Origin of the sequence: Vreelandella neptunia, assembly GCF_022489065.1 — a bacterium.
Taxonomy (GTDB): Bacteria; Pseudomonadota; Gammaproteobacteria; order Pseudomonadales; family Halomonadaceae; genus Vreelandella; species Vreelandella neptunia_A.
Genome location: NZ_JAKVTW010000011.1, coordinates 1 through 57,379 on the forward strand (window position 1 = coordinate 1; position 57,379 = coordinate 57,379).

53 protein-coding genes (1 of these 53 cut by a window edge) are annotated in these 57,379 nt (G+C 54.2%); 28 read left to right on the forward strand and 25 right to left on the reverse strand.

Features of this window, described 5'->3' with window-relative positions:
• Positions 1-195, reverse strand: a 195-nt coding sequence (locus MLE19_RS14240) for a hypothetical protein (protein WP_240718822.1), incomplete at its 3' end; no start/stop codon positions are given.
• A 398-nt stretch (positions 196-593) separates the two neighbouring features.
• Here MLE19_RS14240 and MLE19_RS14245 point away from each other — a divergent pair.
• The 4 genes from MLE19_RS14245 to MLE19_RS14260 all read left to right on the forward strand — a co-directional run bounded on the left by MLE19_RS14245 (position 594) and on the right by MLE19_RS14260 (position 4,736).
• On the forward strand, positions 594-1,418 hold the full coding sequence (locus MLE19_RS14245; protein WP_240718823.1) for a manganese catalase family protein: 825 nt from the start codon (positions 594-596) through the stop codon (positions 1,416-1,418).
• Between the two features lie 510 nt (positions 1,419-1,928).
• Positions 1,929-2,738, forward strand: a complete 810-nt coding sequence (locus tag MLE19_RS14250; RefSeq protein ID WP_240718824.1) for a Crp/Fnr family transcriptional regulator — start codon at positions 1,929-1,931, stop codon at positions 2,736-2,738.
• Between the two features lie 230 nt (positions 2,739-2,968).
• Positions 2,969-3,952, forward strand: coding sequence for an ectoine hydroxylase (gene thpD / locus MLE19_RS14255; protein WP_240718825.1), 984 nt, complete (start codon positions 2,969-2,971; stop codon positions 3,950-3,952).
• Between the two features lie 118 nt (positions 3,953-4,070).
• A complete protein-coding gene (locus MLE19_RS14260) occupies positions 4,071-4,736 on the forward strand; it encodes a fumarylacetoacetate hydrolase family protein (RefSeq protein WP_240718826.1) in 666 nt (221 codons plus the stop codon).
• Positions 4,737-4,833: 97 nt separating this feature from the next.
• Here MLE19_RS14260 and speA read toward each other — a convergent pair whose 3' ends face one another.
• Both speA and MLE19_RS14270 read right to left on the reverse strand, forming a co-directional pair.
• Positions 4,834-6,750 carry a biosynthetic arginine decarboxylase gene (gene speA, locus MLE19_RS14265; RefSeq protein WP_240718827.1) on the reverse strand — a complete coding sequence of 639 codons (1,917 nt, stop codon included), beginning with the start codon at positions 6,748-6,750 and terminating at the stop codon, positions 4,834-4,836.
• Entirely contained in the window at positions 6,747-7,706 is a 960-nt protein-coding gene (locus MLE19_RS14270; protein WP_240718828.1) for a homoserine kinase, read from the reverse strand. The genes speA and MLE19_RS14270 overlap by 4 nt, the downstream gene beginning before the upstream one ends.
• Positions 7,707-7,876: 170 nt before the next feature.
• On the opposite strand from MLE19_RS14270, the gene polA reads away from it, so the two are divergent.
• Complete coding sequence (polA, locus tag MLE19_RS14275) at positions 7,877-10,666, forward strand: DNA polymerase I (protein ID WP_240718829.1); 2,790 nt, start codon at positions 7,877-7,879, stop codon at positions 10,664-10,666.
• 53 nt (positions 10,667-10,719) lie between these two features.
• Here polA and MLE19_RS14280 read toward each other — a convergent pair whose 3' ends face one another.
• Positions 10,720-11,745, reverse strand: coding sequence for a Fe(3+) ABC transporter substrate-binding protein (locus tag MLE19_RS14280; protein WP_240718830.1), 1,026 nt, complete (start codon positions 11,743-11,745; stop codon positions 10,720-10,722).
• A gap of 227 nt (positions 11,746-11,972) precedes the next feature.
• Here MLE19_RS14280 and MLE19_RS14285 point away from each other — a divergent pair, with 227 nt between their 5' ends.
• Positions 11,973-13,073, forward strand: coding sequence for an ABC transporter ATP-binding protein (locus MLE19_RS14285; protein ID WP_240718831.1), 1,101 nt, complete (start codon positions 11,973-11,975; stop codon positions 13,071-13,073).
• A gap of 24 nt (positions 13,074-13,097) precedes the next feature.
• Here MLE19_RS14285 and MLE19_RS14290 read toward each other — a convergent pair whose 3' ends face one another.
• The 4 genes from MLE19_RS14290 to dctP form a co-directional block, all read right to left on the reverse strand.
• Positions 13,098-14,783: an ABC transporter permease gene (locus tag MLE19_RS14290; RefSeq protein ID WP_240718832.1), complete on the reverse strand. Its 1,686-nt coding sequence runs from the start codon at positions 14,781-14,783 to the stop codon at positions 13,098-13,100.
• A gap of 176 nt (positions 14,784-14,959) precedes the next feature.
• Positions 14,960-16,294, reverse strand: a complete 1,335-nt coding sequence (locus MLE19_RS14295; protein ID WP_240718833.1) for a TRAP transporter large permease — start codon at positions 16,292-16,294, stop codon at positions 14,960-14,962.
• Entirely contained in the window at positions 16,291-16,794 is a 504-nt protein-coding gene (locus tag MLE19_RS14300; RefSeq protein ID WP_240718834.1) for a TRAP transporter small permease subunit, read from the reverse strand. The genes MLE19_RS14295 and MLE19_RS14300 overlap by 4 nt, the downstream gene beginning before the upstream one ends.
• 65 nt (positions 16,795-16,859) lie before the next feature.
• A complete protein-coding gene (gene dctP, locus MLE19_RS14305; protein WP_240718835.1) occupies positions 16,860-17,963 on the reverse strand; it encodes a TRAP transporter substrate-binding protein DctP in 1,104 nt (367 codons plus the stop codon).
• 390 nt (positions 17,964-18,353) lie between these two features.
• Here dctP and MLE19_RS14310 point away from each other — a divergent pair, with 390 nt between their 5' ends.
• Complete coding sequence (locus MLE19_RS14310; protein ID WP_240718836.1) at positions 18,354-20,537, forward strand: tRNA(Met) cytidine acetyltransferase TmcA; 2,184 nt, start codon at positions 18,354-18,356, stop codon at positions 20,535-20,537.
• A gap of 27 nt (positions 20,538-20,564) precedes the next feature.
• Positions 20,565-22,031: an aminoacyl-histidine dipeptidase gene (locus MLE19_RS14315; RefSeq protein WP_240718837.1), complete on the forward strand. Its 1,467-nt coding sequence runs from the start codon at positions 20,565-20,567 to the stop codon at positions 22,029-22,031.
• Between the two features lie 96 nt (positions 22,032-22,127).
• On the opposite strand, the gene MLE19_RS14320 is transcribed toward MLE19_RS14315, so the two are convergent.
• Entirely contained in the window at positions 22,128-22,604 is a 477-nt protein-coding gene (locus tag MLE19_RS14320; protein WP_027958621.1) for a Dps family protein, read from the reverse strand.
• Between the two features lie 225 nt (positions 22,605-22,829).
• Positions 22,830-23,969, reverse strand: coding sequence for a glycerate kinase (locus MLE19_RS14325; RefSeq protein WP_240718838.1), 1,140 nt, complete (start codon positions 23,967-23,969; stop codon positions 22,830-22,832).
• 132 nt (positions 23,970-24,101) lie between these two features.
• Between MLE19_RS14325 and MLE19_RS14330 the strand changes: the two genes are divergently transcribed.
• From MLE19_RS14330 to MLE19_RS14345, 4 genes are all read left to right on the forward strand, one after another.
• Positions 24,102-24,662, forward strand: a complete 561-nt coding sequence (locus MLE19_RS14330; protein WP_240718839.1) for a hypothetical protein — start codon at positions 24,102-24,104, stop codon at positions 24,660-24,662.
• The gene (locus tag MLE19_RS14335; protein WP_240718840.1) at positions 24,659-25,018 is read left to right on the forward strand and encodes a hypothetical protein; all 360 of its coding nucleotides are present in this window, start codon (positions 24,659-24,661) and stop codon (positions 25,016-25,018) included. Before MLE19_RS14330 ends, MLE19_RS14335 begins: the two co-directional genes overlap by 4 nt.
• Entirely contained in the window at positions 25,015-25,668 is a 654-nt protein-coding gene (locus MLE19_RS14340; protein ID WP_240718841.1) for a DUF1007 family protein, read from the forward strand. Before MLE19_RS14335 ends, MLE19_RS14340 begins: the two co-directional genes overlap by 4 nt.
• A gap of 92 nt (positions 25,669-25,760) precedes the next feature.
• Positions 25,761-26,816, forward strand: coding sequence for a nickel/cobalt transporter (locus tag MLE19_RS14345; protein ID WP_240718842.1), 1,056 nt, complete (start codon positions 25,761-25,763; stop codon positions 26,814-26,816).
• Between the two features lie 8 nt (positions 26,817-26,824).
• Here the strand turns inward: MLE19_RS14345 and MLE19_RS14350 are convergent, their stop codons facing one another.
• The gene (locus MLE19_RS14350; RefSeq protein WP_240718843.1) at positions 26,825-27,244 is read right to left on the reverse strand and encodes an HIT domain-containing protein; all 420 of its coding nucleotides are present in this window, start codon (positions 27,242-27,244) and stop codon (positions 26,825-26,827) included.
• 173 nt (positions 27,245-27,417) lie between these two features.
• On the opposite strand from MLE19_RS14350, the gene MLE19_RS14355 reads away from it, so the two are divergent.
• Together MLE19_RS14355 and MLE19_RS14360 are read left to right on the forward strand one after the other, a co-directional pair.
• Complete coding sequence (locus MLE19_RS14355) at positions 27,418-27,549, forward strand: entericidin A/B family lipoprotein (RefSeq protein ID WP_027958626.1); 132 nt, start codon at positions 27,418-27,420, stop codon at positions 27,547-27,549.
• 106 nt (positions 27,550-27,655) lie between these two features.
• Positions 27,656-28,039: an I78 family peptidase inhibitor gene (locus MLE19_RS14360; RefSeq protein ID WP_240718844.1), complete on the forward strand. Its 384-nt coding sequence runs from the start codon at positions 27,656-27,658 to the stop codon at positions 28,037-28,039.
• Between the two features lie 22 nt (positions 28,040-28,061).
• Here the strand turns inward: MLE19_RS14360 and MLE19_RS14365 are convergent, their stop codons facing one another.
• From MLE19_RS14365 to MLE19_RS14400, 8 genes are all read right to left on the reverse strand, one after another.
• Positions 28,062-28,667, reverse strand: a complete 606-nt coding sequence (locus MLE19_RS14365; protein ID WP_240718845.1) for a LysE family translocator — start codon at positions 28,665-28,667, stop codon at positions 28,062-28,064.
• On the reverse strand, positions 28,660-29,664 hold the full coding sequence (locus MLE19_RS14370) for an ion transporter (RefSeq protein WP_240718846.1): 1,005 nt from the start codon (positions 29,662-29,664) through the stop codon (positions 28,660-28,662). Before MLE19_RS14370 ends, MLE19_RS14365 begins: the two co-directional genes overlap by 8 nt.
• 24 nt (positions 29,665-29,688) lie before the next feature.
• Positions 29,689-30,228 (reverse strand): acyl-CoA thioesterase, encoded by a 540-nt coding sequence (locus MLE19_RS14375; protein WP_240718847.1) that lies wholly within the window; start codon positions 30,226-30,228, stop codon positions 29,689-29,691.
• A gap of 78 nt (positions 30,229-30,306) precedes the next feature.
• Positions 30,307-31,617 carry a short-chain fatty acid transporter gene (locus tag MLE19_RS14380; protein WP_240718848.1) on the reverse strand — a complete coding sequence of 437 codons (1,311 nt, stop codon included), beginning with the start codon at positions 31,615-31,617 and terminating at the stop codon, positions 30,307-30,309.
• A 144-nt stretch (positions 31,618-31,761) separates the two neighbouring features.
• Positions 31,762-33,051 (reverse strand): MATE family efflux transporter, encoded by a 1,290-nt coding sequence (locus tag MLE19_RS14385; protein WP_240718849.1) that lies wholly within the window; start codon positions 33,049-33,051, stop codon positions 31,762-31,764.
• A 5-nt stretch (positions 33,052-33,056) separates the two neighbouring features.
• Positions 33,057-33,305, reverse strand: coding sequence for a YfhL family 4Fe-4S dicluster ferredoxin (locus tag MLE19_RS14390; RefSeq protein WP_035585565.1), 249 nt, complete (start codon positions 33,303-33,305; stop codon positions 33,057-33,059).
• A 73-nt stretch (positions 33,306-33,378) separates the two neighbouring features.
• Positions 33,379-33,873, reverse strand: coding sequence for a pantetheine-phosphate adenylyltransferase (coaD, locus tag MLE19_RS14395; protein WP_240718850.1), 495 nt, complete (start codon positions 33,871-33,873; stop codon positions 33,379-33,381).
• The gene (locus MLE19_RS14400) at positions 33,870-35,753 is read right to left on the reverse strand and encodes a beta-ketoacyl synthase (protein ID WP_240718923.1); all 1,884 of its coding nucleotides are present in this window, start codon (positions 35,751-35,753) and stop codon (positions 33,870-33,872) included. Before MLE19_RS14400 ends, coaD begins: the two co-directional genes overlap by 4 nt.
• A gap of 208 nt (positions 35,754-35,961) precedes the next feature.
• Here MLE19_RS14400 and trmB point away from each other — a divergent pair, with 208 nt between their 5' ends.
• The 6 genes from trmB (at position 35,962) to MLE19_RS14430 (ending at position 42,836) form a co-directional block, all read left to right on the forward strand.
• Positions 35,962-36,627, forward strand: a complete 666-nt coding sequence (gene trmB, locus MLE19_RS14405; RefSeq protein ID WP_240718851.1) for a tRNA (guanine(46)-N(7))-methyltransferase TrmB — start codon at positions 35,962-35,964, stop codon at positions 36,625-36,627.
• Positions 36,624-36,953: a DMT family transporter gene (locus tag MLE19_RS14410; RefSeq protein ID WP_240718852.1), complete on the forward strand. Its 330-nt coding sequence runs from the start codon at positions 36,624-36,626 to the stop codon at positions 36,951-36,953. The genes trmB and MLE19_RS14410 overlap by 4 nt, the downstream gene beginning before the upstream one ends.
• 9 nt (positions 36,954-36,962) lie before the next feature.
• Positions 36,963-38,438: a D-alanyl-D-alanine carboxypeptidase/D-alanyl-D-alanine endopeptidase gene (dacB, locus tag MLE19_RS14415; RefSeq protein ID WP_240718853.1), complete on the forward strand. Its 1,476-nt coding sequence runs from the start codon at positions 36,963-36,965 to the stop codon at positions 38,436-38,438.
• Positions 38,439-38,472: 34 nt separating this feature from the next.
• Positions 38,473-38,844, forward strand: coding sequence for a diacylglycerol kinase (locus MLE19_RS14420; RefSeq protein WP_240718854.1), 372 nt, complete (start codon positions 38,473-38,475; stop codon positions 38,842-38,844).
• Positions 38,845-38,891: 47 nt separating this feature from the next.
• Positions 38,892-41,879, forward strand: a complete 2,988-nt coding sequence (gene glnE, locus MLE19_RS14425) for a bifunctional [glutamate--ammonia ligase]-adenylyl-L-tyrosine phosphorylase/[glutamate--ammonia-ligase] adenylyltransferase (RefSeq protein WP_240718855.1) — start codon at positions 38,892-38,894, stop codon at positions 41,877-41,879.
• 63 nt (positions 41,880-41,942) lie between these two features.
• On the forward strand, positions 41,943-42,836 hold the full coding sequence (locus MLE19_RS14430) for an AEC family transporter (protein WP_240718856.1): 894 nt from the start codon (positions 41,943-41,945) through the stop codon (positions 42,834-42,836).
• A 26-nt stretch (positions 42,837-42,862) separates the two neighbouring features.
• Here MLE19_RS14430 and MLE19_RS14435 read toward each other — a convergent pair whose 3' ends face one another.
• Complete coding sequence (locus MLE19_RS14435; RefSeq protein ID WP_240718857.1) at positions 42,863-43,234, reverse strand: hypothetical protein; 372 nt, start codon at positions 43,232-43,234, stop codon at positions 42,863-42,865.
• Between the two features lie 411 nt (positions 43,235-43,645).
• Here MLE19_RS14435 and MLE19_RS14440 point away from each other — a divergent pair, with 411 nt between their 5' ends.
• Together MLE19_RS14440 and MLE19_RS14445 are read left to right on the forward strand one after the other, a co-directional pair.
• Complete coding sequence (locus MLE19_RS14440; RefSeq protein ID WP_240718858.1) at positions 43,646-45,271, forward strand: BCCT family transporter; 1,626 nt, start codon at positions 43,646-43,648, stop codon at positions 45,269-45,271.
• A gap of 77 nt (positions 45,272-45,348) precedes the next feature.
• A complete protein-coding gene (locus MLE19_RS14445) occupies positions 45,349-45,495 on the forward strand; it encodes a hypothetical protein (protein WP_240718859.1) in 147 nt (48 codons plus the stop codon).
• Positions 45,496-45,537: 42 nt separating this feature from the next.
• Here the strand turns inward: MLE19_RS14445 and MLE19_RS14450 are convergent, their stop codons facing one another.
• The 3 genes from MLE19_RS14450 to MLE19_RS14460 are packed head-to-tail and all read right to left on the reverse strand — an operon-like array spanning position 45,538 to position 48,284.
• Entirely contained in the window at positions 45,538-46,830 is a 1,293-nt protein-coding gene (locus MLE19_RS14450; RefSeq protein ID WP_240718860.1) for a GGDEF domain-containing protein, read from the reverse strand.
• Entirely contained in the window at positions 46,827-47,552 is a 726-nt protein-coding gene (locus tag MLE19_RS14455) for a substrate-binding periplasmic protein (protein ID WP_240718861.1), read from the reverse strand. Before MLE19_RS14455 ends, MLE19_RS14450 begins: the two co-directional genes overlap by 4 nt.
• Before the next feature lie 6 nt (positions 47,553-47,558).
• Complete coding sequence (locus MLE19_RS14460; protein ID WP_240718862.1) at positions 47,559-48,284, reverse strand: substrate-binding periplasmic protein; 726 nt, start codon at positions 48,282-48,284, stop codon at positions 47,559-47,561.
• Between the two features lie 199 nt (positions 48,285-48,483).
• Between MLE19_RS14460 and MLE19_RS14465 the strand changes: the two genes are divergently transcribed.
• The 5 genes from MLE19_RS14465 (at position 48,484) to MLE19_RS14485 (ending at position 53,520) form a co-directional block, all read left to right on the forward strand.
• On the forward strand, positions 48,484-49,848 hold the full coding sequence (locus MLE19_RS14465; protein WP_240718863.1) for an MFS transporter: 1,365 nt from the start codon (positions 48,484-48,486) through the stop codon (positions 49,846-49,848).
• A 37-nt stretch (positions 49,849-49,885) separates the two neighbouring features.
• A complete protein-coding gene (locus MLE19_RS14470; protein WP_240718864.1) occupies positions 49,886-50,416 on the forward strand; it encodes a retropepsin-like aspartic protease family protein in 531 nt (176 codons plus the stop codon).
• A 72-nt stretch (positions 50,417-50,488) separates the two neighbouring features.
• A complete protein-coding gene (locus MLE19_RS14475; RefSeq protein WP_240718865.1) occupies positions 50,489-50,668 on the forward strand; it encodes a PLDc N-terminal domain-containing protein in 180 nt (59 codons plus the stop codon).
• A gap of 477 nt (positions 50,669-51,145) precedes the next feature.
• On the forward strand, positions 51,146-51,904 hold the full coding sequence (locus MLE19_RS14480; protein ID WP_008957562.1) for a response regulator: 759 nt from the start codon (positions 51,146-51,148) through the stop codon (positions 51,902-51,904).
• 20 nt (positions 51,905-51,924) lie between these two features.
• Complete coding sequence (locus MLE19_RS14485) at positions 51,925-53,520, forward strand: ATP-binding protein (RefSeq protein ID WP_240718866.1); 1,596 nt, start codon at positions 51,925-51,927, stop codon at positions 53,518-53,520.
• On the opposite strand, the gene MLE19_RS14490 is transcribed toward MLE19_RS14485, so the two are convergent.
• Positions 53,483-54,421, reverse strand: a complete 939-nt coding sequence (locus MLE19_RS14490; protein ID WP_240718867.1) for a LysR family transcriptional regulator — start codon at positions 54,419-54,421, stop codon at positions 53,483-53,485. The two genes, MLE19_RS14485 and MLE19_RS14490, sit on opposite strands and share 38 nt — an antisense overlap.
• A 130-nt stretch (positions 54,422-54,551) precedes the next feature.
• On the opposite strand from MLE19_RS14490, the gene metE reads away from it, so the two are divergent.
• Entirely contained in the window at positions 54,552-56,849 is a 2,298-nt protein-coding gene (gene metE / locus MLE19_RS14495; protein WP_240718868.1) for a 5-methyltetrahydropteroyltriglutamate--homocysteine S-methyltransferase, read from the forward strand.
• A gap of 73 nt (positions 56,850-56,922) precedes the next feature.
• Here the strand turns inward: metE and ppk1 are convergent, their stop codons facing one another.
• A protein-coding gene (gene ppk1, locus MLE19_RS14500; protein ID WP_240718869.1) for a polyphosphate kinase 1 crosses the window boundary here: on the reverse strand, positions 56,923-57,379 show its end. It continues 1,733 nt past the right edge of the window; 457 of the gene's 2,190 nt are visible here — the last part of the coding sequence; its start codon lies off the right edge, out of view — the gene reads right to left on this strand; its stop codon occupies positions 56,923-56,925.

Consider the following 57,379-nt stretch of genomic DNA (forward strand, 5'->3'; position numbering starts at 1 on the left):
AACCATATGGGCTTCGCGGAAGTTCTCTTGGGTACTGACCGGCTTGCCATCGAGCGTGACCAGTTTCCAATACGTATTAACCACCAACTCATCTGGTGGCGCGAAAGACTCCTGAGCATCCCTAGCGGCTGTGCTGCATCCCGTGATCAGTAATAGAGTACTGAGGATAATAGGGAGAGTTTGGAGCTGCCTCAATGTGTCACTCCTTTGGTGAATAAAGTAGAAATTGAAAAATCAGACAAAGATTACACTTAATTTCGAGAGTAACCAATGCTTTATAATTTTGTAGTATTTAAGTGCTAGATCATTTTATTTTTTTACGTATTGTCATTTCTTTGGTTATTGATAATTAATAAATTTAATATAATTTTTGTTGTTGTTAAGTTTTTGATAAAAGTTAAATTTTTTGTTTTGCTGCCTTGACTGGTTGTTAGGAGGGGTAGTTGAGCTATGATGATTTGTGTCAAATCTAAATAGCCATTTATCTGAAAGTTATAAATTAACTGGTTTTAAACCATTAATAAGCTTAAGGGTAAGGCTATAAATATCTGCCAGTGGAAGGAGTCTCTGGTAGCTCATCAAGGAGAATTTCCATGTTTCATCATTCCTCAAAATTGCAGTATCCGGTAAAAGTCGATAAGCCCAATCCGCAGTTTGCTATGTTGCTTCAGCAAGCGATTGGGGGTATTGAAGGTGAAATTCGTGTCGCCATGCAGTATTTCTTCCAGGCGATGGGCGCCCGTGGAGATGACCGTATTCGGGATATGCTGATGTCGACTGCAACGGAAGAGCTATCGCATATCGAAATGCTAGGTCATGCGGTTGCGCTTAACCTTGAAGGAGCGCCTGTTTCATATCAGGAAGAGACCGCCAAAGATCCTGTTATGAATGCCATCCTAGGTGGTGCCAATCCACGTCACCTGCTGTCTTCAGGCCTTTCGGCAATGCCGGTAAATGCGAATGGTGTCCCATTCGATATGAGCCATATTTATGCGACGGGTAATGTCGGTGCCGACATGCTGGCAAACGTAGCTGCCGAAGCGGGTGGCAGGGTACTTGCGTCACGCCTTTATAACTGGACTGACGACCATGGCATGAAGGATTTCTTATCGTTTCTGATCGCCCGAGATACCTACCACCAGCAGCAGTGGTTGGCCGTTATAGAAGAGTTGGGTGGTATGCAGGCGCAGTTACCGATTCCTAATTCGACTCCTGAAGACCATGAGGCGATGCAGCACTCTTACTATTACTTGAACACCCTGCTCGATAAAGAGGCGCCGAAAGGTCGCTGGGGTGAGGGGCCATCACTTGACGGCAAAAGTGAGTATTCAATAGTTAATCAACCTGCTCCCGAAGGACAAGAGCCAACGTTAGGCAAAGCCAAGCCGAACTCAGGGGCACAGAACGAGCAAATGTAGAATAAAATAACATTTGATTGTTAAGTGGCTTGAAAAAGTCATATTAGCCAATAGGATATAGTATATCTTTTTACTGTGAGGCGCCGAGTGATGATAGTGGAATTAAAGTGCCTTCGCTCCAAAGTTTAAAACGTTACGATGATTTTGTAGCAAAGCCCTTGCCCCGGTATCTGCCGGGGTTTTTTAATGGAAAGAAGTTTTCATTCTATGGCGCAGGTTGACGTAGATGAGGTGGTGTTATTATTTTTTTAATATTGAGATGTTAGTTTTATGGTGATAATGGCTTATTTTTTAGCTATGGTGGGCGTTGGTTAGTGGAAGGTATGCAGCTTTTTAGTTAGTGTGTGTTTATGTTAGAGTTTCTTGGTGTTTATAACTTATGTTATAACTTTTATTTTTCCTTTGAGTGTTAAATAGAGGGCTTGTCAGGAGTCATGCGATAACTTGTTGTTAAATTATAAAGATTTCATTCGCGAATATAGTTTTGTCTAACTGCAATGGAGTGTGGAAATGACAGATGAAGCGGTCGATATCCGAATTGATAGTGTTGTAGGGAGAAACGCGAATGCTCAGCCCGCAAGGGGATTAGCTAAGGTCGATAAGCTTATTACTCTCAATGAGATTTTAAAAGGCTACGGTGAGCTTGGTTTGGAGTCTCAGCAGCATCTGACAGAGATTAGCCAGCGACGTGTAGAGTTAAAAAGAAATCAGAGATTATATTCATTAGCGCAGGGCAGGGAGGAGGTTTTTGTCGTCAAAAAGGGGTGGGTTGCGTTAAGCCATTCGCTGAGTAAACGCAGTCAAGATATTTGCAATGTTTATATGCCTGGCGATCTTGTTGGTGTGAGAGAAAGCTTTTTTAATAACTACGATGTATCAATATGGGCATTAGAGAATTGTGAGTTGGATAGAGTCTCTGTCGTTGATGTTCATTCTCTGTTTGAAAGATTTTCAGATATTAAAAGAGTAATTGTTTCCTACATTATGGTTAATGACAATATCGCAATTGAGAGATTGAGAAGCTGTACTCATCATAAGGCTGAAGAGAGGGTTGCGCATTTTTTATTGGAAATATTTGCACGTTACAGATTTAAGAAAATGATTGATTCCAATTGCTTTTCTTACCCAATTACTCAGGAAGTGGTTGGTGAACTGTTAGGTATTACGAGTGTGCATGTAAGTCGGTGTATGACGGCTTTAGAGCAGAAAAAAATGATTCGCAAAACTAGGAGTACAATTAAACTATTACAGCCAGAATTGATGGCTGAAAATACTGGCTTTGATGAAGAATTGATTTACGGTCATCTGAAAGTCTTTTGATGAAAGAATTGGTTGGTTTTTAATGGTGTTAAATGTGTCAATGTTTTATGGAAAAAATATTTTTATAGGCTGATAAGTTAACTCAGGTTATAAAAAAATGTCCGTTCAATTTTTTTCACGTAACATACGTTATGAAAAGGATTGTTAAACTTGCATGCTGATTTAGTTTGTCTACTCTGCTCCCTGCAATACGCAATATCTGAAACCTAATCATACAAGGAGTGGATTAGATGACAGTCAAAAGCACACCGCTAAATACTGTAAATGCCCATAAGCAATATAGCGAAATGGCCGATACACCTAATGTTCACAGCAAACAGCTTCAGGATGCCTATCCGTCGCGTTTGGCTTATACCCCTGAGAAAACCTGGCTGCCGCGCCAAGATGCGGTGGTTAAAGGACGTCAACTCTCTGGCCCTTTAAGCCAGGCGCAGCTTGATGAGTTTGAGCGCAAAGGGTTTTTATTTATCCCCAACCTCATTGAAGGCGCGGAGCTTGAGCAGTTGCATCAAGAAATGAGTGCGCTGTTGAGCAACGATGATTATCTAAATAAAGAGTTCAGCGTCACTGAGCCACAGAGTCAGGAAATACGCTCGCTATTTGCGGTGCATTTTCTTTCCGAGCGCCTGGGCCAATTGGCTAGCGACGAGCGGGTAGCGGGCGCTGCGCGCCAAATTATTGGCGACGACCCCTATGTGCATCAGTCGCGGATTAACTATAAGCCAGGATTTGCTGGTAAGGGCTTTAACTGGCATTCCGATTTTGAGACCTGGCACTCGGAAGATGGTATGCCTGGGATGCATGCGGTAAGCGCTTCGCTGATCCTGACCGACAACCACGAGTTCAACGGCCCCTTAATGCTGATCCCTGGTTCACACAACAAGTTTGTGCCGTGCCTGGGGGAGACGCCAGAGGACAACCACAAGAGCTCTTTGAAGGCGCAGGAGGTGGGTGTTCCCAGCCCGGAGGCACTGGCAGAACTAGTGGCTGAGCATGGCATTGAAGCGCCGAAAGGCAAGGCTGGCGGGTTACTGCTGTTTGATTGCAATACGCTACATGCGTCAAATGCAAACCTGTCGCCAGACCCACGTAGCAACGTGTTCTTCGTGTTTAACCGCCAGGATAATCGTTGTGATACGCCTTATGCAGCGGCTAAGCAGCGCCCTGACTTCTTGGCTCATAGCCCTGACCAACAGGCAGAGCAGTATCGCTAACGGGTCGTGGGGAAACAAATTCATGGCGGAAGGTTGTGGAACCTTAGTCTAGGTGGGGTAAACTGTTGCGCCTGTCGTTGCGAATGCGGCACGCATAATGAGAAGGAGAATACCCGCCATGCGTTTTGTTCTACAGTTTACCGATGGCCAGGAGTTTCCCCACACGTTGGGCAAAGTTGTCTGCATCGGCCGCAATTATGCCGACCATGCGAAAGAGCTGGATAACCCGGTTCCCACTGAACCGCTGCTATTTATAAAACCAGCAACCAGCGTCGTGGATCTAAGTAAGCCCTTGGATCCGCCCTTTTCACGGGGCGATGTACATTATGAAGTTGAGCTTGCGCTATTAGTGGGTGAAACCTTAACTCACGCCACTCAAGATGAGGCGGAGCGCGCAATTGTCGGTATTGGATTAGCGATGGACCTGACGTTGCGTGATGTGCAAACCAAGTTAAAAGAGAAGGGTCACCCTTGGGAGATCGCCAAAGCCTTTGATGGCGCTTGCCCGCTCTCGTCGTTTCTGCCGCTAAGCCGTGTTCCCAATTGGAACGCGCTGGCTTTCACGCTTGAGATTGATGGTGAAGAGCGCCAGCACGGTGAAGGTTCTGATATGATTTTTGCCGTACCGACCTTGGTGGCTGAAATGAGCCGCCACTTCACCCTGGAACCGGGCGATGTGATCCTAACCGGCACGCCTTCAGGCGTCGGCGAACTCGTTCGCGGCTCAACACTGCGTTTAACCCTGACCGGTGGGTTGGAAGTTGAAACCAGTGTTGTCGAGTAGTATAGAAAGCCAAAAGCTGCTGGATCGTGCCGGATAGCTAAGAAGCGCCACCCCACAATCAGGGTGGCGCTTCTTGTTTTAGGGCTACAAAGCCGAGCTATTCAAGATAGGTGTAACCTTCCAGCCCTTCGCTTAGGCTCGCTGCGAAGCGTGCCTGCTCGTCGGCAGAGAAGCCGCTTACGGCCAATTGATCGGTGAGCTTTTGCTTGAGTACATTGGCATTGAAGTTAACGTAGGCCAGGACATCGGCCACCGAGTCGCCTGCCAATGGGTTTGAAAGCGTCCACTCGCCGTCTGCATTGAGTGCAGCATCAACGGAGTCGGTGTCGCCGAACAGGTTGTGCAGGTCGCCAAGTATTTCCTGATAGGCGCCTACCAGAAAGAACCCTAACCAGCGCTCGTCATCGGACGCCCACTCGGGCAGCGGCAGGGTGCTCTCCACGCCCTGGCCATCGACATAGCTGTCGATACGGCCATCGGAGTCGCAGGTAATATCCTGAATGACTGCTCGACGCGTCGGGGCTTGATCCAACCCGCTAAGTGGCAGCACCGGGAATATCTGCTCAATGCCCCAAACGTCAGGCACCGATTGGAACAGCGAGAAGTTGACGAAAAGTTTATCGGCTAGCTTCTCCGCTAATTCGTCCATAATTTCGCGATGGGCGCGGTTACGGGTGTCGAGCTGGGTGCGCAGCCGCGCGCAGGCGGCCATATACACCCGCTCGCCTTCCGCGCGTGCAGTAATGTCACTCAACCCCATCACAAAACGTTCCTGCAGCTCGCTCACCGCTTGAAGTAGATCGTGCCACGCTTCTACCAGCATGCGTGGCTCTTGGGCGGTAGCGAGTTGCTCAAACACACGCCACAGTAACTCAACTTGAGTATCCTCTTGGGCGAGTCGTTCCGGCGGAGTGTGATCGATACGCTCTTCGCCAATCACGTTGGTGATCAGCACCGCGTGGTGGGCGGTGAGCGCGCGGCCAGACTCGCTGATCAGATGGGGCTGAGGCAGGTTTGCCTCTAGGCATAGTTGAGCAAAGGCACTCACTACGTTACGCGCGTATTCGCGCATCGAGTAGTTGGCCGAGCAGAAGCTGCGCGAGCGGGTGCCTTCATAATCAATGCCCAAGCCACCGCCTACATCCACGGTGTCGATAGGAGCGCCAAGCTGCATAAGGTTTTGATAGAACCGGGCGCACTCACGCAGGCCGCGCTGAATGTCGCGGATATTGGCGATCTGCGAGCCCAGGTGGAAATGCACGAGCTGCAGGCTTTCTAGCGCGTCCTCTTTTCGCAGGGTATCGACAACCTCAAGAATCTGGCTGGCAGTCAGCCCGAACTTGGATTTTTCGCCGCCGGTATTCTGCCATTTGCCTTTACCCACCGAGGCAAGGCGGGCACGCAGGCCAATGCGGGGCGTGACCTCCAGCTCACGGGCCTCTTCCAAAATCAGCTGCAGCTCGGAGAGCTTTTCGACCACCAAATAGACCTTGTGACCGAGCTTCTCACCCAGCAGGGCTAGGCGCACATACTCGCGGTCTTTATAGCCGTTACACACAATCAGCGAAGAGCCACCATCAGAGAGTGCCAACACCGCCAGTAATTCAGGCTTACTGCCCGCTTCTAACCCGACGCGGCCGCTGCCGCGCTCTGCAGTGGCCAAAATTTCTTCAACCACCCGGCGCTGTTGATTTACTTTGATCGGGTAAACAGCGGTATAGCCACCTTGATACTCACAGTCGCTCATAGCGGCATCGAAGGCGCCGCACAGCTGCTCAACGCGATCATGAAGAATATCGCTAAAGCGAACCAAGACCGGCAAACGCAGCCCCGCACTTTGCAGTTGGCGAACCAGCCCGCTTAGCGGCAACGCCGGACCTTCTGCATCGCTACCTAACGGACGAACCAAGGCTTGGCCGTGATCGTCAACATCGAAGTAGCCGCTGCCCCATTGATCGATATTCCAGGTGCGCCGAGCGCGAAGCGCAGGGCTAGTCGTGGCCATCACACTCATGCAGATACCTCAGGCAGGGGCAGCGCACCGTGGGCAATGCGCGCATTTAAAATAGTACGGAAACGCTCCGGGTCGTGGGGCGTCAAGTCGTGTGCGGGTGGATCAACGTAAACCACCAGCAGGCGCGACAGCCAATAACGCAGCGCCGTCATACGCAACATGGTAGGCCATAGCGCTCGCTCCGTAGTGGTTAACGGGCGGCGAGCTTGATAGGCGCTTAATAAGGCGTCATAGCGCTCAGTATTAAGCGTACCGTCTTCGTTAGAAGCCCAATCGTTGATCACAATCGCCAGATCAAATAGCAGATCGCCAGTGCAGCCGTTATAAAAGTCGATGATACCGCCCAACTGATCACCCTCAAAGAGGGTGTTGTCGCGGAAAAGGTCACCGTGCAGAGCGCCTTGCGGCAGTTCATCGTGCTGAATAAAGGCGCCCTCAAAATCGTCGACTTCATCCCTCATCAAGGTTTGATCTGCCGGGCTTAAATAGCTCAGCACCTTGTGGTGCATCACATGTAACCAGTTAAGGTCACGCGGGTTCGGACGGTGGCCGGGAAAGCGTTTCGAGACGACGTGCAGGCGGCCCAGGGTATCGCCCAGGGCGTGGCACTGGGCTAGGTTAGGCGCTTCGGGATGACGTCCGGGCAGGCGTGGAAACAGCAGCGCCGGTTTGCCTTCCAGGCTATGCAGCGCAACACCTTCACGGTCATGCACCGTGCCGGGTACCGGCAAACGGTGCTCATCTAGATAATCCAGCAGTTCAACAAAGAACGGCAGTTCCTCATGCTCACCCTGTTCAAACAGGGTTAAAACAAGTTCGCGGCGGTCAGTGGTCACAAAAAATGTCGAATTTTCAGTGCCGCCAGCGACACCCTGAAGGGAAACGAAACTACCAACATCAAATTTTTCTAAAAACGCGGCGACCTGTGCGTCGCTAAGCGGGGTAAATACAGCCATGAGAGTCTCGCCCAGGTTGCTAAGCCCATTATTGTAGCGGCTTGGTCGCTTAGTTGGCAGCGTTGTTGTCGTTGTAAATACAGGAAAGGGCGTTTGGCCCTGCAGGCAGCCTGCGCAACGCGTATTATGTGGGCAACGCTTTTTACGACTCTTTAAACATGGATTAGATTATGGCTCGCGCTCCGATCGTTCTCGTCGATGGCTCTTCCTACCTTTATCGTGCCTTTCATGCGCTGCCGCCGCTGACGACCTCAAATGGTCAGCCGACGGGCGCGGTAAAAGGCGTGTTGAACATGCTCAAGCGGCTGATCAAAGATTACCCGCAAAGCCCTATGGCGGTGGTGTTCGATGCGCCGGGCAAAACGTTCCGCGATGACATGTACAGCGACTATAAGGCGCATCGCCCACCGATGCCCGATGATCTGCGCAGCCAAATCGCCCCGCTGCACGCCTGCGTGAAGGCGCTGGGTTTGCCCCTGCTGTGTATTGAGGGCGTGGAAGCCGACGATGTGATTGGAACCTTGGCGCATCACGCCACCCAGGCGGGCCGCGACGCAGTGATCTCCACCGGCGATAAAGATATGGCGCAGCTTGTCAATGCCCACATCACGCTGGTCAACACCATGAAGGATGAAACCCTGGATGAAGCGGGCGTGGAAGAAAAATTCGGCCTGCCGCCTGCACTGATTATCGATTTTCTCGCCTTGATGGGTGATAAGGTCGATAACATTCCCGGCGTACCCGGCGTGGGTGAAAAAACCGCGATTGGCCTGTTGCAAGGCATGGGGGGCGGGTTAGACACCATTTATGGCGATTTAGAGCGGGTAAAAACGCTCGCCTTCCGGGGTGCGAAAACGCTGCCTAAAAAGCTCGAAGAGCATCGTGACCAGGCGTTTCTCTCCTACCAGTTGGCGACCATCAAAGTCGACTGCGAGCTGCCCGTGGGCTTGGATGATTTGGATATCGCCCACCCGGATCGTGAGGCGCTGGTCACACTGTATAAAGAGATGGAGTTCCGCCAGTGGCTGGGTGAGCTGCTGGAAGGCAAAGACGAAGGCGTGGATGATGTTAAAGGCGGGGAGCCTGCCCCTGCTATCGCCGAGGAAGCGGATAGCGAGCTCGACGGAGCCAGTGCCTCTTCTCAAGCAAGTACGCGCGAAGATCACGTCATTCTGGAACAGGCAGACTTCGAGCGCTGGCTTGAGCGGTTACAAAACGCCGAGCGCTTCTGTTTTGACCTGGAAACTACCAGCCTCAACTATATGGACGCAGAAATTGTAGGCGTTGGGCTATCCCTAGAAGCAGGGGAGGCCGCCTATATCCCGCTCGCCCATGACTACCTGGATGCCCCCCAGCAGCTTGAGCGCAAAACGGTGCTGGCCTCGCTAAAGCCACTGCTGGAAGACCCTAAAAAAACCAAGATTGGCCAAAACCTCAAGTACGATATCTCCGTGCTGGCCAACTACGCGATCTCCGTGGCGGGCCCGTTTGCCGACACCATGCTGGCCTCCTACGTGCTTAACTCAACCGCCACGCGCCACGATATGGATTCCCTGGCACTCAAGTACCTGGGTGAAAAAACCATCTCCTTTGAAGAGATTGCCGGTAAAGGTGCCAAACAGCTGACCTTTAACCAGATTGCCCTGGAGCAGGCGGCGCCTTACGCCTGTGAAGATGTGGATATCACCCTGCGCCTGCAGCAAACCTTACGCCCTCAGGTCGAAAACGAAGGGCGCTTGGCGGAAGTGCTGGATCATATCGAACTGCCGCTAATTAAAGTGCTCTCGCGCATTGAGCGCAACGGGGTCGCGGTCGATGCTGACCTACTGCACAAGCAGAGCCAGCAGTTAGAAAAGCGGATTGGTGAACTAGAGCGCGAAGCGTTTGAACTGGCCGGGCGGGAATTTAACCTGGGCTCGCCCAAGCAGTTGGGACAAATTCTGTTTGAAGAGCAGAAAATTCCGGTGCTCAAGAAAACACCCAAGGGCGCGCCCTCTACCGCGGAAGGCGTGCTGGAGGAGCTGGCGCTGGATTACCCGCTGCCCAAGGTGATTATGCAGCATCGGGGGCTGGCCAAGCTGAAGTCCACCTATACCGATAAACTGCCAAGGCTGCTCAATAAAGCCACGGGCCGAGTGCATACCAGCTACCACCAAGCGGTCACCGCCACCGGGCGGCTCTCTTCATCTGATCCCAACTTACAAAACATCCCCATTCGAACCGAAGAGGGGCGCAAAATTCGTCAGGCGTTTATTGCCCGCCCTGGCTATCGCATTGTTGCTGCTGATTACTCGCAAATTGAGCTGCGTATTATGGCGCATCTTTCCGAGGATAAAGGCCTGCTGGAAGCCTTTGCCGAGGGGCGCGATATCCACACCGCTACCGCGGCAGAAGTTTTCGGAACCTCGCTTGAGAAAGTCTCTGGCGATCAGCGACGCAGCGCCAAAGCGATTAACTTCGGTTTGATTTACGGCATGAGCGCCTGGGGCCTTTCGCGTCAGCTGCACATTGAGCGTAATCAGGCACAAACCTATATCGACCGCTACTTTGACCGCTACCCTGGCGTGGCCCGCTATATGGAGCGAATTCGCTCTCAGGCAGCTGAAGATGGCTTTGTCGAAACCGTGCTGGGTCGGCGGCTCTACCTGCCGGAAATTCAGTCGCAGAACCGTAATCGTCGTCAAGGGGCTGAGCGCACGGCCATTAACGCACCCATGCAGGGCACCGCAGCGGATATCATCAAGCAGGCAATGATCGATGTAGACGCGTGGCTAGCAGAAGGCGAGTTCGACGCGCTGATGGTGATGCAGGTGCACGATGAACTGGTGTTTGAAGTGGCCGAGAAGCAGGTCGAGACGTTTATCGAGCAGGTGCAAAAACGCATGCAGGGCGCGGCGGAGCTGAAAGTGCCGCTGATTGTGGAAGCGGAGAGCGGTGCCAACTGGGATGAGGCGCACTAACACCGCGTCTTAAGGAAACGAAACCCCGCAGCCACTGGCTGCGGGGTTATCAATTAACGCCAGCCGACTCGGTCAAAGATACGAATGGCTTCAGGGTTGTTTTCACCCAGCACGCTAATGTTTACGTCATCCGTTTTGAAGTTGCCCCAAGATTCGAGCACTGGGTCTTTCTTGATGCCTTCAACCACCGGGAACTCATTGTTACCGGAGGCGAAGATTTCCTGAGCAGTGTCGGAAGAGAGGTACTCGAGGAAGCGAATGGCGTTTTCGCGGTTAGGCGCGCCTTCCACAACACCGGCGCCGCCAACGTTAACGTGTGTGCCGCGGTCATCCTGGTTGGGGAAGATGATGCCTACTTTACGGGCTGCTTCGCGCTCTGACTCATCGTCAGACTTTAACAGACGCACATAGTAGTAGTGGTTGGCCACGCCAATGTCACACTCGCCACTAGCAACGCCGAGAATCTGGTCGGTATCGCCGCCTTCCGGGGCACGCGCCATATTATCCACAACACCTTGGGCCCACTCTTCGGCACCCTCTTCGCCGTGGTGCTCAATCATCGAAGCCAGCAGCGATTGGTTGTAAATGTTGTTGGAGGAGCGAATGCACACTTTGCCTTCAAACTGCGGGTCGGCAAGGTCTTCGTAGCTGGTAATTTGGCTTGGGTCGAAGTTTTCACGGTTGTAATAAATTGCCCGCGCGCGCTGACTGAAGCCAAACCATAGGCCATCAGGGTGACGCATGGATTCAGGCAGGCGCTCGTTAAGAGTGTCTGATTCGACGCTTTGGAAGATGCCTTCATATTCTGCACGCCATAGACGGCCTGCATCGACAGTCATCATGACATCAGCGGGGCTTGCGACGCCTTCGCGCTGAATACGCTCAATCAATTGGTCGGAATCACCTTCAAGGATGTTAACTTCAATGCCGGTCTCTTCGGTGAACGCATCATAAAGACGCTCGTCAGAGTCGTAATGGCGCGCGGAGTAGAGGTTGAGTTCATCTGCGGCGACCTGACCGGCAAAAGTAGCGCCCACCATCATCGCTGCCATTGGAGCAACAAAGCGTACGGTTTTCATCAAGCACATCCTTAATTATTGAATGATAATAAGTTGCATTATTAACATTGTTATTGAAGCGTTTCATCTGCTTGGCGTCAAGACCCTATTGGTAGAGGATTGGTAGAAGAAACGGGATACGTGCATAACGCTTCAATAAAAAATAGAATGCAAATAACTTTCAAACGTACTCAATCCGCGTTTAGACGCGCTCTAACGCAGTTTGCTCACCTGGACAGTGGTGATTTATGACAGCAACCCTCAAGGTCGCCTCGGCGGCGCCGAATACCACGGCGCTGACACTTCACAATGTGCGCCACGCTTATGACGGTCATTTGGTCGTCAAAGGAGTCGATTTAAGCGTCGCCCCAGGTGAGGTGGTTTGCTTGTTGGGGCCCTCAGGGTGTGGCAAAACCACCCTGTTGCGTATCGCCGCAGGGCTTGAGGTGTTGCAAGAGGGCAGTGTCTCTTTAGAGGATGTCTATATTGCCGCGCCGGGCCAGCGCCATGTGCCCCCGGAAAAGCGCAATGTGGGGCTGGCGTTTCAAGATTCCGCGCTTTTTCCCCACCTCACCGTGCTGGAAAATGTCACCTTTGGACTCAAGCACTTGGCCTCAGGGCAGCGCCGCGTGCGCGCTAAACAGCTGCTGGAGCAGTTAGGTATGGCGGCGTATATCGATGTTTATCCGCACATGCTTTCAGGAGGCCAGCAGCAGCGGGTGGCCCTGGCGCGTGCACTGGCTCCGTCGCCACGCTTAATGCTGTTGGATGAACCGTTCTCAAGCCTGGATGCGCGGCTGCGTGACCGTATCCGCGATGACACGCTACACGTGCTTAAAAAAGTTGGCGCGGCGACGCTGTTAGTCACCCACGATCCCGAAGAGGCCATGTTTATGGCGGATCGCATTGCGCTGATGCGTGACGGACGGATCGTGCAAACAGGAACACCGCGTGAGCTTTACTGCGCCCCACAAGACCCTTTTGTCGTGACATTTTTTGGCGATGTGAATGAATTGCAGGGCAAAGTACACAATGGCGCGGTGAACACCCCGGTAGGGCGAGTGCCCGCCGTTGGGCTTGCCGAAGGTAGCGATGCGCAGATAATGATTCGCCCGGAGGCGTTAAGAATTGTTGAGCGACATCTGCCAGCTGATGAGCACCGCCATAGCCATGTAGTGATGGCCAAGCTACTGGGGCGCACCAGCCTATTGCATCTGTGTGCCCATGGCGAAAATGGCCTGGAGGCTCACTTGCATGCTCGTGTGCCAGGAGTGTTTCTACCCGCAGAAGGCCAGCCGGTGGATATCCACCTCGATCTTTCCCAGGTATTTGTTTTCCCGCTTACCTAGCGCTTATTCAGGTCTAGCGCTTATTCAGGATTTTGCGCCGGGGCGTGAACGGCGCATGGCCATGCTGAGAAGAATCACCGGCAAAATACCCACTACAACAATCGCCAGCGACGAAGTGGAGGCTTCGGCCAGCCGTTCATCGGAGGCCAGGTTGTGCGCCCGCACCGCCAACGTGTCGAAGTTGAAAGGGCGCAGAATAATCGTGGCGGGCAACTCCTTCATCACATCGACAAAGACGAGAATTCCCGCTGCCAATAGGCTACTGCGCATCATCGGCGTATGAATATGACGCAGTGTGCCGCCAGCGGTTTGCCCCAAGGTGCGTGAGGCGGCATCCATGCTGGGTGTGACTTTGCCTAAACTTGCCTCCACTGCATTGAAGGAGACCGCCAAAAAGCGCACCACATAGGCATACAGTAAAATAAACGCCGACCCGCTGAACACTAAACCTATGATGTAGCCATAGTGGGTGTGCAGCCAGTTATTCAGGGCGTTATCCAGCCAGGTAAACGGAATTAAAATGCCCACTGCGACCACCGAACCCGGGATCGCGTAGCCCATAGAGGCTATCCGAGAAGCCACCCTTGCAAATGTCGTATCGTGCATGCGCACGCCGTAGCTCAGCACCACTGCCAACCCCACGGCAATCAACGAAGCCACCGTTGCCAGCCCAAGGCTGTTCCAGGCGTAGCCGATAAAGCGCGACCCCCAGAGTGAGTCGCCCCCCTGCAGTGCCAAATTAAGCAGAATACCGCTGGGCAGTAAAAAACCCACCAGCACCGGCAGTAGGCATGCAAGCGTCGCCGCAGCGGCACGCCAGCCGTGCAAGGCGTATTCTGGCAGCTGTTGATAGCGATTGGTGGTATGAAAGTAGCGGCGCTTGCCTCGCGACCAGCGCTCCAGCAGCACTAATACAATCACAAAGGTGAGTAGGCACGCCGCCAGTTGCGCCGCCGCTACCTGTTCACCCATACCAAACCAGGTGCGATAAATGCCGGTAGTAAAGGTATCGACCCCAAAGAACTGCACAGCGCCGAACTCGTTCAGCGTCTCCATCAGCACCAGTGAAACGCCGCCTACCAGCGCCGGGCGTGCCAGTGGTACGGCAACACTGGCAAACAGCTTCCAGGGGCCGCGCCCTAATGTGCGGCCTACATCCAGCACGCACACCGATTGCTCAAGAAATGAGGCGCGGGCCAGCAGGTAGACATAGGGGTAAAGCACCAGGGTGATCACCGTGGCTGCACCGCCGAGGGAGCGAACATTGGGAAAGTAGTAGTCGCCATATCCCCAGTCAAACGTTTCTCGCAGCAGGCTTTGCAACGGGCCAGCGAACTGGAGGAAGTCGGTATAGGCGTAGGCGATGACGTAGGTAGGCACCGCCAACGGCAGCAGCAGCGCCCACTCGAATAACCGTTTGCCGGGAAAGCGGCACATCACCACCAGCCAGGCCGTCCCGGTGCCGATGATGAGCGTGCCGAGCCCGACGGTCACTACCAGCCAGAAAGTGTTGTTCAAGTAGCGACCCAGTACCGTGCTGACCAGATGCTGCCAAACCCCATCGGTGGGCATCACAATATGGGCAAACACGACCAGCACCGGCAGGGCAACGACGAACGCCACCACGATCAACGCTATCGACCAGGGGCTAGCGCGACGGCTAAGCGAAGATGAAAAGGCGGATAGCCCGCGATAGCTGGATCTCAACAAGCGAACACTCCCTGCAGCAGCCAAATTAAGTGCAGTAAACGCCTAATGCGAATCACTGACGGGCGTGAATAGTAGCACTGGCGGGGCACTGCTGCAGCTTTGCAAGCTGCAAAAAGCCCGCCGAGGCGGGCCACAAAGGTAGGACGTTAAGCGTTACGCTGAGTGGAGATATCCGCCTAATAACCCAGCATCATGCTAGGCAGGCCGGTAATCAGCCACGGGAAGAACGCCATTAGCGTACACGCCAGCAAAATCAGCGCGACAAAGGGCACCACCGCTTTATACAGATCGACAATTTCTACCCCCGGCGGCGCGACGCCTTTTAAGTAGAACAGTGCATAGCCAAAGGGCGGCGTTAGGAACGATGTTTGTAGTACCACCGCCACCATCACCACGAACCAGAGCATATCCACGCCCATGGTTTCGACGATAGGCAGCATGATGGGGAAGCTCAGCAGTACAATACCGGTCCAGTCCAGGAACATGCCCAGGATAAACACCAGGAACAGCATCAGGATCAACGCGCCTATGGTGCCCCCAGGCATCGCTAGCACCAGTTCGCTAATTACGGTCATGCCACCACCGCGGGAAAACACGCCGGTAAAGGCGGTGGCGCCCACCAGCACGAGCATTACCATGGTGGTGGTTTTACCCGCTTCGATCATTGTCCAGAAGCAGGTGGAGACTTTGCGGTCGCCAAAAATTAAAAACAGGATAAAGGCGATAAACACGCCGATGGCCGATGCCTCTGTCGCCGTAGCGATACCGGTGAACAGCGCCCCCAGCACACCCAGGATCAATGACATTGGTGGCACGACGTACTTCGCCAGCATGATCAGCAGCTGTTTCGTGCTGACTTCGGCACGCTCCTCTGCTGGCACCTTGGGGCCGTAGCTGGGTTTGATATAGCAGATGATCAGTACGTAGAGGGCGTACATAACGCCGAGCAGCAGGCCGGGAATAAGCGCGCCTGCAAACAGGGCCCCTACTGAGACCGGTGAGTAACTAGCCATCAGAATGAGCATGATGCTGGGCGGAATCAAGATACCCAAACAGCCGCTGGCCATAATGACCCCGGCGCTTAGCTCTTTGTTGTAGCCATACTTGAGCATCGGTACCAGCGCAATCATGCCCATCACTGCAATCGAGGCGCCGACAATACCGGTGGTGGCGGCGAGTAGCACCGAGACAATCACCACGGTAAGCGCCAGCCCGCCGCGCAGGTTCGCCAGCAGTAAGCGCATGGCGTCAAACATCTTCTCGGTAACGCCTGAGTCGTTTAAGAACCTTGCCATTAGGATAAACAGCGGTATCGCCACCAGGACGTAGTTATCCATGGCGTTGCCGAAAATATTATTGATCAGCGTGCCGAGTATGCGCTCACCGGGGCCAAGAAAGGCGCCGATAACCGCGACACCGCCCAGCACAAAAGCCAGTGGGTGGCCCATAAACAGCCCCACCATCAGGCCGCCAAACATCACTAGCGTGAGTAATTCAGGACTTAGGTTCATGCTGATGTCTCCTCACGCAGTTGCATAATGGCGCGCAGCACAATGGCAATTGCCTGCAGCAGAATCAGAACCGCAGCGACCACAATGACCCCTTTGATCGGGTAGACCGGGATTGAAACCATGCCATAGGTGGTTTCACCGCGGCTCCACGCGCGCTCAAAGAAGCTCCAGCCAAGAGTGATCAGCATCCAGATAAAGGGAACAAAGAAAATGAGATAGCCGAGTACGTCAAGCACCGCTTGCTTTTTACGCGACAGCAAACGTTTCAACACGTCGACTTCCACGTGGGCATGGTGCTTGAGCCCATAGGCTGCCATTAACATGAAGTGGGCGCCAAACAGCATTTTGGTGACGTCAAAGGCCCAGTCGCTAGGGCGTCCAAACAGAAAGCGTGACGCAATGTCGAAAAGAACAATCAGGGTAATGATGGCAATCAATGGAGCGATGACGCGTCCAAAGGCTTCATTGATGGCATCGATCGCCTTGGCAATCGCATTCATGGAAGATCTCCGCAGTCAGCACAAAAAAACCGCCCCGGTAAAAACCGAGGCGGCACAGAAGCGCCTTACAGGCAGGCTTCGATCTCTTCCAGTGAGGGCAGATTATCCATCACGCGGCTCATGTTGTAAGGCGCGGAAACATCGCGCCACGTCGCGTAGTGCTCAAGGTAGGCGATCATGGATTGGTAGACCTTGGCGTGGTCAGGGGATTCGCAAGCACCGCGCAGAATGACTTCATTGGTGACTTCCTGGATGCGAGCCAAATCCTCTTCAGAGAACTGATTGATCGTGACGCCCGCATCAATGAACTTCTGGGTGGCTTCGGTAGACTGGCGCTCAGACCAGGCTAATGACCACGCCATAGTGGCGTCTGCCGCAATGCGCAGGGTCTCTTGGGTCTCTTCTGAGAGGGCGTCCCAGGCGTCTTTATTGATCATTACGCCAAATACGCTAGCCGACTGGTGCCAGCCGGGGGTTGCCCAGTAGTCGGCTACTTCAGAAAAACCGGCATTAAAATCAACGCCAGGAGTAGAGAACTCACCCGCATCGATCACGCCGCGTTCAATGGCCTGGTAAACTTCACCGCCCGCTAGGGTGACCTGAGAGCCGCCTAACTCTTCAAGCACGCGACCCTGGTCACGACCAGAAAGACGCAGCCGTTTGCCTTCTAGGTCCGCAATGCTTTCAATCGGGGTGCGGCCCATAAAGCCGGACTCGTTGTTGGTAATGCCGTAGGGAAGATAAACCATATTGAACTGGCCATAGATCTCTTCATACAGCTCGCGGCCGCCCCACTGCTGAATCCAGTTGAGGTAATCAACGCCATTAAATAGGCTGGTAGTGGTGGCCAGTGGCGAAAAGGCGGGGTTTAAGCCTGCCCAATAGCCCGGCCAATCTCCTGCGGCTTCGATGCTGCCCGTTTCAGTGGCGTCAAATACTTCAGTGCCGGGCATAAGCGTACCACCGGCGCGGAAATTGATTTGTAGCTCTTCGCCCGCCAGTTTGTTGACCAGTTCTACCCAGTGCTGATCAATCTTGATCAGATCAAGGTTTTCCGGCCAGGTGGAGGTCATTGTCCACTCTTCTTGTGCTTGGGCAGTGGTCGTGAAGGCAGCGAAAGCGATACCGGCGGCGAGGCCGGAAAGGGCAAATTTGGTAGTTTTTTTCATGATGTATTTCCTGGTTTGGCGTGTAGCGTTATTAGTGTTGGATACCTGGATGCAGGAAAGTACAGCGCTGTTAGGTTACGTTTACGTAAACATGGGTCTTCAAGCGCTGCAGAGCTAAACTAGCACACCACTACCGCTGCAGCGCAATATCAGTAATGTAAGGATGTTTACCATAGGTTTTAATAGGAAAATGTGATTTATTTAATATAATCAATAAGTTATTTATTTTTTGATCTAATGGCAGGGTGTTGGAAGCCTACCGAAAACGTTGAAAGTAGTTAAATGATTAAACCAAAGTTGTAAGTGAAGGGCTCGCTAATAGAGTGGAGAACACTGAAATGGGTTATAGGGTGACGTTATGGGAAAGAGTCGAGCTGGAGTAAAAGTCACGTGCTGAATCGCCACGAGCGAAGCAAGCAGCAGGCTCGCGTGGTGAGCGCATTAGTTCATCACGCACAGCGCTTAATCCGACGCCGCTGGCGCCAATTGGTGTGGCTAAGCGGCGATGCCGTGCAGTGCCGCTCGCTAGCGCAGGAGTTATGGCAGGCCTACCCATGGCAGCAGCCTCTATGGGTGGGTAGTGACGAGGGGGCGGTGAATCAAAGCGCTCCAGTGATACCTGTATTGTCGCCGCGCAAGGCACGAACTCGCCTGGGGGCAGAGCATCAACTGGTGGTGCTGGATACACACAGCACCGGATTTGATCCCGAAGCGCTAGGGGCACTGGCGGGAACGATCACTGCCGGTGGTTTGCTGGTATTGATCACGCCGCAGACGTGGGGAGAAACGCCCGACCCAGATTATGCCCGCCTGGCCGATCATCCCATGCACTGGTCGGCGCTTACTTGCCATTACTTAGCTCGAATTGCGCGTCAATTGCAGGCCTCATCTCACGTAGTGCGCTGGCGCGCGGGTCACACGGTAGAGTTGCCTAAGCTACTCTCTTGCAGCGCAGATGAGCCTGCCTATGATGACAGTGACTGTCTAAGCGCTGACCAAGCCCAAGCTGTTAAGCAGCTAGTGGGCTTAAAGCGTCGACGCCCGCTGGTGATCACGGCAGATCGTGGGCGGGGTAAAAGCGCTGCGCTGGGAATCGCTTGCGCTCGGCTGCTAACACACAAAACCCAGCGGGTGGTGCTGACCGCGCCACGGCTAAGTGCGGTGGAGAGTGTGTTCGAGCGGGTCGCGGTGCTCTGCCCAGAGGGTCGCCGGGTTGCGCCAGGCCACTTTGTCATGGCCCAGGGCGGCGAGCTGATTTTTTTACCGCCGGATGACTTAACCAAGCAGGTTGCTACGCAGCTGCAGGGCGGCGATGGCAGTTACTTAATGGTTGATGAAGCGGCGGCGATTCCCGCCGCGTTACTGGGGCAGTGGCTCGCCGTTTTTCCTCGCATTGCTTTCGCCACCACGGTGCACGGCTATGAGGGCTCGGGAAGAGGGTTTGCTTTACGCTTTCGCGATACGCTTGACCGGCTGACGCCTCAGTGGAAAGCGTTGACACTGAAAGCGCCTATCCGCTGGCGCAGTGGCGACCCGCTGGAAACCTTGGTTAATCAGTTGCTGCTGTTAAAGGCATCGCTGCCAACCCCACAGCAGCGTCAAGCGCGGGCAGCGGAGACGAAGGTGATTGATCGCGCGCTGCTGGCCGAGGATGATAGCGCTCTGGAGAAGCTGTTTGGGCTGCTGGTGCAGTCTCACTACCGCACTTCCCCCAATGACCTACGTCAGTTGCTTGATGGCCCCGGCACGGCATTGCGAACCATCGAACAGGCTGGCGAGCCCCAGGCAGTGTTGGTCACCCGGCAAGAGGGAGGCTTCGAGATTGCGCTAGCCAGCCAGGTTGCCCGTGGCGAACGCCGCCCTCAAGGGCATCTGTTGGCGCAATCGCTGGCCACCCATGCGGGCAGCCGTGAAGCGCTAACGGCACGCTGGCGGCGAGTGGTGCGTATCGCGACACACCCTGAGCGCCGCCGCGAAGGCTTGGGGCAAGCGCTGCTGTACGACGATATGGCTGACGCGGAGCGGGAGGGCGTAGCACTTTATGGTGCTACCTTTGGCGCGGATCCCGCGCTGCTGCAGTTTTGGCTAGCGCTAGGGTTTATACCGGTGCGTTTAGGCATTACCCGCGAGGCATCGACCGGTGAGTTTGCCGTTATGGTGGCGAAAGCGTTAAATCCCAACGGCGATGCGGTACTGAAAGATCTTCGCGAGCGCTTTCAAATGGCGCTACCCAGCCTGTTGGCGTTTGAGTTGAAATCGCTTCCCGGCTCAATCGTTGTTTTACTGTTAGGTCAGATGCCGAGCGCGCCCCTGAGTGCACGGGATTGGCAGGATGTCGAGGATGTGGCAACCGCCCATCGCGATCCTGCCCTTGCTCGTCCGGCCTTGCAAGCCTTGGCGCGTGAGGTCAGCCACAGCCCCGCCAGCCACGGCCCCTTAACGGAAACGCAACAGCAGGCACACCAGCACGTGTCCGCGTGGGCGTTTCAGAATCTAGCCCTGGCGAATAACCGCAATGAGGCGTTGCAGCTTCTGCGCCTCGCTGTGAATAACCTTATTGGGCCGGTAAAGTAGCCCGGTTGCCGACAACGAAGAGTCCTTATGAACGCACATCTTGAAGCGCTGGCACCCTCCTTGGTTTGGCGCCACTTTCAAACGCTTTGCAATACGCCGCGCCCTTCTGGGCATGAGGCGGCGTTAGTCGCCACTCTCGAAGCATGGGCCGATGCCCAAGGTCTCGCCCATGACCGCGATACCTTTGGTAATTTAAGAATCCGTAAATCGGCTTCCCCAGGCTGCGAACAGGCGCCCGGTGTAGTGCTGCAAGGTCACCTGGACATGGTTGCCCAGGCAAATAGCGGCCATGCCCACGACTTTACCCGCGACCCCATCAAGACCTATGTGGCGGATGGCTGGTTACATGCCGATGGCACCACTCTTGGCGCTGATAACGGCATGGGCGTGGCGGCTATTCTCGCTGTGCTGGAAGACCCGGATCTGCGCCATGGGCCGCTAGAAGCGTTATTTACCCTGGAAGAAGAGACCTCCATGGGCGGCGCGCTGAATCTGGCCGAGAACTGGCTAGAAGGCTCGCTGCTGCTCAACCTGGACAGTGAAGATAGGGGAGAGGTCTATATTGGTTGCGCAGGTGGAGCCGATGTGGAAGTTGATGCGCAACTGCCGAGCGCCGCCGCGGGTGATCACGAGCAGGTCATCGAGATCGCCTTGACGGGGCTTAAGGGTGGCCATTCTGGCATCGATATTCATAAGCCGCTGGGCAACGCTAATAGGCTGCTGGTTAGAGTGTTGAGGTCTTTAGAAGCCTTTGATGCGCGCTTGATCAGCTACCATGGCGGCACCTTACGTAACGCCATCCCTCGCGAAGCCTTTGCCCAAGTAGCGATACCTGCCGATGAAATTGACGCTGCTCTGGTGACTATCGCTGGGCTGGAAACTATTTTGTTAAGGGAGTTAGGCAGTGGCGATAGTGGCCTCAAAATCAGCGCCCAACGTCTAGCCGAGCTACCTGACGCAGAGCCGCTAACGCTGGATGCCAGCGCCATGCTGTTAGCCGCGCTTCACTCTGCCCCCTGCGGGGTTGAGCGGATGAGCGCCGATGTACCGGGCGTAGTGGAAACCTCCAATAACCTGGGCGTATTGAGCCTGGAGAATGGGCGGCTGCACCTCTGCGCATTGGTGCGCTCGCTGCACGACAGTGCAGTGGTGGCTATGGCGGATCGCTTTCAAGCGCTGTTTGGGTTGATTGGTGCCCGGGTAAAAGTGGAAAACGGCTATCCAGGTTGGGCGCCCAATCCTAATGGCGAGCTGCTAGCGACCTTTAAAGCTCGCCATACGGCATTGTTGGGTCGGGAGCCTGAAGTGAAGGTGATTCACGCTGGGCTCGAGTGCGGCATCCTTGGCAGCAAGTATCCGCATTTGGATATGATCTCGTTTGGCCCGCTGATTCGCGGTGCTCACTCCCCGGATGAGCGAGTCGAAATCGACTCCGTCGAAGAGTTCTGGTTAATGCTGCGAGCGTTGATCGAGGATCTTGCCGATCAGCGTTAGTCCTCGTAGTAAGAGTGGTCACGCATAAAAAACGGCACCCAATATAATAAGGGGAGCCGTTTTTACGCCATGCGAACGCGCTTATTTACTTAATACTTATTTGCTTAAGTAGGCGTTGAGCATCCAGATGGTTTTTTCCTGCTCGCGAATATAGTCACCGGCCTGTGCCGCGGTGCCTTCATCATCAGCATCAGAAGCAAGCGCCAGCAGTTCACGCTGCAGCTCAATGATGGTTTGGTAGCCTTTCAGTACGCCTTTGACGCAGGTGGTGCCGTCATGGACGTCTTTGTCTTCCTGAATGCGCGACAGGGTGACATAGTCGCTATAAGCGTGTACCGGCTTGTGGCCCAGCGTCAGAATGCGCTCGGCAACTTCGTCCACTTTGGTTAGTAGGTCAGTGTAGAACTCTTCAAACTTGGCATGCAGCTCAAAAAAGTCGCTACCGCGAACATTCCAGTGGTAGCCGCGCACGTTCATGTAGAAAATTTGGTAATTGGCCAGCAGGTGGTTGAGCTTTTCGGCGAGTTGACTAGCGCTACCTTCGTGTAGGCCAATGCTATTAGTGTCAGTCATATCCTGCTCCCTCTTTATGCCGCAAGGCGCGGCGGTTAATGCGTTGTCCAGCACACACATCTTGATAACAGTGTTCCAGATTAGGGCGTCTTTGGTGCGGTGCAAAACAAGTTTTTTGCATCGCCGCCATAGCGCTACGACATTAGATGCCTGTCGTTACCCTTTGACTACTGTTTACATGCTGGCGCTTAGCGCCCTTTTCAAGGCCCGTCAGCAAAACGCTGCCTAACCTTCGTTGGCTGCAGCCCAGAGTCGAAGCAGGCTTTCACAGCGTGATTCCAGTAGCTCTGCGGTACGCGGTAGCGCCTCGGTTAAGGTCATGGTGCCGTCTGCTAGGGCAAACGCCGCCGTTACACCTTCGTCAAAGCAGGCTTGCCAGCCATCGCCTAGGCTGCCTGCCAGCACAATGACAGGTGTGTTAAGGCGCTTGGCAGCACGAGAGACACCAATCGGCGTTTTGCCTGCCAGGCTCTGCCCATCCAGGCGGCCTTCGCCGGTAATCACCAAGTCCGCGCGAGCCAAGAGTGTGGCCATATCAGCCTGCTGCATAATCATTTCAATGCCGGGTTTCAAAGTGGCATTTAAAAAAGCCTTGGCCGCAAACCCCATACCGCCAGCCGCGCCTGCACCCGGCAGCGTTCGGTAATCATCGCCTAGCACCTGAGCGCTGATATCGGCAAAGTGGCCCAGCGCCCGATCCAACTGCTCAACGTCTTCTGGTGTGGCGCCTTTTTGGGGGCCAAAAATGGCACTGGCGCCGCGCTCACCCAGCAGGGGATTGTCTACATCGACGGCAGCCTCTAAGGTGAGCCCAGCTAAACGCGGGTCTAGCCCATCAAGCGTTAAACTGGCCAGTTGGCTAAGTGCCGCACCGCCAGGGGGAAGCGGTTCACCGTTGTGATCCCAAAAGCGCGCCCCCAAAGCCTGCAGCATGCCAGCACCACCGTCATTGGTGGCGCTGCCGCCGAGCAGCAGCAGCGCTTTTTCAGCTCCTTGTTCCAGCGCCGCCAGCAGCAGTTCACCTACCCCAAAAGTAGAGGTGTGCAGTGCATTGCGTTCATCGGCAGCAAGGTGTTGTAAACCGCTGGCTTCTGCCAGCTCAATAAACGCGGTACGCTGTTCGCTAAGCCAGCCCCAGGCTGCTTGGCGAGGGCGCCCAAGGGCATCCTTAACGTCCAATTGGAGGCGCTCAGCGCCGGTAGCCGCAATCAATGCGTCTAGACTGCCTTCGCCACCGTCAGCCAAGGGGCAAGTTTGAACGTGCGCCTCAGGTACCGCGCGCTGCACCCCCCGCGCCATGGCGGCTGCGGCGTCTTGGGCACTCAGCGCATCTTTAAAACTGTCGGGGCAAAGCAACACATTCATCAACACGATCTCCGCGAAGTGTTATTAAAAAACATTCTGATCAAAACATTGTCATTAAGTATGGCTATGCTTGATGAGCTTAGCGCGCTAGCCTGCGTCAAACCAGCGGCCTCGTCCGTTAGAGGATCTAACATGAAGTCGATACCGATAAGCTTAACCTGCCTGCTAGCGCTTGCTGGCTGCCAAGTGGCGCCAGACCGCTTGCCACAAGCTGAGCCCGCACCTGCTGCCTCATGCTATTTTCCCTCGACGGAGGAGCAGGCGCTTGAAACCAGCGTTGCCGTCCTGACCGAATGGGGGTTTACCCTGGACTCTACCGATACCACGTTGGGCTTGATCAGCGCCAGCCGCGAACGTCCGCTGCACGGTTACTATGACCCTTACGATAATGCTTACGGCTATGGGAGTGGGATGCGCCTGTTTGGTGGTTTGGGGATAGGACGTGGTGGCTCCGGTATCGGTTTTGGCGTTGGTGGAATGGGCTTTGGCGGTGGTATGGGCCATCAACCGGTGGAAGTGGAGCGGGTCTCGCTGTTTGTGAACGATGCACATATACGCATATCCCGAGATATTCGCCGCTTTGATTATGCAGGTGATTTGCGCGAATCCTACAGTGCTAGCAATGACGATTTCTGTCGCCGCTTTCAAGCCACTTTCGAGCAGAGCTTGCCCGCCAATGGGAGGCCACTATGAACCTTCGGCACTGGCTATTGTTGGGGCTGCTGGGTGGGTTGGCCGGCTGTGCCACCACTACGCCTTTAGAGCCTCGTGAACTGTTTTACGCAACGCCGTCGGATGAGACCTTCCGTGAAGCAGTGGATTTGATGGTGGAGCAGGGGTATGTGGTTCGCCATGCGGATATCTCCCTGGGGCGTGCTGAAGCATCGCTTGCCCGCTGGCCCGGATATCGGTTGCAACTACAGGTAAGTGAAGAGGGGAGCGGTAGCCGCGTGAGCGTATCGGCGCTTAGTGGTAGCCAGCCACTGCGACCTAATTTGTTAGACCCTTGGCTTGTCGCCTTACAGCATAAATTGGGCGTCGCGCCATGAGGGGACTCACCGTCGCGTTAGTCTTGGCTATGAGCACCTTTATCGTCAGCCCGGAGGCCCAAGCTCATCCACACGGATGGATCGATCTGAGCGTGCGTGTCATTACCGATGATCAAGGCGTCGTTAGCGGTTTGCATCAAACGTGGCGGATGGACCCTTTTTACAGCTTGGTCGTCTTTGAAGAGCTACAGCAGGTTGAGAACGCAAGCCTTGAAGAGGGGCTTGATCAACTGGGCAAAGAGATTCGCGATAATCTCGCAACCGAGCACTATTTAACCGAGGTGAGTATTAACGGTGAGCCTCAAGCGCTGGGTGAGGTGAGCGAATATACCGCCATGGAGCGTGATGGCCGGCTGACCTTTATGTTTATCCTGCCGCTGGCCACGCCCCAGCCGCTGGCAGGCTCGCAGCTTAACTATCAAGTGTTTGACCCCACCTACTACATTGAGGTGGTACATGAAGAAGAGGACGGCCAGCCTCGGGACGATGCGCTTATCCTTCACGGTGAGCCTGCCTGTGAATTGTCTATCCTGCCCGCGGACCCGGACCCTGAAGTGGTGATGCAGGCGGCGCTGCTCGATAAGGACGAAAGCGGCGAGCCGGGTTTGGGGCGCTACTTTACCGAGACCGGCCAAGTTGATTGTCGCTAAGCGCTATGTTTAAACGGACTTGTTATGCGCAGTCTATCGAATAAAGATATCGTTGTGTTACTTTATAACAATTTCTGCGATGGAGCGTTGAGATGCTTTTAACACGGCCCTTTATACGTCACTGGGGGTTACTGCTGGTTCTGCTGTTAGTCGCAGTCGTGTTTATCATTGTGTGGCAAGGCGGGTTTCAGAGTGTGAGCTATCAACTGCTCGGTTGGCAGCGTGACCTGCACCGTTCGTTAACGTTGGCGATCACCGAACTGTCACGAGCCCCCACTCTGGCGACATGGGTGTCTCTGCTGAGCGTGAGCTTCGCCTACGGCGTATTTCATGCCGCTGGGCCTGGGCATGGTAAGGCCGTATTGGCGACCTACTTAGCGACCCACGGTGGTGCAGTAAAGCGCGCCTTGGGGCTGTCGTTTGCTGCCTCACTACTGCAAGGGGTGACCGCCATTGCGCTGGTCGTGGTGCTGGTTTATGGATTAGGCTGGATAACCCGTCAAGCCATGGGCAGCGTTGCCTGGGTGGAGCAGGCCAGTTTTCTGCTAGTGGCAGCATTAGGGTTGTGGCTATGCTGGCGGGCCATCAAACAATTGCGGGGAGCCTATCAGCCTGAGAGAGTCGTGCACTCGCACAGTTCATCCCAAGAGCATCACCCAGCCCATGAATATCATCTAGACCATCAACATATCCATACCCACCATCATGACCATAGCCACTGTTGCGGCGGTGCCCACCATATTGAGCCCCAGCAGGCGTTAGATTGGCGGACGGCAATGATGACGGTCGGCGCCATTGGTATGCGCCCCTGCAGCGGGGCAGTGCTAATGGTGGGGGCGGCCAGCCTGCTGGGCCAACTCGAAGTAGGCATCGCATCTGTATTAGCCATGTCGTTAGGCACGGGGATAACCGTCTCTGCGCTGGCAATGGCAAGTATTTTAGCCCGCGGCTGGGCGCAGCGGCGCTTAGCCAAGCAGCAGCATGGCCAACGCAACGTGCAAAAAGCCACCGGCTGGCTGGCCCTGGCTGGCGGTGCGCTGATAGTGGTGCTGGGGATTTCCCTTAGCGTCGCGGGTGTCGCACAGCCTGCTAGTGGGCCGCTTCTCAATGAGCCGCCAGCGCGCCAGGGTCATCCATTAAGCGGGTAAACGTTAGGCTAAACATCCAGTCCATTGATGAGTGTCTGTAGCTGCTCGCGTAACTGCGCCTGGCTCTCCTGGTCATAGGATTCGGCTGAGCCATTGCCCCATACAGGAGCAGGCCAGGTCGCATCGGTGTGACGACGAACAACCACGTGGACATGCAACTGACTCACCACATTGCCTAATGAGGCAATATTAATCTTGTCTCCCCCCAGGGCCGTTTTCATGGCTTCGCCTAGCTGAGTGGCTTCCCGCCAAAGCTGCTGCTGATCGTGGGCTGAAAGCTCAAACACTTCGCTGATAGCCGCGTGGCGTGGCACAAGAATAACCCAAGGGTAGCGTGCGTCGTTCATCAGCAGCACGCGGCTTAGAGGAAGTTCCGCCACTGGCAATGTATCGGCGGCAAGGCGTGCATCTAGCGTGAAATTGTTCAAATGAGAGACTCCGGTCCGTTGAGTAGGCGTTTGATAGCATAGCAATTACAAAGTGAAGAAGGGAAAGCGAGCGCGATTGCGAAAACGCTGTTACCCTGAAAAAACTCCCAAGCGGCAATGAACGTTGCCAGTGGAGTTTCCCGATGTTGAATGACTCGTTAAGGAGAACGTAAATGAAAAAATTATTAGCCATGAGCTTTATGCTGCTGATGACGGCGGGTGTTCTAACTGGTTGTAATACCATTTCTGGCGCTGGTCAGGATGTGCAAGAAGGCGGCAAAGCCGTCCAAGACGCAGCTGAATAATTAACGAAGAATGCGTTTTGAAGTAAGCGGTATCTCGCGGGCTAGGCTTATGCCTGGCCCGTTGGTTTTCATTACCTTTTTAATACCCCTTTGAGGAGATTCAAGGATGAAACCCTGTATGACTCTGGCCAACGATCTGGCTAAATTCGCTCTGGTGGGCGCCTGCGCAGTGATGCTAACAGCTTGCGTTAGCTCTCAGATGCCAATTTCACCTGCTCAAGACGACGTTGACGCAGCCCCACCGCCGCCGACGGTCGAGCCCAACGGTTCCGGTAATCAACAGGCTGCTGCCTGTAATTTAGACGCTATCCAATATGCGATCGGTGAGCCATTCGATGAAGCCGCTGTCTCACAGTTACAAAGTGACAGCAGCGCTCGGCAAGTGCGTGTGCTGCGCCCTGGCGATATGGCCACGATGGACCATCGCCCGGATCGTTTGAATATTCATCTTAACGATCAAGATGTCATTGAAGAAGTGCGCTGCGGCTAGGCTAAAGCCAATGATACATAGCCTAGCGTAAAATCAGCACGACGCAGGCGGCGGTCAATACACCCATGGTGATATTGAACGCTCGCCATGCGCCGTCGCTTTTGATCCACTGCCCAATAGCGGTGCCAAAGGCCGCCCATAGCGCAATACAGGGCAGTGCTACCATCTCCGCAAAACCTGCAAGTAGCAACGCATTCAAAACCGGTTGGCCGTTTTCGGGTAGAAAACCGGCCATCAGCGCCAACCCCATTACCCACGCTTTAGGATTGGCGAACTGAAACGCCGCTGCCTGCCAAAACGTAAACGGCACGCTATGTTCACGAACCTTTAGATTGGGTGGCGGCGAGCTGGCAATCTTCCATGCAAGGTAGAGCAAATAGGCGCTGCCTATCCAGCGCAGTGCGGCTTGTATCGTTGGATAGCGCTCAAACAGCAGACCCAACCCCAGCGCTATGCCCGTAAAAAGTAAAAAGCAGCCACCTAGAATTCCCCACATATGCGGCAACGTGCGCCGAAAACCGAAGTTTGCGCCAGAGGCCGTCAGCATAATGTTGTTCGGCCCGGGGGTAAGCGTCATCGACATCATATAGAGCGCGGCAGGGCCGAGAATTAACCATTCGTTACTCATAGCGGTCTTTCCAGCCCTGGTGGCGCACCTGGTCTTTCAGCATTTCCAGGATGTCATATAGCACCTGCTCGGTGACACGATTGCTGCCTTCATCAACCGTTAACCAGGTGTCAAAGCCACTGTCGGCGGTGCGTTCAACTAACCGCCTAAACTCATCCGAGTGAATGCCTAGCAACAGCTCATCCACTAGCCGCTGGGCAACCCCACTGAGGGAAGCCTCCATTGCGCTGGTGGCTTGCTGCCCCATGGGTAAGCGATTAAAGCGCTGAATCTCCGGGCTTTCCCGTAACGTACGGCTGACTAGATCGCTAATCGCCGCCATGATGGACTGGCGGTTGTGCTGATAGGCTTTGCCGATAGTGCTCTCCAGCCTTTGAGCGATCTCATGAATTAGCTGTGCCTTACGGGGTATAATCACGCGCTCAATGACCCGTTCGGTGAGGGAGTCGCTGGCGCGTATCTGCTGCTGAACGTTGCCTAGCAAGCGCAGTGCGATACGGTCAGAAAGCTCTTCGAGCAAGATGTCGTAATACTTGGCAACAAAGAGGAAGATTTGCCAACGGGTAACATCAATAAAGCCGAGCCGATGCAAACGGTTGATTAAGGATACGACCCGTAAGATACGCAGCAGGCGGAAACCCGCTAGCGGAATGCAGCCCAGTACGTCATACCAGTGAACGAACGGGTAAAAGAACCAGCGGTGGTAACGCCGCTCGGCAATAGCGATTGACCAGCCCAGCAGGACATCGGCTATAAAGAAACTGACAAACACCAAGTCGATAGCGAGAAAGCGGCTATGGATCGTGTCATCGTAGAAAGCGTGAAAACCGGGAGCGATGCTGGCAATGCCCTGGTTGATGGGGCCAAGCAGAAACAGCGAGTCAAACAGCAGTAGCGAGAGGTTAATCACTACCAGCGTCAGAATAAAAAAATCCCAACCAATATGGGCGTATTCAACCGCTTTAGGCAGGTGGGGGTAGCGTTCCCTGGCGGGCATGCGAACTCCTTGTCGTGGGGTCTTTTAATGGGCCTGGGATTGATGCTGCTGCTGAGTTAGGAGTTCTTCTCTTTCCGCCTGTTTACGCAACTTTTTACGCAGCGCCGCCTTTTCAAAACGCAGTTTCTGCAGCGGTGTTGCCAAACCGAGTGGCGGAACGCGGGCGGGCTTACCATCTTCATCTACAGCGACCATGGTGAGGTAACAGCTATTGGTATGGCGAATCAGCTTATTACGAATATCTTCGGCCACCACCTTAATGCCAATTTCCATGGATGAGCGCCCAACATGATTGACGCTGGCCAAAAAAGTAACCAGTTCCCCCACGTGAATCGGCTGTTTAAACAGTACCTGATCCACCGATAGGGTTACCACATAATGACCCGAGTAGCGGCTGGCGCAGGCAAAAGCGACTTCATCGAGCTTTTTAAGTATAGCCCCACCATGCACCTTGCCGCTAAAATTAGCCATGTCGGGTGTCATGAGTACCGTCATCGATAGTTCGTGCTGCCCAGGCAGGGCTGTATTGGCAGCCATATTTGCGCTGTTCTCAGTCTCGGACATAGGGTCTTCCTTCTGTGACCACTGCCTGCCGCAGTGGATGGATAAATGAGCAGCAGGCAGTGAGTGGCTAGTCTAGTGTTAAAACCACACAAGGCCGACGGAGATAATAATACCGGTAATAAATAGCTGAATAAGGCAGAAGCCCATAATATCTTTCGCCTTCAACCCAGCAATGGCGAGTACCGGTAGCGCCCAGAAGGGCTGCAGTAAGTTGGTCCAGGCATCGCCCCAGGCAACCGCCATGGCTATCCGTGAAATATCAGCACCCAGCGCCTCAGCAGCAGGCAGCATTACGGGCGCCTGAACTGCCCACTGGCCGCCGCCGGAAGGAACGAACAAATTGACAATGCCAGCGCTAATAAACGACCAGAAGGGCAGCGTGCTGGCGGTGGCAAAGGAGACCAGCCACTCAGACATGCTCTCCGCTAGCCCAGACTGAACCATGATGGCCATAATGCCAGCGTAAAACGGGAACTGAATAACAATCCCGGCGCCGCCTTTAATCGCTTCGTTCAAGCTAGTGAGTAAGTTACGCGGCGTGCGATGCAGCACAATGGCTAGGAACAGAAACATAAAGTTAACGACGTTCAAATTGAGACTGCCGCCGCGCAGCAAAAAGTGATCCAGCAGAAACAGCAACCCCGGCACGCCAACCAACAGGGAGAGGGTCATGCTGTTTTCCAGGCGTTCCGCAGGGCGAGTCAGGCGGCCAATCGGCTCTGGCTCATCATTCAACACGCTGGGGTCAACGTAGACGCTATCCTTCTCATCCGGAAGCATCATGCGATTGACTAACGGAATGGCAATAAACAGGCAGACCACAATAGCGAGGTTGAAAAACGCAAAAATCGTTGAGCCGGTTCCAATTACACCAATCTGGTCGGCGGCAAAATGCCCTTCGGTGGCAATTGTCAGCGGTATCGAACCCGCCAAACCACCGTGCCATACCACAAAGCCCGAGTAGGCACTCGCCACTAATAGGCGGTAATCAACGCGAATCAGCCGGGCCAGCTCTTTGGCAAATAGTGCGCCGACCACAAGGCCAAAACCCCAGTTAATCCAACTGGCTGCCAATGATACCAGCGTGACCAGGATAATCGCGCCGCCCGGGGATTTAGCGGTACCGGCGATGTTTTGCAGAATGCGTTTTACCGGTGGTGAGCTCGCCAGCATAAAGCCGGTCACCAGCACTAGCAGCATCTGCATAGAGAACGTCAGCAAACTCCAGAAGCCGTCACCCCAGAAGCGCAGCACCGCCAGCGGTGTTTGGCGCTCAATAGCGATGGCGGCGACCGAGGCAATTAACGTCAGCAGTAGAACGAAAATGTACGGGTCAGGAAGATAGCGCTCCACCAGCTTTACCGCTGGTTTTGAGATGATTTTAAGCATGGGATGCTCTCTTTATTCATTATTAGAAAGTGCCTAGCAGGTGACTAGGAAGTGCCTAGCTAATATACGGGGGAGCGCGCTGATTTTCACGTTGAAGCTGCTCGCTTAATCTCACGTTAGCAGTTGCCAGAGATTGCGCCTGTTTTAGCGCCAGTGAGTGCGCCGGTAACGTCGATAATAGTGAATCAATACCGCTGAGCGAACCAGCGTGAAGAGCATAAATGCCAGCCAAAGCCCGTGATTGCCTAATGGCTGGCTAAACCACCAAGCAGGTAGGTAGGCGGCAAGGCCGATAAAAATGCTATTACGCATTTCGCGCACCGCAGTGGTGCCAATAAATACCCCATCAAGCAGGTAACTCCATACCGCAATGAGTGGCATCACTACCATCCACGGGAGGTAATGAGCTGCCGTCGTGCGCACCTCTTCAAGGCCCGTGAGCAGTGCGATCAGGGCATTGCCTCCTAGCGCAAATAGCGCCGCGGCGGCACCTGCCGTCCAGAAGGAGAAGCGCGCAGCGGCGCGCACTGTGGCGGCAAACTCCCGCCAATCCCTACGACCATAGGCGCGTCCAATCAGTGATTCAGCCGCGTGGGCGAAACCATCAAGGGCATAGCTGGTGAGCATGATAAATTGCAGCAGCACGGCATTGGCGGCGAGCACCGTGTCACCCTGGCGGGCCCCTTGAGCGGTAAAGAACGCCATGGCGAATAGCAGGCCGAGGGTGCGCACGAATAGATTGGCGTTGACGTTAAACAGTGCTGCGTAAGCCGCCAGTGCCAGCAAACGCTCACGCAGAAAATGGCCCTCTAATCGCGTTAACTGTCGCAGCACTAAGTAGCTGCCAAAGGCTAGTGCGCTGTAGTCGGCAATCACGCTGGCCCACGCCACGCCGTTGCTGGTCATGCCCAGGCCCACCACAAACCATAAATCCAACACGATATTAACGCCATTGGTAAGCAGCAAAATCATTAGCGTGACACGGGAGTTTTGCTGACCTAAAAACCAGCCCAGAATGGCGTAGTTGGCAAGAACTGCTGGCGCTGACCAGAGGCGTATATGGGCGTACTCTCGTGCTAACTCAGTGGCGACTTCACTGCCATCCAGTAGCCACAGGCCTAACGTAATCAGCGGCGAGGCAAACAGAATCAGCAGGCTGCCAATCACTAACGCCATAATGAGTGATTGTCCCAGCAGGTTGCGAACGTCGCTGTCACTCTCGCGGCCCATGGCTTGGGCGACGAGTCCCGTAGTGCCCATGCGGAGGAAACCAAAGCCCCAGTAGAGGAAGCTAAACAGCGTGGCACCCAGGGTAACACCGGCTAAGTAGCGAGAATCGGGTAGATGCCCGACCACGGCGGTATCCACCAATCCAAGCAGTGGGACAGTGATATTGGATAAAATGATTGGCCAGGCGAGAGCCCAAATCCGCATTAGGTTTAGGCTGCAGTGATGATACGGTACTTCTTCATCAGCTGTTCTTGAGTCTCATGGCGCTCAGGGTCAAGGGGTATGCAGTCTACCGGGCAGACCTGCTGACATTGAGGCTCGTCATAATGACCAACGCACTCGGTGCATAGGTTGGGATCAATGACATAGATCTCCTCACCAGGGGAGATGGCATCATTGGGGCATTCGGGCTCGCAGACGTCGCAGTTAATGCATTCGTCGGTAATCATCAGGGCCATGGGCATACCTCGCAGATGGCGTTCGCACCCAGGCAATCAAATACCCGAGTGTTTTACTCAACAATGGCGTTGGTTAGCTAGTGTAGTGGTTACGCAGCGCTTCGGCGACCTGAGGATGCACCAGGAGGGAAATATCGCCACCTAGCTTGGCAATTTCACGCACGATGGTTGAAGAAATATACGAATTTTCCACCGCCGGGGTTAGAAACACGCTTTCAAGCTCGGGGTTTTGCGCCCGGTTCATATTGGCGAGCTGCAGTTCATACTCAAAGTCAGATACTGCACGCAGGCCGCGCAGAATGATCGTCGCCCCCTGCTCGTGCATCATGGTAGTCAGCAGGGTCGAGAAGCCGATCACCTCAACATTGGGCAGCGACGCACAAACCGTTTTTGCCAGCGTCATGCGTGTTTCCAGGTCGAGGTGAGGGCTTTTTCCAGGGCTTGCCGCCACCGCGATGACCACTTTGTCGAACATCCGCGCGCCGCGCTCGATCAGGTCAAAGTGGCCGTTGGTGATAGGGTCGAATGTGCCGGGGTAGACGGCGATATTCAGCTTACGCGTGCTCATTGCTCGCTCTCCTCGTCCAGGCGGCCAAACGGATTGTCGCTGGCTAACGAAACAGCATGGTGATAGCCAGGGATATGAATCCGGTCGGCGTGAATATCCAGCTCGGGGCCTTCAAGCACCGCTTCGCCAAACTGATAGCGTGGTGCGTAGTGTCCCAAGTCTGCCTGCCTTATGAAGGCTGCTGCCGCTTCTCGAGTGGCTACACGACGCTCTTTCCAGGCGCTCACGGCAGCGGCGCCGTGGCGTTGAGTAAGTAGGCGCTCGGTCACCGCCGGCGAGAGCACGACACCGGTGGCATTGTTGCCGCCGAAGCCTTTGGCATTTATAAACGCGGCGTCTGCGCGAAATGTTTGAGCCGTTTGTGAGAAGCGTAACCGCTCGGCATAGACATCGTCAGCCACCGCATCAAGCGTCGGTATGCCCGGCAGTAGGTCGTGGGCAAAACTGCCCAGCGCGCTTGCCAACTGATCGCCCGCTGCAGAGCCCTGAGAGTGACCAATAAACGCCTTGATCGCCACAACCGGCCAATCATTGATGCCATTAGCACGAGCAATTTCATCAAATACATGGGATTCGGTAATGCGGTTTTTTGGTGTGCTGGTGCCGTGAGCATGCAAAAAAGTGCGCTCTTGGAGAGCTTTTTCACCCAGCATATCGCGCACCAACGCAGTCGCTTTACCCAGGGTAATGTAGTTGCCGATACCTGGGGCCGAAATCGAGCGCTTGTAACCGTCAGCGTTAACGAACACATCAGGGACAGCGCCGAGAATATCGGCGCCGACGTCCATGGCCAGGGCATCGTCCATCAGCAGTACGAACTGGCTGGCTTCCGCCATGGTAAAGCCGCAGTTGCGGGCAAAGGGGCGGCAGGCGCGTTGATAGTCACTGTCGGTAAGCAGCTCAAGCGCATCCAGGGCTTTCAGACCCGCGTCATCGGCCAGTGCACCCATGGCCCGGAAGCCTTCGATGATTTCCGGAGTAATCGGTGCATCTGCCGTGCCGACCATCACAACGCGGCGGCGGCCAGCGCGAATATCATCAATACCCAAGCGGAGGTTGTAGAGAAAGCTGGCGCAGGCGCCTAACGCCGCCCCGGTGCCGCCTACGCTGCCGAGTACATAAGCATTTAAAAAATCGGCGGGCATCTGACCATAGCCCAAAGGCATCTGCTTTGAGGTCGCGCGTTGACCACTTACCAAGCTTTTCAGTAGGCCGCCCCAGCCCTGGTCATCCAGTTGGCCAATGGAGTTGCCGGCATACACGGCAATATGATCCGGGTTCAACTGCTGACGCAGCGTCTCCCAGGAGAGACCGCTGGCACCTAAACAATCGCTGGCCCCAAATACTGCTAGTGAAAGCCCACGGGGATGGTGCACGCTGCGATAGAGGCTGGCTGGGTCAAAGCCGCTGGGTAGCTGAGCTGCCGCGCGTACCTTTGGAACCTGGGCGTCGGGCAGCAATACTTCCAGTACACCTGCGGGCACGCTTACTTCTACCTCGCGGGCATCAATATCGCGCACCTGCCATTCAACTGGCAGGTTTTCAGGCAGCTGGCGTCGGCGCAGCGTAAACCGTATTGGCTCAGCAAACTGCATGCTGGCTTGACGGTTTGACGGTAGACCAGGGTCGAGAAAACGCGGGTCTTCATTGCGCCGAATTAAGGTATGGCTCAACACCTGTTCACGCAGCGCCTGCGCCGGTGCTTCAACGGGCTGACCTTGACTATCGTGCCACCCCTTTTCGGAGTGCTCTACTAGGCGCATAAGCGCCGCTAAGCCTTCCAGTGTCTGGCGTTGCTGGTCAGCAGGGAGGGCATCAAGCACAGTGCGGCGGAAGGCCTGATGGCCAGAGGTTCTGCCAGCGGGATTGATGCCGCCCATGCCGACAATCACCGGTAAGTGTGACAAGCCGGGTTCCTCGTGATGCGGTGGTGGTAATAACAATTATTGGCAACTCTCTAAGTCAAATGTGCTCAAAGCGATGCGCTTAATAAGTACCTAAGGCGTGATCATAGCACCGGCTATGCAACGGCGTCATGCCGCAAGCGTTCGAGACTGATAGAATCACGCTTTTCAGCCGAGAGATGGCATGCAGCATAATTCTCGATCCGTGATTTCAAATCAGCCAGGCCCACATCAGGATCTCGCCCGACGAGTAAGCCGAGCATTAACGCATCCACTGCGTAAACCGATCGCTGAGCATACTCAACGTAGTTTCACTTTAGCGGCCGAATGGTTAGCGAGCCGCCAAGCCCCGTTGATACTGGATTCAGGCTGTGGCGTGGGGGTATCGACACGCCAACTGGCGGTGCAGTTCCCTGCGCATGCTGTTATAGGTATCGATCGCAGCGAGGATCGCTTGGGTCGTGACCACGGCAAATTGCCAGAAAATGCCCTGCTGGTACGCGCAGATCTCATCGATTTCTGGCGTTTGGCTTATCGGTATGGCTGGGCACCCGAGTATCACTATCTGCTTTATCCAAACCCTTACCCTAAGGCGGGGCATCTTAAAATGCGCTGGCATGGCCATGCGGTTTTACCCACACTGTTGGCGCTTGGGGGGCATCTTGAGCTGCGTTCAAACTGGTCGCTCTATGTGGAAGAGTTTGCTCTCGCGGTGGCGCAAGTAACCGGCCAGCAGGCGATAGTGGGTGAGTTTGCGCCTAACGGCGAGTATTTGACCCCGTTTGAGGCTAAGTATGCTCAAAGCGGTCAGGCACTGTGGCGTTTGAACGTTGAGTTGGAGCGAACATGACGTTTGTCTATTTGGTATTGGCGATTGTGGCTGAAGTGATTGCCACCAGTGCGTTAAAAGCCTCCGTGGGCTTTACGCGACCACTGCCGAGTGCTGTGGTAGTCATTGGCTATGGGCTAGCTTTTTATCTGCTCAGTCTAGTGCTGCGTACGCTGCCCGTGGGTGTGGCCTACGCGATATGGGCGGGCCTGGGCATTGTGCTGGTCACCTTGGTTGGCATTGTGGTGTTCGGTGAAAAGCCTGATTTGCCAGCGGTGGTGGGAATTAGCTTAATTGTAGCGGGCGTGGTGATGCTGCAAGTGTTTTCTAAAATGAATGTGCATTGAGGTACGTTAATGGGTTCTTTTTTTGCTGTTAAGCGTCTGCGACGTTGGTCACTGGTAACGGGCATTGCCACCTTGGCGATGTGCTCTAGCGCCAGCCTGTTCGCCGATTTCAACCGCCTGAGTCAACTGCAGAATAAAGGTTTTTCGATCAGTGCCGAGGCGCGTCTGTTAGACGCTGACTCAGGCACCAATGCGCTGCTGGGCAGTGTTAACCCTGAGCGTCAACTATCGCCAGCATCCGTTACCAAGGCGTACTTGGCGGCGGCGGCGCTGAACCGTTTTGGCCCACAGCACCGCTTTACCAGTCAGTTGGTCAGCTCAAGCAGTATCGATAGTGGCGTGCTACGTGGGGATTTAGTGTTTGAGGGCGGTGGAGACCCAGGGCTCACCACTGAAAACCTGTGGCGCTTGGTGCAGCGTTTGCACTTAGCGGGGGTGCGAGAGGTGGATGGCGCTTTGGTGGTTAGCCAGTGGCGTTTCGGGCCGGTGGATTGTATTACCACTGATCGCTGCAATGCCCTAACACGAGTAGCAAATGCCTATAGCGCGCCGCTTTCATCAGCCGGGGTTAATTTTGGTAGTTGGTGTGTCAATGTTGCCCCTGCCGTAAGCGCAGAAGCGCCTGCCCGCGTGGGACTCTGCGATAGCCAGACATCGCTAATTACCATCGACAACCAAGTGGTCACCCGCCCAGCTAATAGCGGCACAGAGATTAGTGCTGAACGCATCACCGATGAGCGCGGCGATGTGATGCGCTTGACCGGGCAGATTTCGACCAATGCGAGCGCCCGCGATGTCTATCGTGGTGCAGGTGATGCTGCTGAGAAAACTGCGCAAGTGCTAATGGGCATGCTGAGCCAAGCGGGTATTCATGTGCGCGAGCCGTGGCGCGTCAGCTCGACACAGCCGCCCAGCAGCGCTCAGCGCCTCGCCGCCGTTGACAGCCAGCCGCTCCAAGAGATACTGCTGCGGATCATGAACTACTCGAATAATTACATGGCCGATGTGCTGGCGCTGGATCTGGTGGATACTCCCCAGGCTCAACTGCGACAAGCAGGCCAAGCCATTGAGTCCTATGTTCAAAGCTTACCCGGGCACGGGCCGTTAACCCTGTATAGTGGCAGCGGATTGACGACTGAAAACCGCACATCGGCTCAGGGTGTTAATGTGATGTTGGAGAATATGTTCCGCCAAAGCGCACTGTTTCCAAGCTTTATAGCGGCCTTTCAATCTCCGGCCAACGGCGTCATGCGCTTTATCCGTCGGGGCTCCCCGACGTTTCAAAACAATGTCATGCTAAAAACCGGCACGCTTAACCAGCCTTTTGCGGTTCGCGCGGCGGCGGGTTATTTCCGTACGGCCCAGGGGCGCTGGGGGGTGTTTAGTGTGATGGTCAATGGTAGTGGCAGCACGCCTTACTTAAGCTGGTCTGAGGTGCTGGATCCGTTATCTCTGGATCTGGACGCAATGATTTTAGCCAATTGATTCAATTTTACGCTCACAAGGTGAGGCGACCTGCATGAAACCAGGGCATACCGGTTTAACCCATTTGGTTCACTCCACACGCTATTCGTGGAAAGGCTTAAAAGCGGCGTTTAGAAACGAAGCGGCTTTCCGCCAGGAAGTCGGTATTACGCTGGTGTTGCTGCCCTTTGCCTGGTGGATTGGCGAGGGTCCTATCAGTTGGCTATTGCTGGTGAGTAGCCTGTTCTTTGTGCTGATAGTCGAGCTACTCAATAGTGCCATAGAAAACGTGGTCGATCGGATTGGTACCGAGCACCATGAGCTGTCAGGGCGGGCCAAGGATATTGGTTCGGCGGCCGTCATGCTGTCGCTGATAATGGCCGGTCTCACCTGGGGACTCTTGGGCTGGGAAAAGTTCTTTGGCTAAGCTGATTTAAAACCACTCTTTTTTAGCACGCTGTCAGCGAGGTCGTTATGCAAGCATTTGAAGGACATAGGAACGACGATTTTTTACCGTTGTCGACGCTGCCAGCGTCGTTACAAAAAGCCACCCAATCCTCTTGGCAGCGGTTGAGCGAAGCGCTAACCCAAGCCGACAATATCGCTGAAATGACCAAGCAGGAGCTGCCTTCAAGTAACTGGCAGGGGCTCTCTGAACCGCGTCGAGAAGCGCTTGCGAGAGTGCTGGCTATTTCGACATTCGCGCTGGATACCCTTGCTCGCTACCCACAATGGTTGGCTGAATTGGATATTGCCGGTGAGTTGGACGAAAACCTTGGGCGGGACGAGCTGGCTAACTGGCTAAATGAGTCGCTTGAGAGCGCCGAAGACGAAGAAGCGATGCAGCGGGCAATTCGTCGTTTTCGCCGTAAGCGCTTGCTGGGGATTATCTGGCGCGACTTGAACAGAGCTGACGGCTACGTCATGTGGAATACCGCCACGGCGGTGTCTGAACTGGCCGAAATATGTTTGGAAGCGGCATTAACCTGGCTTGAGCAATTTTACGCACCGCGCTGGGGGTTACCTGCCCCCCGCAAGGACGGCACGCCCCAGCGGTTGGTGATTCTGGGTATGGGCAAGCTGGGCGCGGGCGAGCTGAATCTCTCCTCCGATATCGATCTGATTTTTGCGTTCCCGGAAAAAGGGGAAACCCAGGGCGGGCGCAAGCCGCTAGAGCATCAGGAGTATTTTACCAAGCTTGGCCAAAAGCTGATCGCCGCATTAGATGCGATGACCGCCGACGGCTTCGCTTTCCGGGTCGATATGCGCTTGCGGCCTTTGGGCGATGGCGGCCCGTTGGTGGGCAGTTTTGCCATGCTCTCCAGCTACTACCAGGATCAAGGCCGCGAGTGGGAGCGCTATGCGATGCTGAAAGCACGGCCGGTCGCGGGGGATTTAGATGCCGGCGATGAACTGCTGGCCGGGCTGCGCCCCTTCGTGTATCGCAAATACCTCGACTTTGGTGCTATTGAGTCGCTGCGCGAACTAAAAGCGATGATTAATCGTGAAGTGAAGCGTAAAGGCATGCAGAGCAATATTAAGCTCGGCCCTGGCGGTATTCGTGAGGTTGAGTTCGTTGTGCAAGCGTTCCAGCTGATTCGCGGCGGCCGGGATACCGAGCTGCAGGTGACATCCCTGCACACCGCGCTCAATCGCTTACCGGAGCTGGGCCTGTTACCACAAGACGTGGTCGACGAACTGTTGCCGGATTACGCTTTTCTACGCGATGTCGAACACGCCCTTCAAGCGCTGGAAGACCGCCAAACGCAAACCCTGCCCAACGATGATAGTGACCGTGAACGGGTTGCCTTTGCCATGGGCCATGAAGACTGGCCGGGTCTCATCGCTCAGCTTGACGAAGTGCGCGAACGGGTTCGCCAGCACTTTGACGCGGTCATCGCTGACCCTGAAGAGGATGTGGATGAAGCAAACGATGACAGCCAGCTCGGCTTGGCCCAGTGGCGGCTTATTTGGCGCGGCGAGCTAGAGGCTGAGGAAGCTACCGCGCACCTTGCTGAGGCGGGTTTTAACGAGCCGGAAAAAGCGCTGAAGCGGCTGCAGAGCCTTTATCACTCGCGCCAAGTGCAAAGCATGCAGCGGATTGGATTTGAGCGTCTTGATGCGTTAATGCCGCTACTGCTGGATGCCGTGGCAGAAAATGACGTGCCCGACACGGCGCTTTTGCGTGTGCAGCCGCTGCTTGAAGCCGTGCTGCGGCGTACCGCGTATCTCGCGCTGCTGCGCGAGAATCCACAGGCGCTTGAGCACCTAATGCGCCTGTGTGCCGCTAGCCCATGGATCGCCGAACAGCTGTCGCGTTACCCAATTCTGCTCGACGAGCTGTTGACGCCAGAAACGCTATATACCCCCGCCGATAAAGCGCGCCTGGCCGATGAACTGCGCCAAACGCTCAATCGTCTTCCTGAGGATGACGAGGAGGCGCAGCTAGAGGCGTTGCGTGTTTTTAAACATGCGCAAACGCTACACGTCGCCGCGTCGGATATCGTGGGCACTCGGCACTTAATGAAAGTAAGTGATTACTTAACCTATATCGCCGAAGTTATCCTTGATGCCGTATTGGCCATGGCGTGGAAACATATTACCCGTAAGCATGGCGTTCCTGAGGGGCTTAATACACGTGAGGCGGCATTTTTAATCGTCGGTTACGGCAAGCTGGGTGGTATTGAGCTGGGCTATAGCTCAGATTTAGATTTGGTGTTTCTTCACGATAGCGATGGTCAGGGCACGACGGATGGCCCAAGACCTATCGATACACCGCTGTTTTTTACCCGTTTGGGCCAGCGTATTATTCACTTGCTCACCGCGGTAACACCTACTGGTACGCTTTACGAAGTGGATATGCGCCTAAGGCCTTCGGGAAATTCAGGACTATTAGTGACGTCGCTTAAGGCGTTTGCTGACTATCAGCGCCAGAACGCCTGGACCTGGGAGCACCAGGCATTGGTGCGTGCTCGTGTCGTCGCGGGCAGCGATGTGCTGGCCGAAAAGTTCGGCCAACTGCGAGGCGATATTTTAGCCAATGAGCGCGATAATGCCGTGCTGCGCGAGGAAGTGGTCAAGATGCGGCAAAAAATGCGCGACCACCTTGGCAGTAAAGCGGCCAGCGGTACGTTTAACATTAAGCACGATGCTGGCGGTATGGTTGATATCGAATTTCTTTGCCAATATGCGGTGTTAGCACTCGCTCACCAAACACCTGCGCTACTCACGTATAGCGATAACATCCGCATTTTAGAGAGCTTGACGAAGAGTGGGCACTTACCTGCTGAAGAAGCTGAGCGACTGCGGGAGGCTTATCTGGCCTATCGCAGCGCTACCCATCGAGCGGCGCTCACTGGTGAAAGAGCGCTGACTGATGGTGAGGAGTTTCGCGAGCATCGCGATATTGTCACCGCACTCTGGCAGCGCTTTCTTGAGCCGCCAGCCGCTAATAACAGCTAGCCAGGCCGTTAGGAATAACTGGGAAGATGCAATGATGCCATGGAGTAGGGCGAGGTGGCCCGTATGATTGGACATATCCTGGCCACACTATTACCCGTGTTTTTAATTGCAGGTTGTGGCGCCGCCTATGGTCGCTACCGTACGCCTGACATTCGCAGCCTTAATACACTCAATATGGAGCTTTTCGTTCCTCTATTGGTTTTTGCGGTGCTTGCTGATCGTCAAGCGCCGTTGGCTGAATACGCGTGGCTTGCCTCGGCAGCCGTCGCGGTAGTGCTTGGTTCGGGAGTTGTGCTATGGCCGCTGGCTAAGTGGCTAAAGTTAGATATCAAAACCTTTCTTCCCCCGATGATGTTCAATAATGCGGGCAACATGGGGGTGCCACTGCTGGTATTGGCCTTTGGGCCCGATGCACTGCCCGCTGCGGTGGTGGTGTTTATTGTTGAAATGCTGCTGCACTTCTCGGTAGGGCTCTATATGCTCAACCCGCGCACTTCGCTGTGGCGAATGCTGCGCATGCCGATTGTATTAGCGAGTTTGGCGGGTTTGGCAGTGAATATCAGCGGGCTTGCGCTACCGGGCTGGCTACTGGAAGCGATGCACATGTTGGGCGGTGTCTGTATTCCGCTAATGCTGTTTGCGCTGGGGGTGCGGCTGCTGGAAATCGACTTTAGCGATTGGCGCACGGGGATGCTGGGAGCGGTGCTTTGTCCGCTTTCCGGATTAGTGATTGCGTTGCCGTTAATGTGGCTATTGCCGCTCAATGCATTGCAGGCAGCAGTGCTGCTGGTATTTGCAGCGTTACCACCCGCGGTGTTGAATTATTTGGTCGCAGAGCAGTACCAGCTAGCGCCGCAAAAAGTGGCTTCGCTGGTACTGATTGGTAATCTGGGGAGTTTAGTGGTAATGCCGCTAACCTTGGCTGCGGCATTCACGTGGGTATATGCACCGCTTTAACCGGCGGTAGGATGAGTGACTAACTTTTAACGATCACTTTTAACTTCATAGCTGCCTTCTAACGCGTCCTGATGACCTGGACGATGTTGCGCAGAAGCGTGAGGGTTTGTATTCCCTTCAGAGTAGCCGCCACCGATATCCTGCGCCTGCTGAGCACGCATTTGTTCCATACGCTTTTTCATTTTATGACGCATAAACGGCATCATTGCCCAGCCAATCAATAAGAAGAACAGGCCGAGTACCACACCGACTATCATCAACGCGCCAAAAGCCAACCATGTAAACAGTAGCTTTAAGCTACCGGCTAAACCCGTCGGTTGGGTTTGCGCTGCACGGGCGCGCCATTGGTTTGCCGCTTGCCATGCTGCGTTACGTTGGTCGCGATTCATCTGTGGCATGAGAGCCTCCATCGGTTATTCGCATCCATTGGAACACAGTTGCTCTAGCAAGTTCACTTCAGATTAGTACCCAGGCTAGTACTTAAGATAGACCTCAAGATAGTACTTATGATAATCCTCAAAAAAGTCATCAAGATAGTACTCGGCAGGAGCGTAGCCATTTTCTTGCCTAAACCCTGGGCGCCTATCCTGATGACAGTTTCTATTCCCAGTTTCTAAGCCCAGCTTCTATTTCTATGTCCAGCTTATACGCCCTGTTTCTGCGCACAGTTTTTACGTACCGTTTTACGCCCAGTGCGATTAGGTTTTTCAAATGTTACCATTAAGCTGTACAACACAAGTTTAGCTGTACAAGCATGCGCTTTGTTTGCCGTGCTTATCTAAACAGAGCTCATTTAACAGGACGGTTATATGGCTAATCATGGAGGCAAGTCGGTCTTCATCGCATCAGTGGTGATTATTTTTGGCTTGGTAATTGTCGGGGCGTCATTTCCTGAAGGATTTGCCAACGCGGCAGAGGGAGCGTTAACGAGTATTACCGAGTTATTTGGGTGGTTTTATCTATTTTCTGTCTTTGGCTTTGTGATTTTTCTATTTGGCTTAGCGCTGAGTAAGTATGGCAAGGTGCGTTTAGGCCCCCAGGACAGCCGCCCCAATTATACGTTCTTCTCGTGGATCAGTATGCTGCTTGCCGCAGGCTTTGGTGTCGGGCTGGTGTTCTATGGCATGGCGGAACCCATGTTTCACTTCATTGAGCCGCCCTATGGCGACAGAACCGCCGAAACCGAAGCGGCCGCTCGCTACGCCATTCAGTACAGCTACTTTAATTGGGGTATTCATCAGTGGGCCGCCTTCTCGATCGTCGGTTTGATTATTGCCTATTTTCAGTTCCGGAAAGGGCAGGCCGGGCTTGTCTCTTCTGTACTGTCGTCGATAACGGCTAAGAACCCTAAAATTCGCCCCTATGCTTCCTGGTTGGATGTATTTGCGGTGGTGGCCACTGTCATGGGTGTCGCTACCTCGCTTGGGTTGGGTGTGCTGCAGATGAATGGCGGGTTAAACGCCGTGTTTGGACTGCCGGAAAACGGTTTTTGGCAGTTTGTGATCCTCTTCGTAATGTTCTGCGCCTATATGGCATCGACTTGGTCGGGCTTGGATAAAGGCATTAAACGTCTATCTAATCTCAATATGGTTTTGTGTATCGGGTTGATGCTGTATGTGCTGTTCACTGGCCCTACCGTGGCGATATTAGAGACCATCACGGTGGGTATTGGTGACTATCTGCAGAACTTTATTGGTATGAGTCTGCGTATCTCCCCCTACAGCGATAACGAGTGGGCGAGCAGTTGGACGATTTTCTACTGGGCCTGGGTCATTGCCTGGTCGCCGTTTGTAGGTACCTTTATTGCCCGTGTATCTCGTGGTCGCACCATTAAAGAGTATGTGTTTGGGGTGCTGTTCGTGCCGCCGCTGCTCGCCTGTTTATGGATTGGTGTTTTCGGTGGCGCGGCGTTACACATGGAGTTGAATGGTACCGATATCGGGCTGGCTGCAGCGACCCAAGATAATATAACGGTTGCGCTGTTTGAAATGTTTGAATTGATGCCGTTTACGGGCGCTCTATCGGTCGTTGCGATGATGCTAATCTTTATATTCTTGGTCACATCCGCTGACTCGGCCTCGTATATCGTGGCGCAAATGACCGATAATGGTTCGATCAATCCGCCGCTTTATAAACGTGTCATTTGGGGTGTGTTGATTGCTGCTATCTGCCTAACGCTCATTGCCTCCGGGGGTTTAACGGGGCTGCAGTCAGCATCGGTGCTGTCGGCACTGCCATTCACCTTCATTCTGTATATGATGGTGTTTGTGTTGGTCCAGGAGCTGCGCGCAGACCGTAAGGCGATGCTGACACAGCTTTATCGTCGCCATGGCGAAACGCCGGTGGGTGCCGATGCCTTTGAAGCTGAGCTATTAGGTGAGGAAGAACGCCTTCGCCGTGCGCCCAGTGTGGTCAATCGCCGTATTAATAGTTAGCATCAACATGAATAAGCAAACTTTCCATTACGGGAGTGCGCTACTTCAGGAGCATGTCACATGGAGAGAAGATGCTAATGGCGCGGCACGGACGCCATGGTGCGACGCGAAGGCAGCCCAAAGGGGTGGCCTTCGATCGCTGGCTTGACCGAGTCGTCACCGTTGCGGTATTGACCGCGATGGTGATTGGTCTTGCCGCCGTGATGGCCCACTGGTTGTTATAACGCTATTAGTTCTCTGTCATGTTGCTGCTATAACGCCCGGCTTTAAGCCGGGCGTTTGTGTGTTCCTACCCGGTTTCGGCCCATCCGTTTAGCTTGGTAGAGATGTTGATCAGCGAGTTCTATTAGCGCCTCAGCGCTAATTAAAAAGCCTGGGGTCATGCTGGCAACCCCCATGCTAACGGTGAGGTCTGAATGCGTGCTTGAAAAAGCGTGAGGAATGGCCAACGACAGCACGGCTTCGCGTAAGCAGTTGGCAACGCCTACCGCGTCTTCATGGTCCTTGCCTGGCAGGACACAAACAAACTCTTCGCCGCCGTAGCGGGCGAGTAACTCTTTTTCCGCATTGATACATTGATTGAGCGCACTGGCGACCGCGCGAAGCGTATCGTCACCCATGGCATGACCATAGTGATCGTTAAACTCTTTAAAGTTATCGATATCAATAAAAATCACTGAAAGTGGCTGCTGCGTTTGCAGTGCCAAATGCCAGTGGTGTTGATAGAACTCATCAAATTGGCGGCGGTTCGCAACGCCCGTTAAGCCATCCATGTTAGAGAGGTGATGGAGCTGGTCGCGCTGCTCCAACCCTTGCTGAAAGGCATTTAACAAGTGATCCAGGCTATCCACCAGGTGCCCCAGCTCGTCATGCTGATGGCCTCGCAACATTGGTTTGGGCCACTGGCCGGGGCGGTTGGGATCCGTTTGGGTAATGGCAGCATGCACTTTGAGCAGTGGACGAGTGATAAATAGATGGAAAAAAGCGATTACCAGAATGCTTAAAATAAACGCCTCTAAAATACTCACGCCGACCACCGTATAAATACGCGCCAGGAACTGCTGGGTTAAGTAACCCTCTGCCAGCATCAGTTCAATCTCACCGACGGCCGCTTGCGGCATATCGCTGCCCATGTAGTAGGCGAGGATGGTTTTGTGATGCAGTATATCGCCAAATAAATATTGACTGAGCCAGGTCGAGTCAGCCTGGTTGGGTCTCTCGAATTCAGCCAGAGCGCGACCAAAATCGTCACGAATGGAGACCCAAGCGACCTCATCATCATTAAATAGCCCATAGGCGATTTGGTGGGCAAGATCGGGGTTAAGCTGGAACGCGGCCTCAGCTGCTGCGCCGTTAACTACCGCTAGCTGTTGGGTAATGCGTTGTTCGGCTTCCTGGCGCATATTGGTTGCGTGGCTGAGAAGCTCAATACTGCCTGCTACGCCACTAATCAGCATAGCGATGAGCAGGGTGAGCAGCGCTTGCTTAGTGGTCAGGCTGCCCTTTTTAGGCGCGACGACAGGGGCCAACATAGCAAAGCGTGGGCGAGGGCTTATCACTGGCTCTCCCCCTGCATATCCTGATGCAGGGCATCCAGTTGCGTTTGCAGTCGCGCCAGCAGTGTTTCAGAAACGCTGGGGTGACAGGCGAGATAAAGCGGTGCACTGGAAAAAGTAAACAAATGCTCAAGCGCGATATTCTGTTCTTCTGCCATAAATTCACCGGTTGCTTTGCCTGTCACAATCACATCAAGCAGGCCTGCTTTTAAACGCGCAATATTTTCTCGCTCTGAGGGCGCGCGCACAATATTAATACCCTGAGACGCCACATGATCACCCACGGCATCTTCACGAAAACCACCCACTCGCAGCTCGCCCAGGCCCTGAAGTGAGGCAATGCCGAGATCGCGTCCGGCTAAACTAAAGGCTGCCCATTCATTGACCACCAGCGGCCCAACCCATTGAAACAACGTTTCACGCTCCTGAGTACGGGTCGTGGAATAAACGCAATGTTGCTGGCGTAGGCGTGCTTCGGTGAAAGCGCGTGCCCACGGGAGTATGCGAAAATAAGCCTCAATGTCAGCTTGGCGTAGTGCGTTACGCAGGAGTTCGGTCGCACTGCCAATGATTTGTCCTTGATCATCCGCGTAGTTGAACGGTGGATAATCTTCCGTGTTGATAGTGAGTGGCATCGCTTGAAGCGGCAGGCTGCAACTACCCATGGCAGTGAGAAGAGCAACGCCCATGCGGTATCGCCATTGGCGAGTTACGTCATTAGCCATCGTCAACTACCTCTCAGGTCGACTTGCCTGCACTTTTTCTAATGCTTGTTGCATGAGCGATACCAAGCGTTGATCTGTGGCTTGGTTAACAGCAAAGTATAGGGAAGATTCGCTGAGTGTATGTATCGGCGTTAAACTATTTTTAGGAAATCCTTCGGATTCAGCAATCCAGGTGGCCACATCTGCACTGTATGCCCATAAATCCACCCGGCCACGGGCGAGCATATGCAGCGCACTGCGATTATCAATGGCAGGCAGCATTAGGTGCTCAGGATAGCCAGCTTCCAGCAGCGCCTGAGCGCCAATATCTTCACGAATTACGGCCACCTTCAGGCCTTGATTAATTGCCTGTGCCAACGAATCAATCGTGATCGGAGCGTTGCGGTGGGCGAGTAGCGCGATCCGGTCTTGGCCAATTGGCCCCACCCAGTGAAAGCTGGTTTCTCGGCCTGCGGTGCGATTAGTAGAAAACAACACGGTGTTGGGTTGGCTCAGTGCGAGTTCATAGCCCCTAACCCACGGGTAGAGCCGTACGTCCTGACGGCTGAGTGGCGTGTTGGTTGCCACAAAAATAGCTTCCAGTAACTCAATTGAACGTCCGGTTAACTGCTGATTGTTAACATAGTTGTAGGGCGGGTACTCTTCAGTGATAAAGGTAAGCGAGGCCAATCCTTCGGAAGTTTCAGCATGTACGCCTAGAACCACCGCCAGCCAAAGCCATAGCACGGCCATCAACCTTTTTAATAGTTGTGGATATAATCGCCGTCGTGATGGCCAGACTGATCCCATCGCGGTTTACCTATATTGCTTCTCGATAAATCAAACTTAGAGCAAGGCTGGTCGGCTGTCACCTCAAATCTACCAACGCAAGCCGTGGCGTATCAGCACTTCCACCTGCTAGGCTTACGACTTCCCCTGTGAGAGAAAACTAATGCTCCCTGCTAACACTGCTAAGGCGACTGATGCCTATGCATCGCGTCGCGAAATTTTCGGCTGGGCGATGTTTGATTTTGCCAATCAGGCTTACACACTACTGATTATTACCGTGGTGTTTGGCGAGTTATTTACTACCGTTATCGTGGGGGATCGAGGCGATAACTTCAGACTTGCCAACTTTTTATGGAGCCTTGGCCTGGCGATTAGTTATCTGATGGTGGTGATCACGGCTCCGCTATGTGGCGCGGTGATGGACTACCGGGCTGAGAAAAAGCGCTTTCTTCTCTTTAGCTACCTTGCCACCGTGGTCACCACGGCCATGCTGTACTTTGTTGAACCCGGCTACGTCATCATTGGCCTGCTATTAATTGTGCTGTCTAACTACGCTTACTCCATGGGGGAGTCGTTTATAGCGGCCTTTTTACCTGAACTTGGACCGCCAGAGTCTCTAGGTAAAATTTCCGGTTTTGGCTGGGCGCTAGGCTACATTGGAGGGCTATTTGCAGCGGGCTTCACTCTGGTGGTGTTAGGTGAGGCAAGCGCGGAGAACTTTGAGCGTATACGCTGGGTTGGCCCCTTCGCCGCTGGGTTTTTCTTGATTACCGCCATTCCCACGTTTTTATGGCTAAAAGAGCGTGGTACGCCCCAGCCTCGTGGCGTCTCTTATCGTCATATTGCCCTGCGCCGCGTTACGTCCACGCTGTATGAGTTACGGTATTTCAAAGATTTGACCGTATTTTTAATTTCGCTGTTGTTCTCGATGGCGGGTGTTTACATCATTATCGCGTTTGCCTTCATCTATGGTGCCCAAGTGATTGGTTGGGACGAGAGCGTACGCAATATTATGTTCATTATCGTTCAAGTCACTGCGGCGGCGGGCGCATTGGGATTTGGTTGGTTACAGGATCGGCTAGGGGCCAAGCACACTTACCAGATGACGCTGGCGCTCTGGGTGTTGGCGATTATTGCGATCTGGGCAACCCCAGAACTTACCCAGTGGGTAAACGCACAATTTGAGGTGCAGTGGCAGGCTCAATACGTATTCCTGGTCGTAGGTTGCTTGGCGGGAATGAGCCTCGGCTCTAGCCAATCTGCCAGCCGGGCACTGGTGGGGCTATTTTCACCCCTGGAGAAATCAGCGGAGTTTTTCGGCTTTTGGGGGCTGGCTAATAAATTGGCGGGGGTGTTTGGCATTGTCATGCTGGGCGTGTTGCAAACGCTAATTGGCTTACAAGCGTCTATTCTATTATGTGTTGCCTTGTTCGTTATCGCGATGCTGATTTGCGCCAGGGTCAGCGAGCGACGTGGCCGAGAGGCGGCGCTTGCTTGGGAAAGTAAGCCGCCATATCAGTCTTCATAAAGCTTGGTGAGTCGCCCTTACCTCAGCGAGGTGAAATATGCTGACGCACACAACGGCAACGCAAAGAACACAGCGTGGTGGCATCGTTATGATGCTGCTGTTTTGGGTACTGTTAATGGCGGTGGGCACCTGGTGGATTCACGGTGGCCTGGAAGAGATGATGCGCCCCAACGCTAATATTGTGCATACCCTGCCTGCGGGTGAGCCGGTTACCTTAAAGCGTAACCGTGCCGGACATTTTGAGTCTCCAGGCCGCATCAATGGTGAGCCAGTGACTTTTTTGCTCGACACGGGTGCCACCTACGTGGCGGTATCATCGAGTTTAGCTAACGAACTGGGCTTGGCTTCAGGACGTAGCGCCTGGTTTAATACCGCTAATGGCCGAGTAGAGGGCACCTTAACCGAACTGGATGAGGTTTCACTGGGCGGACTAAAAGTGCAGAATGTGCAGGGGTCAATTAGCCCTGGCATGGAGCGCGACACTGTCCTGCTCGGCATGAGTTTTTTGAATCTTTTGTCGATTGAAATGCAGGCCGGTGAGATGGTATTGAGCCTTCCTGAGCAGTGAGCTCAGCTTGTGAAGGCATTATTGACACGATGAGCTAAACAGACACGAGTGCCAACACGCTAAGGAGTTGCTATGGGCATTGAAGTAGGTGGGTTGTTAGGACTAATTTGGCTGGTCATTGTGATCTGGGCCATTGTCAAAGTTGCCAAAAGCGGCGCAGGTGGTGTGTCCAAGCTTATATGGATCCTGGTACTGCTGTTTTTCCCGCTGGTTGGCTTAATAGCGTGGTTCTTATTTGGTCCGAAGGGATAGCGGTTTATAAATTAGCGTGATCAAATGAAAAGGCAGGCCTATGATGGCCTGCCTTTTTGGTAACTTGAGCATTAATCACTCAATAAATTAATTGCTCAATAAAGCGTTACTCAATTGTGTCGTTTCCTTCACCGGGTGGCGCTTTATAATGCCCGGGTATTTTTAACTTTTCCCCGTTGGGCAGGTCGCGCACTTGGGTTGGAATGTAAACACGTTTAATAACACTTTTCGTTTTGCTACTTCCCATGGCAGGTTCCTCCTGTCAAATTGTCGACAGTTAGCGTTTCCACATTAGCTCTCGCTGGGGTGAGAATCAAGTGTCAGGCTCCATGCATCCATCAATAAGCGTGATTGTAACGACAGAAGCGGGTGTTTTGATGGTTTTGAGTTATCCTGGGAGCCAATAATAGGGCACCTGCGTTGATACTGGGTGAGCGGGTGAAAAAATAAACAGCCTAAGCGGAGTGCAAAAAGAGGATGGTAGATCATTTGGAACAGCAATTTCAGGCGCTTGAGTCACAAGAACCTGTAATGCCTGACTATCCCGATCAAGATCATGTCCTGATCATTGAAGATGATCAGCGCCTGGCCGAACTTACTCGCGATTACTTGGAAGCAAACGGCTTCCAAGTAACGCTGGAAGCTGACGGGGCGAAAGGGGTGGATCGCATTTTAACCCTGCAGCCTGACTTAGTGATTTTAGATTTAATGCTGCCAGGCGAAGACGGATTAGCCATTTGCCGTCGCGTCAGACCCAACTTTGCGGGCCCGATCATGATGTTGACCGCCCGCACCGATGACCTGGATCAGGTCTTGGGTCTCGAAATGGGCGCCGATGATTACGTGCCGAAACCCGTTCAGCCGCGGGTACTGCTGGCGCGTATGCGAGCACTGCTTCGCCGTGCAGACGGACCTGCCCCGGATGGCGAAATGCGTCTGCGCTTCGAGAACCTAGAGATAGACAACGCTACCCGCGAAGCCTGGCTCTCAGGTGAGCGTATTGACTTAACCAGCGCTGAATTTGATTTGTTGTGGCTACTGGGGCGTAACGCAGGCCGAGTGCTCACCCGTGAGGAGATATTCAGTGACCTTCGGGGGATCAAGTACGACGGGCAAGATCGCTCTATTGATGTACGCGTGTCGCGCATTCGTCCCAAAATTGGTGATGATCCAAATCAGCCGCACCGGATCAAAACAGTGCGTAGTAAAGGTTATCTCTTCGTTAAAGACAGTTGATTATTCAGAGGGAAAGCATCATGCGGCGGGTGCTCAGTAACGGCTCGTTTTTACGGTTCTATTTGTTGCTGGGCGTAGCGCTATTGGTGGTGTTTGTGATCGCGTTAGCCGGTCGTTCGTTTATCGAACAGGTGCGCCGCGAAGATTACCGTGAACAGCTTGCTGCGCTACCGATGTCGCTCATGACGACACAATTGGCCGACCTGCCGGTAGAGCAGCGCAGTGGCTTGCTCGATCGTTTTTCAGAGCAGCTTGAGCTACAGCTAACCCTGCAGCCCATCAGCGATGCAGATCTCGGCTATTTTGAACGGTCGCGCTTGGAGCAAGGCAAAATACTGGTGGCTGAACGCCCTTGGCTATTACAGCAGCGCCTGCCGGGTGACACTTGGCTGCTGCAAGCCAGGCTTGACGACTGGAGCGAGCACCAATGGCACGGCAGCATCGCGCTATTGGGTGACTGGCTGGCGGCTGTGCCTGAAAATCAGCGAGATAGCCGCATTGATGAGCTGCGTCAAGGCAGTTGGCCACTTCAGCTGTCTTCTACGTTGCCTGAGGGGCTAACGGCACAGCAGCAGAGGCAGCTGGCTAGCGGCAGCGTCATTACCCAGTTAGTCTCTGATAAGCTCTCAATCACACTGTTATATCAGCTGCCCGGCGAGTCTCAATGGCTGCAAGCGGGGCCCATTACCCGTGGGGATACGCTGCCGCCAAATTTACACCTTCCCCTTCTGGTGGGGTTGATGATTGTTCTCAGCCTGATTATCTATCTGATTATGCGCAGTATTGAAGCCCGCATGGCGCGACTGGAACTGGCTGCAACGCGGATTGCCAGTGGCCGTTTGGAAACCCGAGTAAAAGTCGAAAGCGGTGATTTTTTAGGCCGGCTGGGCATGGCATTCAATGGCATGGCCAATCAGGTGCAGAGCCTGCTGCGTGGTCAGCAAGAGATGATTCGAGCGGTTTCCCACGAATTGCGTACTCCGGTGGCGCGCATTCGCTTTGCCGTGCAAATGGTTGAAGATATGACCGACCAGCCCGCTATCCGCCGCCAGTTGCAGGGCATCGATGCGGATATTGCCGAGCTTGATGAGTTGGTCGACGAAATTCTCACCTATGCACGCCTAGGTGGTGAAACGGTGAACGGTGCTGAGCTGGAAACCGCTTTGGTGGAGTGCCGCGCCATGGCGGAGCGTGTGATAGATACTCTTTCACCGCTGCATAAAGGCTTAACATTGACGCTGTCAGCTGGCCCCGAAATTGAGCTGCTGGCGGAGCCGCGCTATCTTCAACGAGCGTTGCAGAATTTAGTCGGTAATGCCTGTCGCCATGCCAAGTCTCAGGTGGTGATTCAGCTTTGGGATGAGCCCAACCTGGTGCGTATCGACGTTGAGGATGACGGCCCCGGTATTCCCCCTGAAGCACGGGCGGATATCTTTAAGCCATTCGCCCGGCTGGATGACAGCCGCGCGCGTAGTTCTGGTGGCTATGGGTTAGGGCTGTCGATTGTTCAAAAAATCATGGCCGGGCATGGCGGCAGCGTTACCATCGATACCAGCCCCTCGTTGGGCGGGGCGCGTTTTACGCTGCTGGTTCCGCGTCGCGATCCGCCGGTTTAACCCCTGTCAGCACCGCAAAGGAGGTCTCCCGAGCGGTGCGCAAGAAATCCTGCATCCACGGCGCTTCTCGAGTCTCATCGCGAATCGCCGCATATAGCGTGCTCCATACGCCATGCTCGCCTAATTTCACTGCGCTAACGTAATCGCGCTCTAAATACTCGGTCAGCGCCCAGTTAGGTAGCGCGCAGACGCCGCGGCCACTGGCCACTAACTGCATCATCATAATGGTTAATTCCGCCGTGCGGATCTCACGCGGGCGGACGTTGGCCGGTTGTAAAAACTGGGTGAAAATATCCAACCGCGACTGCTCAACGGGGTACGTGATCAAGGTCTCCTCAGCCAGCGCCTGCGGGTCAATAAAGCCTCGCCCCGCAAAGGGGTGCTGCCGGGCCACGGCCAATAATCCCTCATAGCGAAACAGCGGTGCGTAGTGAATGCCATCGAGGGGCTGTGGGTCGGCGGTGATCACCAGATCCAGCTGTTCGCGGGCAAGTGCCGGGAGGGGATCGAAGTGATGACCACTGGGTATATCGATTTCCACCTCTTGCCAGTGATCGCGAAAATAGTCCACTGTCGGCATCAGCCACTGAAAGCAACTGTGGCACTCAATAGCCATATGTAATCGGCCCTGTTCGGTGCCAGCTAAACGCGCTAAGTCGCGCTCCGCTTTGCGAACTTCAGGTAGTACCTGATCGGCTAAGGCAAGCAGCCGTAAGCCTGCGCGGGTAAATTCCACCGGGCGGGTCTTGCGCACGAATAGCGGGCTATCCACGCGGCTCTCCAAATCTTTCAACTGATGCGAGAGTGCTGATTGGGTCAAATGCACGCGATCGGCAGCATCGACAAGTGAGCCGGTTTCGCGCAGGGCGAGCAGCGTGCGTAGGTGGCGTAGTTCAATCATGGCATTTTGCGATCATAGTGAGTTTAATCATTGTGAGTATAATTCATCTTTACTATTAGAAACTTTAGTTTGATTCAATAAGGGGTTGTGGCCAGACTGTGAAAAATCATTCACGTTAGTAGGTTTCATCATGACAGTTTCTCATATCCTCGGCTATCCGCGTATCGGTGCCCAGCGCGAGTTAAAAAAAGCCACTGAGGCGTACTGGAAAGGCGAATGCCCCCGTAGTGAATTGGAAGACACAGGCCGTGAACTTCGCTTGCGCCACTGGCAGGCGCAGCAGGATGCCGGTTTGGATTTTGTTAGCGTGGGCGATTTCGCCTTTTATGATCAAGTGCTGAACGTTTCAGTCACCTTAGGTGCCGTACCTGCACGCTTTAACGCCCAAAAGGAAGTAGCTGGTGGAGATGTTGATCTCGACACCGCCTTTCGTATGGCCCGTGGCCGCGCCCCCAGCGGTGAGCCAGCCGCCGCCTGTGAAATGACCAAATACTTCGATACCAACTACCACTACCTCGTCCCCGAACTGCACGAAGAGCAGGTATTTACGCTGGCCTCTAACCGCCTCTTCGACGAAGTTGATGAAGCGTTACGTGCAGGCTTTACCCCGAAAGTAACGCTAACCGGGCCGTTAACGTGGCTGTGGCTGGGTAAAACCAAAGGCAGAGACTTTGATCGCCTGACGCTACTAGACAGCGTACTCAATGTGTATGGCGAAATATTAGCGCGGCTTGCTACTCAAGGCATTGAGTGGGTACAGCTGGACGAACCCGCACTGGTGCAGGATCTCCCATTGGCGTGGCAGCAGGCCTATGAGCGTGCCTATCACCGCCTTCAGTCTGCGCCGCTAAAACTATTGCTAGCCACTTACTTCGGGGGCTTGGGCGACAACCTCTCCCTGGCGACCCGTCTACCCGCGGCGGGTTTACATATCGACGCCGCGCGCGCACCGCAGCAAGTCGAAAGTGTGATTGACCGCCTTGGGCCCCATCAAGTGCTATCGATTGGTTTTGTCGATGGCCGCAATATCTGGCGAGCTGATTTAGCGGCGTTGCGGGAGCGTTTGCTGCCATTAAAAGTACGCTTGGGGCAGCGATTATGGCTGGCACCGAGTTGCTCGCTGCTGCATGTGCCAGTGGATTTGGCGCAGGAGACGGAGCTTGGTGATGAGCTGATCAGCTGGCTGGCCTTTGCGCGGCAGAAACTGGACGAAGTCGTCACGCTGACCAGGTTGATTGATAACCGCGCCACCCCAAACGATGAGCAGCGCCTGGATGAGGCCACACGTGCGCTGGATGCACGGCGTGAATCTAGCCGCATCCATCAAACGGTTGTTAGTGAGCGATTGGCGGCGATTAGCCCTGCCGATAGCCAGCGCCAAGTGCCTTACAGCCTGCGTGCCGAGGCGCAGCGGCGCGCGCTTAAGCTGCCGCTATTTCCGACCACAACGATTGGCTCTTTTCCGCAAACCGATGAGATTCGTGCTGCCCGGCGTGCGTTTAAAGCGGGTGAGCTGACGTTAGCTGACTACGAAGCCCGTATGCAGAATGAGATCGCCTACGCGGTTGAGCGCCAGGAAGCGCTGGATATCGACGTGCCTGTGCATGGCGAAGCCGAGCGTAACGACATGGTGGAGTATTTTGGTGAGCAGCTTGAAGGCTTTGCTTTTACCCGGTTTGGCTGGGTACAGAGCTACGGTTCACGCTGCGTTAAGCCCCCGGTTATTTTTGGTGATGTTTCCCGCCCTGCGCCAATGACGGTGCGTTGGAGCCAATACGCCCAAACCCTGACCAGCAAACCTATGAAGGGCATGCTAACCGGACCGGTGACCATTTTGCAGTGGTCATTTGTACGTGATGACCAGCCGCGGGAAACCACATGCCGCCAGATTGCCCTTGCTATGCGCGATGAGGTGCTGGATCTGGAAAACGCCGGGATCAATGTGATTCAAATCGATGAGCCAGCGCTGCGCGAAGGGCTGCCGCTGCGCCAAAATGAGTGGCAGGCATACCTTGATTGGGCGGTCGAGAGCTTTCAACTCAGTGCCGCGGGCGTTGCCAACACCACGCAAATTCATACCCATATGTGCTATTCGGAGTTCAACGACATTATTGGTGCAATCGCTGCACTGGATGCCGATGTGATCACTATCGAAACATCGCGCTCGGACATGCACCTGCTGGACGCCTTCCAGGACTTCGCTTATCCCAATGAAATTGGCCCAGGCGTTTACGATATCCACACCCCGAATATCCCCGAGGTAAGCTGGATGGTCGATTTGATGGAGAAAGCGCTGGAAAAAATCCCCGCTGAACGGCTGTGGATCAACCCTGACTGTGGCCTAAAAACCCGCAACTGGGCGGAAGTGGAGCCCGCGCTGGCCAATATGGTGGAAGCCGCTAAGGTGCTGCGCCAACGCTACTCATAAACGATCATCGGTCTGATTCAACTCCGCTGCACGAGCAGCGGAGTTTGGGTATGAAGGCTAGCTTTTAGATGCCCTAGCTTTTCGATGCATAGGCGTAGAGCAGGGTTTCCTGAGCGCTGATAGCGTCGCTCTCGCCCGGATCCCGGAGCAGGTAGCTACCGTCGGTCTGCAGCAACCAGCTCTGGCAGTTATCCACCAGATAGGTTTCCAGATCCTTGCGTACCCGGGTAGCGAGCTTTTTATCCAGCAGCGGAAAGCAGGTTTCTACACGGTGGAACATGTTGCGCGACATAAAGTCAGCGCTTGAGCACCAGGTCTCCGACTTGCCATCATTGTGGAAGTGGAAAACACGGGTATGCTCCAGCAAACGGCCGATAATAGAGCGCACGCGAATGTTGTCGGAAACGCCCGGCACCCCTGGCTTCAAACAGCACATACCGCGAATAATCAAGTCGCACTCAACGCCTGCTTGTGAGGCACGATAAAGTGCTTTAATGAGCTTGGGTTCGGTTAACGAGTTGCACTTAATG

Bases quoted from the DNA above. Each gene is read 5' to 3' on its own strand.
- dacB (WP_240718853.1), top strand. From the start codon at position 36,963: ATGGGTTCTTTTTTTGCTGTTAAGCGTCTGCGACGTTGGTCACTGGTA.
- speA (WP_240718827.1), bottom strand. From the start codon at position 6,750: ATGAGTGTGATGGCCACGACTAGCCCTGCGCTTCGCGCTCGGCGCACC.
- coaD (WP_240718850.1), bottom strand. From the start codon at position 33,873: ATGAGCACGCGTAAGCTGAATATCGCCGTCTACCCCGGCACATTCGAC.
- MLE19_RS14325 (WP_240718838.1), bottom strand. From the start codon at position 23,969: ATGAATGTGTTGCTTTGCCCCGACAGTTTTAAAGATGCGCTGAGTGCC.
- MLE19_RS14465 (WP_240718863.1), top strand. From the start codon at position 48,484: ATGCTCCCTGCTAACACTGCTAAGGCGACTGATGCCTATGCATCGCGT.
- MLE19_RS14400 (WP_240718923.1), bottom strand. From the start codon at position 35,753: ATGGGCGGCATCAATCCCGCTGGCAGAACCTCTGGCCATCAGGCCTTC.
- MLE19_RS14375 (WP_240718847.1), bottom strand. From the start codon at position 30,228: ATGTCCGAGACTGAGAACAGCGCAAATATGGCTGCCAATACAGCCCTG.
- MLE19_RS14440 (WP_240718858.1), top strand. From the start codon at position 43,646: ATGGCTAATCATGGAGGCAAGTCGGTCTTCATCGCATCAGTGGTGATT.
- MLE19_RS14360 (WP_240718844.1), top strand. From the start codon at position 27,656: ATGAAACCCTGTATGACTCTGGCCAACGATCTGGCTAAATTCGCTCTG.
- dctP (WP_240718835.1), bottom strand. From the start codon at position 17,963: ATGAAAAAAACTACCAAATTTGCCCTTTCCGGCCTCGCCGCCGGTATC.
- MLE19_RS14435 (WP_240718857.1), bottom strand. From the start codon at position 43,234: ATGCCACAGATGAATCGCGACCAACGTAACGCAGCATGGCAAGCGGCA.
- MLE19_RS14355 (WP_027958626.1), top strand. From the start codon at position 27,418: ATGAAAAAATTATTAGCCATGAGCTTTATGCTGCTGATGACGGCGGGT.
- MLE19_RS14480 (WP_008957562.1), top strand. From the start codon at position 51,146: ATGGTAGATCATTTGGAACAGCAATTTCAGGCGCTTGAGTCACAAGAA.
- MLE19_RS14455 (WP_240718861.1), bottom strand. From the start codon at position 47,552: ATGGCTAATGACGTAACTCGCCAATGGCGATACCGCATGGGCGTTGCT.
- MLE19_RS14420 (WP_240718854.1), top strand. From the start codon at position 38,473: ATGAAACCAGGGCATACCGGTTTAACCCATTTGGTTCACTCCACACGC.
- MLE19_RS14430 (WP_240718856.1), top strand. From the start codon at position 41,943: ATGATTGGACATATCCTGGCCACACTATTACCCGTGTTTTTAATTGCA.
- MLE19_RS14315 (WP_240718837.1), top strand. From the start codon at position 20,565: ATGAACGCACATCTTGAAGCGCTGGCACCCTCCTTGGTTTGGCGCCAC.
- trmB (WP_240718851.1), top strand. From the start codon at position 35,962: ATGCAGCATAATTCTCGATCCGTGATTTCAAATCAGCCAGGCCCACAT.
- MLE19_RS14345 (WP_240718842.1), top strand. From the start codon at position 25,761: ATGCTTTTAACACGGCCCTTTATACGTCACTGGGGGTTACTGCTGGTT.
- MLE19_RS14390 (WP_035585565.1), bottom strand. From the start codon at position 33,305: ATGGCCCTGATGATTACCGACGAATGCATTAACTGCGACGTCTGCGAG.
- MLE19_RS14370 (WP_240718846.1), bottom strand. From the start codon at position 29,664: ATGCCCGCCAGGGAACGCTACCCCCACCTGCCTAAAGCGGTTGAATAC.
- MLE19_RS14445 (WP_240718859.1), top strand. From the start codon at position 45,349: ATGGCGCGGCACGGACGCCATGGTGCGACGCGAAGGCAGCCCAAAGGG.
- MLE19_RS14470 (WP_240718864.1), top strand. From the start codon at position 49,886: ATGCTGACGCACACAACGGCAACGCAAAGAACACAGCGTGGTGGCATC.
- glnE (WP_240718855.1), top strand. From the start codon at position 38,892: ATGCAAGCATTTGAAGGACATAGGAACGACGATTTTTTACCGTTGTCG.
- MLE19_RS14300 (WP_240718834.1), bottom strand. From the start codon at position 16,794: ATGAATGCGATTGCCAAGGCGATCGATGCCATCAATGAAGCCTTTGGA.
- MLE19_RS14320 (WP_027958621.1), bottom strand. From the start codon at position 22,604: ATGACTGACACTAATAGCATTGGCCTACACGAAGGTAGCGCTAGTCAA.
- MLE19_RS14340 (WP_240718841.1), top strand. From the start codon at position 25,015: ATGAGGGGACTCACCGTCGCGTTAGTCTTGGCTATGAGCACCTTTATC.
- MLE19_RS14295 (WP_240718833.1), bottom strand. From the start codon at position 16,294: ATGAACCTAAGTCCTGAATTACTCACGCTAGTGATGTTTGGCGGCCTG.
- MLE19_RS14260 (WP_240718826.1), top strand. From the start codon at position 4,071: ATGCGTTTTGTTCTACAGTTTACCGATGGCCAGGAGTTTCCCCACACG.
- MLE19_RS14385 (WP_240718849.1), bottom strand. From the start codon at position 33,051: ATGCGGATTTGGGCTCTCGCCTGGCCAATCATTTTATCCAATATCACT.
- MLE19_RS14380 (WP_240718848.1), bottom strand. From the start codon at position 31,617: ATGCTTAAAATCATCTCAAAACCAGCGGTAAAGCTGGTGGAGCGCTAT.
- MLE19_RS14365 (WP_240718845.1), bottom strand. From the start codon at position 28,667: ATGAGTAACGAATGGTTAATTCTCGGCCCTGCCGCGCTCTATATGATG.
- MLE19_RS14285 (WP_240718831.1), top strand. From the start codon at position 11,973: ATGACAGCAACCCTCAAGGTCGCCTCGGCGGCGCCGAATACCACGGCG.
- MLE19_RS14250 (WP_240718824.1), top strand. From the start codon at position 1,929: ATGACAGATGAAGCGGTCGATATCCGAATTGATAGTGTTGTAGGGAGA.
- MLE19_RS14475 (WP_240718865.1), top strand. From the start codon at position 50,489: ATGGGCATTGAAGTAGGTGGGTTGTTAGGACTAATTTGGCTGGTCATT.
- MLE19_RS14460 (WP_240718862.1), bottom strand. From the start codon at position 48,284: ATGGCCGTGCTATGGCTTTGGCTGGCGGTGGTTCTAGGCGTACATGCT.
- MLE19_RS14335 (WP_240718840.1), top strand. From the start codon at position 24,659: ATGAACCTTCGGCACTGGCTATTGTTGGGGCTGCTGGGTGGGTTGGCC.
- MLE19_RS14490 (WP_240718867.1), bottom strand. From the start codon at position 54,421: ATGATTGAACTACGCCACCTACGCACGCTGCTCGCCCTGCGCGAAACC.
- MLE19_RS14485 (WP_240718866.1), top strand. From the start codon at position 51,925: ATGCGGCGGGTGCTCAGTAACGGCTCGTTTTTACGGTTCTATTTGTTG.
- MLE19_RS14280 (WP_240718830.1), bottom strand. From the start codon at position 11,745: ATGAAAACCGTACGCTTTGTTGCTCCAATGGCAGCGATGATGGTGGGC.
- MLE19_RS14410 (WP_240718852.1), top strand. From the start codon at position 36,624: ATGACGTTTGTCTATTTGGTATTGGCGATTGTGGCTGAAGTGATTGCC.
- thpD (WP_240718825.1), top strand. From the start codon at position 2,969: ATGACAGTCAAAAGCACACCGCTAAATACTGTAAATGCCCATAAGCAA.
- MLE19_RS14270 (WP_240718828.1), bottom strand. From the start codon at position 7,706: ATGGCTGTATTTACCCCGCTTAGCGACGCACAGGTCGCCGCGTTTTTA.
- MLE19_RS14330 (WP_240718839.1), top strand. From the start codon at position 24,102: ATGAAGTCGATACCGATAAGCTTAACCTGCCTGCTAGCGCTTGCTGGC.
- metE (WP_240718868.1), top strand. From the start codon at position 54,552: ATGACAGTTTCTCATATCCTCGGCTATCCGCGTATCGGTGCCCAGCGC.
- polA (WP_240718829.1), top strand. From the start codon at position 7,877: ATGGCTCGCGCTCCGATCGTTCTCGTCGATGGCTCTTCCTACCTTTAT.
- MLE19_RS14245 (WP_240718823.1), top strand. From the start codon at position 594: ATGTTTCATCATTCCTCAAAATTGCAGTATCCGGTAAAAGTCGATAAG.